General features: G+C 53.1%; 56 protein-coding genes and 4 pseudogenes (2 of these 60 cut by a window edge). 29 read left to right on the top strand and 31 right to left on the bottom strand.

The window, feature by feature from the left end; all coding sequences use genetic code 11:
* Positions 1-200, top strand: the 3' portion of a protein-coding gene (gene gabP / locus CRO33_RS08970; protein ID WP_097117893.1) for a GABA permease. The gene continues 1,195 nt to the left of window position 1, outside the view; 200 of the gene's 1,395 nt are visible here — the last part of the coding sequence; its start codon lies beyond the left edge, outside the window; it ends in the stop codon at positions 198-200.
* A 35-nt stretch (positions 201-235) separates the two neighbouring features.
* On the opposite strand, the gene CRO33_RS08965 is transcribed toward gabP, so the two are convergent.
* Positions 236-562 (bottom strand): hypothetical protein, encoded by a 327-nt coding sequence (locus tag CRO33_RS08965; RefSeq protein ID WP_045815361.1) that lies wholly within the window; start codon positions 560-562, stop codon positions 236-238.
* A gap of 138 nt (positions 563-700) precedes the next feature.
* Here CRO33_RS08965 and CRO33_RS08960 point away from each other — a divergent pair, with 138 nt between their 5' ends.
* Positions 701-2,041 (top strand): glycoside hydrolase family 10 protein, encoded by a 1,341-nt coding sequence (locus CRO33_RS08960; protein WP_097117892.1) that lies wholly within the window; start codon positions 701-703, stop codon positions 2,039-2,041.
* A gap of 92 nt (positions 2,042-2,133) precedes the next feature.
* On the opposite strand, the gene CRO33_RS08955 is transcribed toward CRO33_RS08960, so the two are convergent.
* Together CRO33_RS08955 and CRO33_RS08950 are read right to left on the bottom strand one after the other, a co-directional pair.
* Positions 2,134-3,990, bottom strand: coding sequence for a hypothetical protein (locus CRO33_RS08955; RefSeq protein ID WP_097117891.1), 1,857 nt, complete (start codon positions 3,988-3,990; stop codon positions 2,134-2,136).
* Between the two features lie 344 nt (positions 3,991-4,334).
* The gene (locus CRO33_RS08950; RefSeq protein ID WP_097117890.1) at positions 4,335-6,305 is read right to left on the bottom strand and encodes an autotransporter outer membrane beta-barrel domain-containing protein; all 1,971 of its coding nucleotides are present in this window, start codon (positions 6,303-6,305) and stop codon (positions 4,335-4,337) included.
* Positions 6,306-6,635: 330 nt separating this feature from the next.
* Here CRO33_RS08950 and CRO33_RS08945 point away from each other — a divergent pair, with 330 nt between their 5' ends.
* On the top strand, positions 6,636-6,827 hold the full coding sequence (locus CRO33_RS08945; RefSeq protein WP_097117889.1) for a hypothetical protein: 192 nt from the start codon (positions 6,636-6,638) through the stop codon (positions 6,825-6,827).
* 40 nt (positions 6,828-6,867) lie between these two features.
* Here CRO33_RS08945 and CRO33_RS08940 read toward each other — a convergent pair whose 3' ends face one another.
* The gene (locus CRO33_RS08940; protein ID WP_097117888.1) at positions 6,868-7,770 is read right to left on the bottom strand and encodes a LysR family transcriptional regulator; all 903 of its coding nucleotides are present in this window, start codon (positions 7,768-7,770) and stop codon (positions 6,868-6,870) included.
* Between the two features lie 115 nt (positions 7,771-7,885).
* Here CRO33_RS08940 and CRO33_RS08935 point away from each other — a divergent pair, with 115 nt between their 5' ends.
* The 3 genes and pseudogenes from CRO33_RS08935 to CRO33_RS24915 all read left to right on the top strand — a co-directional run bounded on the left by CRO33_RS08935 (position 7,886) and on the right by CRO33_RS24915 (position 10,969).
* A complete protein-coding gene (locus tag CRO33_RS08935) occupies positions 7,886-9,184 on the top strand; it encodes a serine hydrolase domain-containing protein (protein ID WP_097117887.1) in 1,299 nt (432 codons plus the stop codon).
* Between the two features lie 71 nt (positions 9,185-9,255).
* Positions 9,256-9,438 (top strand): annotated as a pseudogene (locus CRO33_RS08930) (MFS transporter); the annotation flags it as partial.
* A 244-nt stretch (positions 9,439-9,682) separates the two neighbouring features.
* Positions 9,683-10,969: a methyl-accepting chemotaxis protein gene (locus tag CRO33_RS24915; RefSeq protein WP_097117886.1), complete on the top strand. Its 1,287-nt coding sequence runs from the start codon at positions 9,683-9,685 to the stop codon at positions 10,967-10,969.
* A gap of 87 nt (positions 10,970-11,056) precedes the next feature.
* Here CRO33_RS24915 and CRO33_RS08920 read toward each other — a convergent pair whose 3' ends face one another.
* The 3 genes from CRO33_RS08920 to CRO33_RS08910 are packed head-to-tail and all read right to left on the bottom strand — an operon-like array spanning position 11,057 to position 13,810.
* A complete protein-coding gene (locus CRO33_RS08920; protein WP_097117885.1) occupies positions 11,057-12,385 on the bottom strand; it encodes an NAD(P)/FAD-dependent oxidoreductase in 1,329 nt (442 codons plus the stop codon).
* Positions 12,386-12,403: 18 nt separating this feature from the next.
* Positions 12,404-13,009 (bottom strand): cupin domain-containing protein, encoded by a 606-nt coding sequence (locus CRO33_RS08915; RefSeq protein WP_097117884.1) that lies wholly within the window; start codon positions 13,007-13,009, stop codon positions 12,404-12,406.
* Between the two features lie 51 nt (positions 13,010-13,060).
* The gene (locus tag CRO33_RS08910) at positions 13,061-13,810 is read right to left on the bottom strand and encodes an ABC transporter substrate-binding protein (protein WP_097117883.1); all 750 of its coding nucleotides are present in this window, start codon (positions 13,808-13,810) and stop codon (positions 13,061-13,063) included.
* Between the two features lie 288 nt (positions 13,811-14,098).
* Between CRO33_RS08910 and CRO33_RS08905 the strand changes: the two genes are divergently transcribed.
* The 10 genes from CRO33_RS08905 (at position 14,099) to CRO33_RS08860 (ending at position 22,795) form a co-directional block, all read left to right on the top strand.
* Positions 14,099-14,749, top strand: a complete 651-nt coding sequence (locus CRO33_RS08905; RefSeq protein WP_058961056.1) for an amino acid ABC transporter permease — start codon at positions 14,099-14,101, stop codon at positions 14,747-14,749.
* Position 14,750: 1 nt separating this feature from the next.
* Positions 14,751-15,518: an amino acid ABC transporter ATP-binding protein gene (locus tag CRO33_RS08900; RefSeq protein ID WP_034829813.1), complete on the top strand. Its 768-nt coding sequence runs from the start codon at positions 14,751-14,753 to the stop codon at positions 15,516-15,518.
* A gap of 287 nt (positions 15,519-15,805) precedes the next feature.
* Positions 15,806-16,162, top strand: a complete 357-nt coding sequence (locus tag CRO33_RS08895; protein WP_045815471.1) for a cupin domain-containing protein — start codon at positions 15,806-15,808, stop codon at positions 16,160-16,162.
* 212 nt (positions 16,163-16,374) lie between these two features.
* Positions 16,375-17,085: a FadR/GntR family transcriptional regulator gene (locus CRO33_RS08890; protein ID WP_058961058.1), complete on the top strand. Its 711-nt coding sequence runs from the start codon at positions 16,375-16,377 to the stop codon at positions 17,083-17,085.
* Positions 17,072-18,238 carry a PLP-dependent transferase gene (locus tag CRO33_RS08885; RefSeq protein ID WP_097117882.1) on the top strand — a complete coding sequence of 389 codons (1,167 nt, stop codon included), beginning with the start codon at positions 17,072-17,074 and terminating at the stop codon, positions 18,236-18,238. The genes CRO33_RS08890 and CRO33_RS08885 overlap by 14 nt, the downstream gene beginning before the upstream one ends.
* 25 nt (positions 18,239-18,263) lie before the next feature.
* Entirely contained in the window at positions 18,264-19,535 is a 1,272-nt protein-coding gene (locus CRO33_RS08880; protein ID WP_097117881.1) for an ABC transporter substrate-binding protein, read from the top strand.
* A gap of 21 nt (positions 19,536-19,556) precedes the next feature.
* Complete coding sequence (locus tag CRO33_RS08875; RefSeq protein ID WP_255253260.1) at positions 19,557-20,483, top strand: carbohydrate ABC transporter permease; 927 nt, start codon at positions 19,557-19,559, stop codon at positions 20,481-20,483.
* Between the two features lie 9 nt (positions 20,484-20,492).
* Positions 20,493-21,317, top strand: coding sequence for a carbohydrate ABC transporter permease (locus CRO33_RS08870; protein WP_097117880.1), 825 nt, complete (start codon positions 20,493-20,495; stop codon positions 21,315-21,317).
* A 2-nt stretch (positions 21,318-21,319) separates the two neighbouring features.
* Complete coding sequence (locus CRO33_RS08865; RefSeq protein WP_097117879.1) at positions 21,320-22,387, top strand: ABC transporter ATP-binding protein; 1,068 nt, start codon at positions 21,320-21,322, stop codon at positions 22,385-22,387.
* A gap of 120 nt (positions 22,388-22,507) precedes the next feature.
* Positions 22,508-22,795: a RidA family protein gene (locus CRO33_RS08860; protein WP_255253259.1), complete on the top strand. Its 288-nt coding sequence runs from the start codon at positions 22,508-22,510 to the stop codon at positions 22,793-22,795.
* Between the two features lie 132 nt (positions 22,796-22,927).
* Here CRO33_RS08860 and CRO33_RS08855 read toward each other — a convergent pair.
* A pseudogene (locus tag CRO33_RS08855) lies at positions 22,928-23,098 on the bottom strand (flavin reductase); the annotation flags it as partial.
* Positions 23,099-23,728: 630 nt separating this feature from the next.
* Here CRO33_RS08855 and CRO33_RS08845 point away from each other — a divergent pair.
* Both CRO33_RS08845 and CRO33_RS08840 read left to right on the top strand, forming a co-directional pair.
* Positions 23,729-23,965 (top strand): hypothetical protein, encoded by a 237-nt coding sequence (locus tag CRO33_RS08845; protein ID WP_097117877.1) that lies wholly within the window; start codon positions 23,729-23,731, stop codon positions 23,963-23,965.
* Positions 23,966-24,173: 208 nt separating this feature from the next.
* Positions 24,174-24,305, top strand: a pseudogene (locus CRO33_RS08840) (DUF2000 family protein); the annotation flags it as partial.
* Positions 24,306-24,346: 41 nt separating this feature from the next.
* On the opposite strand, the gene CRO33_RS08835 reads toward CRO33_RS08840, so the two are convergent.
* Positions 24,347-25,249 (bottom strand): AraC family transcriptional regulator, encoded by a 903-nt coding sequence (locus CRO33_RS08835; protein WP_097117876.1) that lies wholly within the window; start codon positions 25,247-25,249, stop codon positions 24,347-24,349.
* 99 nt (positions 25,250-25,348) lie between these two features.
* Between CRO33_RS08835 and CRO33_RS08830 the strand changes: the two are divergent.
* From CRO33_RS08830 to CRO33_RS08820, 3 genes and pseudogenes are all read left to right on the top strand, one after another.
* Positions 25,349-26,097 (top strand): annotated as a pseudogene (locus tag CRO33_RS08830) (SDR family oxidoreductase).
* 86 nt (positions 26,098-26,183) lie between these two features.
* A complete protein-coding gene (locus tag CRO33_RS08825) occupies positions 26,184-26,648 on the top strand; it encodes a GNAT family N-acetyltransferase (protein WP_097117875.1) in 465 nt (154 codons plus the stop codon).
* A 10-nt stretch (positions 26,649-26,658) separates the two neighbouring features.
* The gene (locus tag CRO33_RS08820; protein ID WP_097117874.1) at positions 26,659-27,030 is read left to right on the top strand and encodes a RidA family protein; all 372 of its coding nucleotides are present in this window, start codon (positions 26,659-26,661) and stop codon (positions 27,028-27,030) included.
* Here CRO33_RS08820 and CRO33_RS08815 read toward each other — a convergent pair.
* The gene (locus CRO33_RS08815; protein ID WP_097117873.1) at positions 27,017-27,445 is read right to left on the bottom strand and encodes a nucleotide triphosphate diphosphatase NUDT15; all 429 of its coding nucleotides are present in this window, start codon (positions 27,443-27,445) and stop codon (positions 27,017-27,019) included. The genes CRO33_RS08820 and CRO33_RS08815 overlap by 14 nt on opposite strands.
* 74 nt (positions 27,446-27,519) lie before the next feature.
* The gene (locus CRO33_RS08810; protein ID WP_255253258.1) at positions 27,520-28,668 is read right to left on the bottom strand and encodes an MFS transporter; all 1,149 of its coding nucleotides are present in this window, start codon (positions 28,666-28,668) and stop codon (positions 27,520-27,522) included.
* A 98-nt stretch (positions 28,669-28,766) separates the two neighbouring features.
* On the opposite strand from CRO33_RS08810, the gene CRO33_RS08805 reads away from it, so the two are divergent.
* Together CRO33_RS08805 and cybB are read left to right on the top strand one after the other, a co-directional pair.
* Positions 28,767-29,261 (top strand): MarR family winged helix-turn-helix transcriptional regulator, encoded by a 495-nt coding sequence (locus tag CRO33_RS08805; RefSeq protein WP_097117871.1) that lies wholly within the window; start codon positions 28,767-28,769, stop codon positions 29,259-29,261.
* Between the two features lie 93 nt (positions 29,262-29,354).
* Positions 29,355-29,894: a cytochrome b561 gene (gene cybB, locus CRO33_RS08800; RefSeq protein ID WP_097117870.1), complete on the top strand. Its 540-nt coding sequence runs from the start codon at positions 29,355-29,357 to the stop codon at positions 29,892-29,894.
* Positions 29,895-29,958: 64 nt separating this feature from the next.
* Here the strand turns inward: cybB and CRO33_RS08795 are convergent, their stop codons facing one another.
* Positions 29,959-30,849 carry a DUF6216 family protein gene (locus CRO33_RS08795; protein ID WP_097117869.1) on the bottom strand — a complete coding sequence of 297 codons (891 nt, stop codon included), beginning with the start codon at positions 30,847-30,849 and terminating at the stop codon, positions 29,959-29,961.
* 209 nt (positions 30,850-31,058) lie between these two features.
* Complete coding sequence (locus CRO33_RS08790) at positions 31,059-31,901, bottom strand: helix-turn-helix transcriptional regulator (RefSeq protein WP_097117868.1); 843 nt, start codon at positions 31,899-31,901, stop codon at positions 31,059-31,061.
* 109 nt (positions 31,902-32,010) lie between these two features.
* On the opposite strand from CRO33_RS08790, the gene CRO33_RS08785 reads away from it, so the two are divergent.
* A complete protein-coding gene (locus tag CRO33_RS08785) occupies positions 32,011-33,009 on the top strand; it encodes a class I SAM-dependent methyltransferase (protein WP_097117867.1) in 999 nt (332 codons plus the stop codon).
* Here the strand turns inward: CRO33_RS08785 and CRO33_RS08780 are convergent.
* The 8 genes from CRO33_RS08780 to CRO33_RS08745 form a co-directional block, all read right to left on the bottom strand.
* Positions 32,993-33,346, bottom strand: coding sequence for an MmcQ/YjbR family DNA-binding protein (locus tag CRO33_RS08780; RefSeq protein ID WP_097117866.1), 354 nt, complete (start codon positions 33,344-33,346; stop codon positions 32,993-32,995). The genes CRO33_RS08785 and CRO33_RS08780 overlap by 17 nt on opposite strands.
* A gap of 114 nt (positions 33,347-33,460) precedes the next feature.
* Positions 33,461-35,398, bottom strand: coding sequence for a methyl-accepting chemotaxis protein (locus tag CRO33_RS08775; RefSeq protein WP_097117865.1), 1,938 nt, complete (start codon positions 35,396-35,398; stop codon positions 33,461-33,463).
* 227 nt (positions 35,399-35,625) lie between these two features.
* Complete coding sequence (locus CRO33_RS08770) at positions 35,626-36,093, bottom strand: GlcG/HbpS family heme-binding protein (RefSeq protein ID WP_034829794.1); 468 nt, start codon at positions 36,091-36,093, stop codon at positions 35,626-35,628.
* A gap of 65 nt (positions 36,094-36,158) precedes the next feature.
* Positions 36,159-37,553 (bottom strand): cytochrome c, encoded by a 1,395-nt coding sequence (locus CRO33_RS08765; protein ID WP_097117864.1) that lies wholly within the window; start codon positions 37,551-37,553, stop codon positions 36,159-36,161.
* 2 nt (positions 37,554-37,555) lie between these two features.
* The gene (locus tag CRO33_RS08760) at positions 37,556-39,148 is read right to left on the bottom strand and encodes a GMC family oxidoreductase (protein ID WP_097117863.1); all 1,593 of its coding nucleotides are present in this window, start codon (positions 39,146-39,148) and stop codon (positions 37,556-37,558) included.
* A 21-nt stretch (positions 39,149-39,169) separates the two neighbouring features.
* On the bottom strand, positions 39,170-39,826 hold the full coding sequence (locus CRO33_RS08755) for a sugar dehydrogenase complex small subunit (RefSeq protein WP_097117862.1): 657 nt from the start codon (positions 39,824-39,826) through the stop codon (positions 39,170-39,172).
* A gap of 2 nt (positions 39,827-39,828) precedes the next feature.
* Entirely contained in the window at positions 39,829-40,305 is a 477-nt protein-coding gene (locus CRO33_RS08750) for a GlcG/HbpS family heme-binding protein (RefSeq protein WP_097117861.1), read from the bottom strand.
* Between the two features lie 39 nt (positions 40,306-40,344).
* Positions 40,345-40,743 carry a DoxX family protein gene (locus CRO33_RS08745; RefSeq protein ID WP_058961083.1) on the bottom strand — a complete coding sequence of 133 codons (399 nt, stop codon included), beginning with the start codon at positions 40,741-40,743 and terminating at the stop codon, positions 40,345-40,347.
* A 479-nt stretch (positions 40,744-41,222) separates the two neighbouring features.
* Here CRO33_RS08745 and CRO33_RS08740 point away from each other — a divergent pair, with 479 nt between their 5' ends.
* The 3 genes from CRO33_RS08740 to CRO33_RS08730 all read left to right on the top strand — a co-directional run bounded on the left by CRO33_RS08740 (position 41,223) and on the right by CRO33_RS08730 (position 44,446).
* Positions 41,223-42,200, top strand: coding sequence for a hydroxyacid dehydrogenase (locus tag CRO33_RS08740; protein WP_097117860.1), 978 nt, complete (start codon positions 41,223-41,225; stop codon positions 42,198-42,200).
* 3 nt (positions 42,201-42,203) lie between these two features.
* Complete coding sequence (locus CRO33_RS08735) at positions 42,204-42,896, top strand: RraA family protein (protein WP_097117859.1); 693 nt, start codon at positions 42,204-42,206, stop codon at positions 42,894-42,896.
* A gap of 89 nt (positions 42,897-42,985) precedes the next feature.
* Positions 42,986-44,446 carry an MFS transporter gene (locus tag CRO33_RS08730; protein ID WP_097117858.1) on the top strand — a complete coding sequence of 487 codons (1,461 nt, stop codon included), beginning with the start codon at positions 42,986-42,988 and terminating at the stop codon, positions 44,444-44,446.
* An 81-nt stretch (positions 44,447-44,527) separates the two neighbouring features.
* On the opposite strand, the gene CRO33_RS08725 is transcribed toward CRO33_RS08730, so the two are convergent.
* Positions 44,528-45,154 carry an outer membrane protein assembly factor BamB family protein gene (locus CRO33_RS08725; RefSeq protein WP_237448841.1) on the bottom strand — a complete coding sequence of 209 codons (627 nt, stop codon included), beginning with the start codon at positions 45,152-45,154 and terminating at the stop codon, positions 44,528-44,530.
* Between the two features lie 555 nt (positions 45,155-45,709).
* Here CRO33_RS08725 and CRO33_RS08720 point away from each other — a divergent pair.
* Positions 45,710-46,816, top strand: coding sequence for a Fic family protein (locus CRO33_RS08720; RefSeq protein WP_097117857.1), 1,107 nt, complete (start codon positions 45,710-45,712; stop codon positions 46,814-46,816).
* Positions 46,817-46,963: 147 nt separating this feature from the next.
* Here the strand turns inward: CRO33_RS08720 and CRO33_RS08715 are convergent, their stop codons facing one another.
* The 3 genes from CRO33_RS08715 to CRO33_RS08705 all read right to left on the bottom strand — a co-directional run bounded on the left by CRO33_RS08715 (position 46,964) and on the right by CRO33_RS08705 (position 48,764).
* The gene (locus CRO33_RS08715; protein ID WP_097117856.1) at positions 46,964-47,338 is read right to left on the bottom strand and encodes a YebG family protein; all 375 of its coding nucleotides are present in this window, start codon (positions 47,336-47,338) and stop codon (positions 46,964-46,966) included.
* Positions 47,339-47,412: 74 nt separating this feature from the next.
* On the bottom strand, positions 47,413-48,207 hold the full coding sequence (locus CRO33_RS08710) for an SIR2 family protein (protein WP_034829783.1): 795 nt from the start codon (positions 48,205-48,207) through the stop codon (positions 47,413-47,415).
* On the bottom strand, positions 48,204-48,764 hold the full coding sequence (locus CRO33_RS08705) for a non-canonical purine NTP pyrophosphatase (protein ID WP_097117855.1): 561 nt from the start codon (positions 48,762-48,764) through the stop codon (positions 48,204-48,206). The genes CRO33_RS08710 and CRO33_RS08705 overlap by 4 nt, the downstream gene beginning before the upstream one ends.
* A gap of 401 nt (positions 48,765-49,165) precedes the next feature.
* Here CRO33_RS08705 and CRO33_RS08700 point away from each other — a divergent pair, with 401 nt between their 5' ends.
* Positions 49,166-50,527: a putative bifunctional diguanylate cyclase/phosphodiesterase gene (locus CRO33_RS08700; protein ID WP_097117854.1), complete on the top strand. Its 1,362-nt coding sequence runs from the start codon at positions 49,166-49,168 to the stop codon at positions 50,525-50,527.
* 95 nt (positions 50,528-50,622) lie between these two features.
* Here the strand turns inward: CRO33_RS08700 and CRO33_RS08695 are convergent, their stop codons facing one another.
* The 6 genes in view from CRO33_RS08695 to CRO33_RS08670 are tightly spaced (at most 19 nt apart) and all read right to left on the bottom strand, a layout consistent with a single transcriptional unit that may run on beyond the window.
* A complete protein-coding gene (locus CRO33_RS08695; RefSeq protein ID WP_097117853.1) occupies positions 50,623-51,528 on the bottom strand; it encodes an ABC transporter substrate-binding protein in 906 nt (301 codons plus the stop codon).
* Positions 51,528-52,322, bottom strand: a complete 795-nt coding sequence (locus CRO33_RS08690; RefSeq protein ID WP_058962363.1) for an amino acid ABC transporter ATP-binding protein — start codon at positions 52,320-52,322, stop codon at positions 51,528-51,530. The genes CRO33_RS08695 and CRO33_RS08690 overlap by 1 nt, the downstream gene beginning before the upstream one ends.
* Positions 52,306-53,226 carry an amino acid ABC transporter permease gene (locus CRO33_RS08685; protein ID WP_097117852.1) on the bottom strand — a complete coding sequence of 307 codons (921 nt, stop codon included), beginning with the start codon at positions 53,224-53,226 and terminating at the stop codon, positions 52,306-52,308. Before CRO33_RS08685 ends, CRO33_RS08690 begins: the two co-directional genes overlap by 17 nt.
* A 9-nt stretch (positions 53,227-53,235) precedes the next feature.
* Complete coding sequence (locus CRO33_RS08680) at positions 53,236-53,748, bottom strand: GNAT family N-acetyltransferase (protein WP_097117851.1); 513 nt, start codon at positions 53,746-53,748, stop codon at positions 53,236-53,238.
* A 9-nt stretch (positions 53,749-53,757) separates the two neighbouring features.
* Positions 53,758-54,690 (bottom strand): ABC transporter substrate-binding protein, encoded by a 933-nt coding sequence (locus CRO33_RS08675; RefSeq protein WP_097117850.1) that lies wholly within the window; start codon positions 54,688-54,690, stop codon positions 53,758-53,760.
* 19 nt (positions 54,691-54,709) lie between these two features.
* Positions 54,710-55,698: the 3' portion of an LLM class flavin-dependent oxidoreductase gene (locus CRO33_RS08670; protein WP_097117849.1), read on the bottom strand. The gene runs 325 nt beyond the window's last position; the window shows 989 of its 1,314 coding nt (coding positions 326-1,314); its start codon lies off the right edge, out of view — the gene reads right to left on this strand; it ends in the stop codon at positions 54,710-54,712.

Genomic DNA, 55,698 nt, shown 5'->3' with positions numbered 1-55,698 from the left:
TGTGGCTGTTCCCAGGCTTAACCTGGGCAACCATGGTGTTCATCGTGGGAGTGTTGGTCTCAATGCTGTTTATGCCGGCGCATCGCTCTGAGATCATAGCCACCGGTCTACTCACGTTGGCGGTGTTGATCACCAGCCGCATCGTGCATCGTAAACGCGCTTTGCGCGAGCGCGAGGCGTTAGTGGCAGTGCGTTCATAATGCCAGAAATTTCCGGGCTGGGAGGCCCGGAAGCCTTACTCATATTGCACATCGATACTGATCGACTCTTCCGGCACGTTAATCACCACAACGCATTTATTCCACACCGGCTTCCCTTCGGTCATATCGTGCTCAACGAAGTAGTGTTGGAAATCTTTCAATGCTTCAGTTAAATCACCAATTGCCTGTGCATCAGGTTCAAACCAGTCTGGCTCGCCGTTTTCATCCAGATAATCGAACTGGTATTCACCGCCCTCGTCATCGGCAAACAGTTCAGCTTTTACGATTAATTCGCGTGCACCTTGCGGTCCACAGCTGAAAACAATCATCGCGATGCGGCGGTAAAGGTCTTCATAGGTCATGGCAGTGTATTCCTGTTTTTAGTGAGTTCCCGTGGGCAGCGTTAGCCATAGATGGGATGACAACGTTACCGAGGGCTCTTATTGACTTTAAGGCTGATGAGAAGAGAATGAGGCTCTTCGAACAGTAAATTGAAAAAAATGGAGTTTATCATAGCCTGTTCCACGCGTTTTCCCCGTGTTGCTACCCTGAGAAAATCGGCCGCCTTATTGGCTGCTGCACTGCTATTGGCTAGCTGCAGTTCTGAGCCCCCTAAATCCCTGGTCACACCGTTTCCGACTGTGACGCCGAAACCGCATCCCGTGCAACCAGTGGTTAACACAGAACCGGTGCGTGGTGTGTGGCTCACCACGGTGTCGCGCCTTGACTGGCCACCCATAGCCTCAGTGAATGCCAGCCCGGCAAATCGCATCAGCCAGCAACAAAAGGCGCTGACCGATAAGCTGGATAAACTTAAAAGTCTCGGTATTAATACCGTCTTCTTCCAGGTGAAACCTGACGGCACGGCACTGTGGCGTTCTAAAATCTTACCCTGGTCAGATATGATGACCGGAAAGATTGGGGAAGATCCCGGTTACGATCCGCTGCAGTTTATGCTGGATGAAGCACACAAACGCGGTATCAAAGTGCATGCGTGGTTTAACCCTTATCGCGTTTCTACCAACGTGAAACCCTCGACGGTGGCAGGACTTAACAACACACTCTCCCTGCATCCAGCCAGCGTTTTTGTGCTCCATCGTGACTGGATCCGCACCGCAGGTGATCGCTTTGTGCTGGACCCAGGCATTCCTGATGCCCGCGACTGGATTACCAGCATCGTGGCGGAGGTGGTTGCAAATTATGATATCGATGGCGTGCAGTTTGATGACTATTTCTATGCGGAATCGCCCGGCTCAACGCTGAATGACAGCACCACCTTCCGCCAGTATGGTCAGGGATATGCCTCGAAAGCGGACTGGCGACGTCACAATACTCAGCAGCTGATTGAACAAGTGTCCCGCACCATTAAGCAGTTAAAACCGAATGTCGAATTCGGCGTCAGCCCCGCTGGTGTGTGGCGCAACGTATCCCACGATCCCGCAGGCTCAGACACGCGCGGCGCGGCGGCCTACGACGAATCTTATGCAGATACGCGTAAATGGGTGCAGATGGGCCTGTTAGATTACATCGCGCCACAGATCTACTGGCCATTTTCACGCCAGGCTGCACGTTATGATGTGCTCGCGAACTGGTGGGCCAATGTAGTCAAACCCACGCACACCCGGCTCTATATCGGTGTAGCGCTGTATAAAGTCGGTGAAACCTCCAAGATGGAGCCAGACTGGACCATTAATGGCGGTGTGCCGGAACTGAAAAAACAGCTGGACCTCAATGAATCTGTGCCACAAATTAACGGCACTATTCTGTTCCGCGAAAACTACCTTAACCAACCGCAAACTCAGCAGGCGGTGAATTATTTACGCAGTCGTTGGGGAAGTTAATTTTTAAGGCCAATCACTGCCGGATTTTCCGGCATATCTCAGCCAAATTGTTTAACGATAATTCGCCAGCAACAGACGTTGCTGGCTGCTCTTTAGATATACGGCTCAGTTGCACTATTTAATGGAATGCTCCATTCATCACCATTAACCCGAACTTTTAAATAACGCCGGGTACGCCACTTACCTGGCTCGTACTCTTCGGGCTTACCCAGAATAAGCGTCCCGTTCAACAGCAACTCTTTGTCGTTGTTGTAGCCTATCCCCACTTTTTCATTGCCAATCCAGTGTTGTTCGAAAGCCACCACAGGTGCGGCATCCAGCCTTTTCGCGTCATCATCGGAGCAGATTGCATAGCTTTTGCGGAAGATGAAACACAATCCCGCTTTATACCGATCCTTGCCGTTCGTTTCCACCTGCGCGGTAGCAAAACCGGTGAATTGCGCCAATTTAACGTAGAGCTTCGTACGGGTGGCACCGCCTTCAATGTGCACTTTCGTCACCGGACATGAGCCTTCGCCATACCAGCTGCCAATGGTATTGGCATTATTGCGCGCCTGGAGGTAAATATTGGCCACCCCTTCTGGCGTCCGTCCAGAGTACTGAGTTTGCGTGGCGCTTTGCGATAATATTTGCGATGTCCCCACCACACGCACGTGAATCTGAGTCCCTTCATCCGAGAAATTAAATTCGCCAATGTAGAACCATTTCTCTTTATCGCTACGGTTATCCATATGGTGTTGCGAGGTAATATAATCGTAGTTTAGCGAGCCCTGAATGATGGCACCCCAATCCGATATTTCCATCAGCCCGCGATCACCTTCCGCCAGCAGTGACCAGGGTTCGATACCTGCGGTACTGTAATCAAACCCGGCGCTTTGATTATGAATACTTTTCTGAATGATCAACGCGCGGCAATAACCCAATTTTAACGGGTTAGTCGTTGATTCAATCGCCAACCCCTCTATCACCCACTGACCATTAGTTAAATCCCCGGCGAATTCTGAATGTTCAATCCAGCCATTACGAATAAAGGATTGGGTGCAGCGCGGTAAATCCAACACCGGCTTTAGGGTATTTTCTTGCAAATTGAAGTTGGATAATTCAATGGCCGTGCTGTGGTCCCAGGCACCTGCTGCACGATCGGACCAGCGCGCATACACAATGCTGTCCTGACAGCCTCTTGAATAAAACTGATCAATCTTACAATCCAGCGTATCGATCAGATCCAGTGCTCGTCCGCCCAGATAGCGAAACTCCATACTGCTCACGCGCAGAAACTGCCCGCCAGTAATAATGTTGGCGTAAAAACCGACTTTATTAAATGCGGTACCGCCGTCTCCGCCGTTATTTGAACTCATGCCTTTCACCACAATGCCCGAAATCTCTGCATAGCGCGCATTGACTTTAAAAAAGTGGAGTCCTCTTGGCTGCGTCCCCCAGTTAAATGTCAACGTGGTGGTGGGAAAATATCCAAAGTTGACATTAGCACCCGAAACCTTGAAGCGGTTAATCTCTTTGTCTGAAATGTCGAAAGTAGACATGCTGAATACACCGGCGGTAAAACGGATACCGGCAGCAGGCAGCACACGCTGTGACCAGGTAAACATACGTTTTACTGCCTCGATACAATCCGTTTTACCGTCGGCTATAGCACCAAAATCCAAAACGGTGACGGTGCTGTAATCCTGAATCACCCGCTTCCAGCGTTTATTGCCTGCCGCGATAAAGACAATTCCACCATCGTCTGGGCTGGTGGTATCGGTCGCGTCATACACAAACACCCCGCCGCCCATTTTACTGCCTTTGGTGTACTCCAGCACCGACGCAATTTCCCCGGCGGATGTCGGTTCTGTAGCACGTAATTCATCAATGGTTTTTAACTGCACAACGGTACCCGTTGCGGCGTTGACGGCATTTTGTGGCGTGGTGTTATTGGACGCATTAACCATGGTGTACCCCTTAAATATTAAGAGAAAATAACTGCCCCCATGCAGTATAAGTAGCTGATAGTTAATATGTTGATGTGTGCCAGTGTAATTAGAGGCGTTAAACATCCAACAGATAAATGGAATTAACCAAGATAATGATTGCAGAAAGAAAGCGCAGCGGTAAGGGCGGGGTTTTACAGAATAATCGCAGGCACATTATTGCTTATCACGGCCCCAAAAATTGAGCAATCTACGCAAGATTCCGATCGAATACCTTAAGCCGGTAACTGATTCATTCACTTATTTATTAAGGTTAAGTGAAGCTAAAACGGTGCCAGCAAGCCACGACTTGCTGGCACATCATCCTAGAATGTGGCATTCACCCCGACGTTCCAGGTCACCTGATGGTAATCGCTGTTACTGGCGACGGTAGACACGCCAGCAAAGGCATTGACCTTATCGCCCAACGGCACATTGGCACCGACCGCCACATCCAGCCAGTTTTTATCCCCAGCCGCCACCGTCCGCTCAAAAGAGGTCTGGGTGGATTTTAAACCCGCGCGTACGGTGGCATCCGTGTCACCAAACTGATGGTTATAACTGACCTGAGCCCACGGATTGACCACCCACTGCCGGCTATCGACGCGCCAGCCAATTGAACCGATCTGTGAGTGAAGCGTTTGATCAGAGAAGCGCATCGAGGTGCTGGTGTTGCCATTTTCCTGATAGCCACCCACGCGACCATAATCCAACGCATAGCTGACTACCGGGCCGGTCGTGATATGGTTCCCCAAGGGTAAATCCCAGCCGCTTTGTATCCGCATGCCCAGTAATTTACCGCTGCTGTTGCCTTGTTCAGTCCGGGTGGCAGGGCCGATGTTGATGTTACGCTCGATACTGTCGAAATCGAGATCGGCATAATGGAGATCGGCGTTGATCCAGCCTTGATCGAACAAGGTGAGCTGACTGTAGAGCGCCACCAGATTTCCGCGCAGCTTGTAGTCATAGTTTGATGAAGGATCCATGCGCTGATTGCTGTTTGAGAACAACAAACCCGTTTGCCAGTTATCGGTCAATTGATAGCCGATCCCCAACGTCAGATTAGTGGTGTTTGCATCACCGTCGCTCCAGTCATCACCTTGATAATCGACGTGCTGCCCGGCATAGCCACCAAACACCGTGAACTGTCCCGCGCTGGCCGGTTGCTGGCGCTGCTGTTGCAAATGCCCATCCAGTGTATTATGCATGTCGCGCGCCATCAGCAGTGTGGATTGCGACAGTGCCGCGACCTGTGCAGGAGCATCGAGAATCGATTGAATATAATCTGCCAGCATAGCGTGCACTGCCGGGCTGGGATGCAGGCGATCGGCAAACAGATACGCTTGTGCGCTACTAAAACCGGCATCAGAGGAGTGGCATTCATCTGCAGAGGTGCCCACCGGACAGGCAATGCCGATGGTGTTGGTCAAACCATAACGTCCCGGGTTTGCGACCACCTCACTAAACAGTCCAGCGATATCCACCCGAACGATATTGCCCTTCAACGCGGCCAACTGGGCCTCTTCCTGCTGGTTGTAGCCATCGGACAAGGCTGTCACCTGAGTACTGAGTGCTTGCCAGGCGTCGTAAAGCTGTTGAGCCAATACGTCACGCGCCGTGGGGTCGCCCAAAATTTGTCCGGCGGCGGCTGTAAAGGCCTCTTTCACCGCCTGTTGACGGGCGGCAGCATCCGGTGTGGCAGCGTTATTGAGCGACTGAAAAGCCGCGACCATGGCTGATGTTCCAAACGTACTCAAGACGATCTGCACCATGTAGGGCGTCAGCCCCAATTGCGGAACATTGGGCACGATGACCGCTCCCGCGCCCGCATCCAGTAGCGTTTTGACCTGGGAAGCCGCAGAAACTGCGCTGTTGCTAATGGTTTCACGTGCGGTGAGCGGATTGGTGACGGCGGCGGCAATATCATTTGCACCGACCCAATGAATGTACAAGCCGTTGCTGTCAGCGCGCCCACCGGTGGATTGCAGATAGGTCGCCAGCTGGTCCTGGGTGTTCAAATCAGGATCCAAAGCAGGTACCGCAACAGCACCACCTTGAGCATAGTTACTGCCCCCTAAATCGGAAGGCAGTAGATTTTCACCCAGATGCGTTGCCAAAATTTCATCGTACAGCGGATGCTGCGCGCCGTCGGCGGTAAAACGCCCAACATTGCCACCGTCGCTCAGGCTATCACCAAAAACCGTTAAGCTGTCCCACGCCTCAGCGTCAGGTGTTGCCAGCAGGGTACTTATGGTCGCTATCGCGACAAGGGAAAGTGCGGATTTGCGTTTTTTCATCATCCACTCCGTGATGAGTCAGACGGTTTGTGCCTGACGCGTAAAAGATGTGACTTGCGCATGACACCGCAGCAACACAAGTCAATAAGGTCGCATCAAGGATGCGAAAAGGACGTTAAGGGGATAACAAGGACGTTTAAGGTGTAGTCAGTCAGGGAAGGTAATACCAGTTTGCATACATAAGATTACTGCGAGTATTTTTAGGAATTTAACCTCGCTCACACTACCGCACGTCTCTCATGAAGGAAGGACTGATCTATAGTTATGGGTTGCCGGGCAAGGATCCGGCAACCGCAATTTGCGCCACATCTCTGGATATGGAGTCAGTAAATGAGTGATTGTAAAGAGCAGCATCACCAACATCATGACCATCAACATGGTGCGCACTGTGGTCATACCGCGATTCGCCATGAAGGACATATCGATTACTTGCACGACGGCCATCTTCATCATCCACACGGAGATCATTGCGATAACCATGGGCCGGTTGAAATTATAGAATCCGCTAAGTCGCTGCCCTGATGCTATCCTCAGAGCCGTGGAGCGCCACTCACGGCTCTTATCAGGAAGAGAATGCCCCGTACTGCTGCCACAGCCGTTGCAATTTAACCACCACATCATTAACGACCTGGTGCCTTCTCGCTCCCGGCGCCCACAGTGCCACCAGAGTGATATTGAGTCCCTGATGCCCCACCTCAGTTGGCAAAACTTGCACCTGATGCCATTTCTGCGCCTGAAAATGCGTTGGTAGAAATCCCCAACCTTGCCCCTGCTCGATCAGAGACTGCAACATGGTTCGCTCGTTCACAAACAGTGACTGTCCCGAAATTTGCAGACGGTGCGTGATTTGTTCATCAGCATGCGCATGCATTACCAATTGCGGTTCCAGGGCGAGGTTTAGCAACGTCAGAGGTGAATCTTGATGAGCGAACAATGCTGTCGCCGCATAAAAGTTCAGTTCAATGGCACCTAACGCGCTCCACTCCATCTCATTACCTAACGAACGATTCACTGCCTGACAAATTGCCAGGTCGGCCTTGCCCGATTTAAGGGCACTCTCAGCTTCGAAACGCGAAGCACACCAGAGACTTAATTGCACCTGCGCCCTGCTGCACTCACTGATGAATGCCTGCAAAAATAACTGCGGGACAAAAGGGTCATACACCAGCGTGATTTGCTGCGTGCGCGACTCCGGCAAGGTCTGCGCGAAAGCTTCAAATGCATGAGCCTGACGCACCAGCAAATGCGCCTGACGATGTAACTGCTCCCCCCTGGATGTCAGAACCAATTTGCGCCCTTCACGCTCAAACAACGAGTAGCCAAGGGCATCCTCCAGGTAATCGATGAGATCGCGCACGGTGGTGCGATCTTTCCTCAGTTTCTCTGCTGCACGGGAAACCGTGCCGAACTCTGCAATCGCCGCAAAGGCTTCAATTTGTGAAAAGGAATAGCGCAGCGCATTCATCTGAAATCCTATGTCTAACATTTGGGGGGGAATTTCCCCCATGGGGTGATTTTAACCTCGCCCCTTAGATTTCTATACTCGCCGCACTCTTAACTGCACTACAAAGGCACTTTTCATGCAACGTCACACCGTGATTAAACCCCTGCTGTTTTCTCTCTCACTAGCTGTGAGTAGCTATGCAACTGCTGCGACAGAGTGCGATGGCGTGGCGCTCACGCCCTGTCCTGCCCCCTTTGATCATCAGTTACCTGACCCTCACCAGATGCTGAGCTGGAGTCAAAAAGATCGAGTAGTCGGTTTCCGTAATGATTACCGAAATTATGCGGGAGATGTGTTTCATCATGGGCAAGCGAAGCCACTGGCGCGTGCCAATAACCTGTTAGTCGATGCGCAGTATCAGGTTAATGGCCACACCTATCACCTCGCTGATTACTTAAAACGTGAAAATGTCGCGGGCATGCTGGTGCTGAAAAACGGCAAAGTCGCCTACAAATATTTTGCCGAAGGTAATACCGACACCACCCTGTGGACCTCGCGCTCAGTGGGTAAATCGGTGGTGTCTACACTGGTGGGCATCGCTATCAAGCAGGGAAAAATTCATTCACCGGATGACAACATCACTGTATATGAACCCGAACTGAAGGGAACCGCATGGGATGGCGTAACCCTTAAACAGCTTATCCAGCACACTTCCGGCGTGGCATGGAATGAGGATTACACCAATTCGAAATCTGACTTTGCGCAGTTGACCCAGTGCGAAGCGCAAGCTGGCGCCTATGCCTGTGTGCGTAATATCGTCTCTCATCTGAAACGCGCGCATCCTGCGGGTGAACAGTGGTCTTACTCTTCCGGTGGCGCATGGTTGTTGGGGGATGTGCTGGAACGGGCAACAGGCATGTCATTGGCGGCTTACCTGCAGCAAACCGTATGGCAACCCAATGGCATGGCCAGTGATGGCGTCTGGCATGCTTACCAATCAGGAAAGCATGACGTGGGTGCTCATGGTTTCAACGCCACGCTGGAAGATTGGGGTCGCTATGGTGAATTTATCCTCAACGAAGGTCGCCTGCCCGATGGTAAGCAAATCTTGCCTGACAATTGGGTGAATGACGCAGCAACATGGACACAGGCAAAAGACTCTGTCAGTGCGGCCCATCCGGAGGGTATTTACGGTTATCAATGGTGGAATAATGCTATCCCCGCCAATGCACAACATGTCGTGCCCACTGCAGCAGAGGGGCTGAAGCACTCACTCTGGGCTCTGGGCATTTATGGGCAAATCATTATGGTTAACCGTGCAGAAAACCTGGTCATCGTACAATGGTCAACCTGGCCTCAGGCTGAACCCTCCTTCAACGCGCAGCCACTCGAAGCGGTTCTGATGTACAGCGCGATTGCGCAACAGTTGCATTAAACAGCATTTATTCGCGCCATACAGGGGTGTGGCGCGATAAATTGCTTGTGGGTATGAGTTTACTTTTCCTCTCATTTGTCGGTTTGGGATTGCCACCCGTACTGGGAAAACTTAAGAATATGACCCAGAGTTATCATTCAGGTTTACTGGTGGTGGCGGTGGCACTGATCGCGGGTGGCGTGATTGGCATTATCGCCTCGCGACCACCAAATGATCGGTTGAAAACCCTTGCTTATCCGCAGTCTGGCAAGTGAAACGCTTTTTCATGCATTTTAGTTAAATGTTCTGGAAACCGCGCCGATAATTAAGCTACCTTTATCAAAGCGGACCGTAACCGGTCCGTTTACCACAACATCAGGCAAACAAAACTCAATACACCCAGCCTGCGTACGCGCAGAGAAGCACATCGCAAGAAAAGTGTTCAGCTGAGGAAATTCAGCGGAGCGGCAAACGCTGCACGCATTATGTTCAATGACATAATATCGCCTGAGGTCACACATGTTTGGGGTGAAGAAATCCAGCCTTTCTCTGCCATTTTATAAAAGTGGCGATGTACTCAAAGATATCAATGCAATCAAACAACATGTGGCATGGATTGAGTTTTCGCCCAGCGGTGAAATCCTCAGCGCCAATCCGCAATTCCTTGAGGTGACCGGCTACAACCTTCATGAGATTCAGGGACAGCATCATCGCATTTTCTGCAGCCCGGCCTACAGCCAGTCATCGGAGTACTTTGCTTTCTGGCAGACGCTGGCCTCAGGTGAATCCGTCACCGGAATTTTTGAGCGCTTTAATAAACAACGCCAACGTTTCTACCTGAGCGCAACGTACTTCCCGGTGAGCGATGATAAAGGCAAAGTCTATAAGGTGATTAAAGTCGCCAGTGATATCACTGCCCGACATGAAGAACTTGAGCATAAAGAGGCAGTGATCACCGCTCTCGACCGCTCCATGGCCGTCATTGAATTCACGCCCGATGGTCATATACTGACAGCCAACGCGAATTTCCTGACACACATGGGTTACGAGCTTAAAACGATTGTCGGTCAGCATCATCGCTTGTTCTGTTTCGATAACTTTTATCGGGAAAACCCCGAGTTCTGGCGCAAAATCGCGAAGGGACAGCATTACGTCGGTCGTTTTGAGCGTAAGACAGCTGCTGGTGAACGCATCTGGCTAGAGGCGAGCTACAATCCGGTGTTTGATGCCGACGGCAAAGTGTACAAGGTGATCAAAATTGCTTCCGATATCACCACGCGGGTTGAAGCGGCAAAACGGGTCGCTGATATTGCCCTCACCACCTCAGAACAAACTTCGCAAATAACGGATAACGCCAACGAAGTGCTGGATGAAACCATCCGCAACTCCGGTCTGGTGGCAGTACAAGTCAATGCCGCCACCGATATTGGCACCCAGTTAAATGCCTCGGCGAAAAGCATCAACGAAGTGGTAGAAACCATCAATCTGATTGCTTCACAAACCAATATCCTGGCGTTAAATGCCGCGATTGAAGCCGCGCGCGCGGGTGAAGCGGGGCGTGGATTTAGTGTGGTAGCGGATGAAGTGCGGCGTCTGGCGGCTTCCACCTCCAGCGCAACCAAAAAGATCACTCAAGTCGTGGAGCACAACGCCATGCTGATTCATCAGATGGAGCAGCAGTTAGGTGAAGTGAAACAGTTCGTGGTGACCGAGCAGGATAAAATCAGCGTGCTGTCACGCAGCCTGCGAGAAATAAACAGTGGTGTGCATGAGTTTGTGAATGTCATTCATCGACTGGATGTTTAGGTTATCACCCTCCAGCGATGCTCAGGCGGCCTGAAGGCCGCCTTTCACTTTTAACGATGCCACGATCGGTCAGTACCTGGCAGGCTTTTACATCATCTGCGGTTCGCGAATCTCATTACCTTTGGCAAAGCGCGCCAGACTGTAAGGTTCAGCATCCGTAAACAGCGGTTGGTTATTCACCATCTGCGCACACAATAAGCCCGCACCTGGACCGATGCCGAAACCGTGGCCGCTGAAGCCTGAGGCGATAAACAGGCCCGGCACCGTATCCATCTCATCAATCACTGGCACCAGATCAGGCGTGGTGTCGATCCAGCCCCCCCAGGCATGATCCACTTTGATCCCGGCAAGTTCCGGGTAAAACTGAACCAGCAGTTGCATCGCTTCCTGTACAATCGACGGATCGCCGGCGGGATCGAGCACACGGATCTTTTCAAATGGCGATAAGCTCTGATTCGACCAGGAACCCGCGGCTTCCGGACCATTAAAGAAAGAGCCGTTGATGCGCACTTTGAGTTTTTTGGCAATTTTGCTGCGATACATCGGATAAAATTTGGTGGCATAGCGGATATTTTGCGGAGCCAGGTCGATCTGCCCACGACCGGAGAGTGCCACGGTATAACTGCCATCCTGACGACGGCGAATACATAAACCGCCCATACTAATACAGCCTTTGATCACTTCCGGTGCGGCTGTGGTTTTAAACGCCGTACCCAAGATATTGGCGCTCGGCAGTTCAACACCGTACTGTTTGCAGAAGCGGGAACTCCAGGCACCGCCACAGCAGATCACCCGGTTCGCTTTCACTAAGCCACGCTCGGTCCATACGCCGGTGACGCGCCCGCCGCTGATATCCAATCCACGCACCGCGCAGTTTTGATGTACTGAAGCACCCAGATTTTTCGCGCCCGCGGCAATGGCCGGGGCGGCCATGGAGGGTTCAGCACGCGCATCGCTCGGTGACCACACGCCGCCCACCCATTGGGCCTGTTCACCAATGCGCTCGCGCGTCTCTTTGCCCGTCAATAAGTGGCTAACAAAGCCGATTTGTTTCGCCTGCTTGCCCCAGGCTTCCCAGCGCGCCACATCCGCTTCACTCAGCGTGCCGTAGGTGATTCCCTGGCGGCTAAAGCCAAGATCGAGTCCGATTTCGCCGCTCAACGCTTCCCAACGCTGCAAACTGCGTATCGCCATCGGCAGCTCATACAGATCGCGATTCTGCTGGCGAACCCAGCCCCAGTTGCGTCCCGACTGCTCACCGCCAATCACGCCTTTTTCAAACAGCGCCACGGAAACGCCCTGCTTTGCCAGTTCATAACTGACGGAAGTACCAATAATCCCGCCGCCGATGACGATGACATCCACCGCGCTGGGGAAAGTTTCACTGTCTGCTACGGTATTCACGTTGATGCGCATGATGTTCAATCCTGACCTTTATAAATGTTGCTCAGAGGAAATATGCATGATCCACAACACAGTGGCGTCACTGGACGTCGGGTTAAAAATGTTGTGCGGGAGATGGCTCTGAAATTGAAAACTGTCACCGGGTGTCAAAAGCACGGTGTCGCCGTCAATCTCCAGCGTCAGTTCACCCGCCATCACTAAGCCTGCTTTTTCCCCCTTCCCCATTAACATCTCAGCGGACTGCACGCCTGCCGGGATATTGATGAACATGAACTGCAAATCATGGTCGCCCGAGGGAGAAAGCATCTGTTTAGAAATGCCCTGTTTACCCACGTTAAAGTGCGGGCGTTCCGCTGCGCGCCGGACATAATGCTCAGCACCACGAGTGTGAGCTTCGGCCTCTTCCAGAAAGGCCGAAAGGGGGACTTTTAAGACCAGACGCAGTTGTTCCAGCACACGCACTGTCGGATTCGTCAGATTGCGTTCGATCTGACTGATCGCGCCAGCGGAGACATTCGCCAGCAGCGCCAGTTCAGTAATGGTCATATTCCGCGCCTTGCGCACACGTTTTACGCGGGAGCCGATATCCGCTTCCTGCGCGCCTGACTCCCCTTTGATGATCGATTCTTTTTTCATCGGCTGAATTCCATTCGCATCCCTGTCAGCTGTGCTTAAGGGTGTCATCAATCAGGGCATGCCCCATTTGGTTTTAATCGTCTGCAACGTGCCATCCTCTTTCATGCTGGTTAACGCGCTATTGATCTGCGCCATTAACGCATCGTTGCCTTTCTTCACGCCAAACGCCATGGGGGAAACATGCTCCGGTTTATAACCGTCCACTACATGCATGCCTTTTAGTCCACCGGCTTTTTCCTGCGCTTTTAATATCGGATAGTCATTTAATCCGGCCGCCACGCGACCCAGTGACAAATCTCGCGTCATATCCGCAGGGCTGTCGTAGACCTTCACTTCTTTCGCAATACCGCTGGCCATCAGGCTTTGGGTATAATCGGTACCGGCCATGGTGCCTACCACTTCACCCTTAAGATCCTGCCAGGAGTTATACGCTTTTTTATTGTCATCCCGCACGATCAATCCCGCGCCAAAAGCCGTCACCGGTTGAGAGAACGTAATACGTTTCGCGCGCTCTTCAGTCGGTGTCATTCCCGCCACTATCATGTCAATCTTTCCGGCAATAACAGATTGTATCAGCGTGGAAAAAGGGATTGCGCTGTATTGGATGTCCAAATGCTCACGTTTAGCCACTTCTGCGGCCACATCCGGCATAAAACCCTCAATCTTGCCCGTTTGGGTATTGAGAAAGGTAGTGGGTGCACTCGATGGCGGTGAACCCGCGGTTAACACCGCTGCACTGGCATTGAAACTCAACGCAGCCGTGAGGCCGAGGATCATCAACGGGGAACGAATGGCAAACATGGCTCACTCCTGGGTGCAATGAAAGGGATAATGCTTTTTTTCACTATAATGAAAATTGCACACCTGCTGTCAACGATTTATTTAATGAAAATGCGCCAACTCACAAATTAAAAATAAAGCCTTTGATTTCACTAAATATCACACCTATAGCTTGTTCGTATGAGCGTAATAAGTAAATGCTATCTCTGTCATGAGAGTAAAGATTGACAGCGATTTGCTATCAACGATATTCATTATAATGAATTTATCGCCTGATTTTAGGGTGACACTACAAGCCAGGAGAACAAAATGGACTGGAGCAGCATCCACCAGTATCTGCCCTTTTTATTGAAAGGGGCTGAAATGACGATCTATATCACCCTTTTGTCTCTGATAATCAGTACGCCATTAGGGTTGATTTTTGCCGCAGCCAAAATGTGTCCGTGGAAAATTATTTCATGGCCCATCGCCACCATTATTAACATCACACGTGGTCTGCCGATGATTGTGGTGCTGTTTTATATCTACTTTGTCTTCCCGGATATTGGCATCACCCTCACCTCGTTTCAGGCCAGTGTTATTGGGATTGCCTTTTGCTTTTCGACCTATATCGCTGAAATATTTCGTTCCGGCATTGAATCGGTTGATCGCGGGCAGCTTGAAGCCGCGCGATCAATGGGCATGAGTTATGGCAAAGCCATGCGCCGCGTGGTGCTGCCTCAGGCTTTCCATGTTGCCTTACCCCCGTTCAGCAATACGCTCGTGATGATGCTCAAGGACTCTGCGCTTGCCTCGACCATTGCGGTGACGGAAATGACACGTCAGGGCCAGCTGATTGCTGCCTCAACCTTCGATAACACCACGGTGTACACGCTGGTGGCACTGCTGTATCTGGTGCTTTGCCTGCCGCTGCTGGCACTCACCAAGAAGCTGGAAAAACGTCAGATGAAAGGGGCTTAAGATGATTGAAATTCATGAGGTACACAAAAAATTCGGCCCCATTGAGGTGCTGAAAGGCGTGAGTTTCAAGGTCAGCGAAGGTGAAGTGGTTTGCCTGATTGGCCCTTCGGGTTCAGGTAAATCAACCATACTGCGCTGCATCAACGGCCTTGAAACCTATGAAGGCGGCGATATCACCGTACTGGGCCAGCGCGTCAACAACAAGCACAAGAGCATTAACGACCTGCGGCGTCAGATTGGCATGGTGTTTCAGCGTTTCAACCTTTTCCCGCATCGCAGCGTGCTGGAAAACGTGATGGAGGGTCCGATTCACGTCAACGGTGAATCTCGCAACGTGGCGGAAAAGCGCGCCAAAGACTTACTGGCAATGGTAGGTCTGGCTGAGAAAATCAATGCATGGCCAGCCCAGTTATCTGGCGGACAGCAACAGCGCGTGGCGATTGCCCGCACGCTGGCCCTACAGCCCAAAGCGATCTTATTTGATGAGCCCACCTCCGCGCTTGATCCCGAATTAGTGGGTGAAGTGCTGCAGGTCATGCGCAATCTCGCCCGTGAAGGGATGACCATGATCGTGGTCACCCATGAGATGCAGTTCGCGCGTGAAGTGGCCGATCGCGTCTGCTTCCTGCACAGCGGACAGATTGTAGAACAAGGTCCCGCTGACAACCTGTTACTGCGACCACAAGAAGCGCGCACGCAAGATTTCCTGCGCCGTGTTCTGGGTAACACCGTTGCGCAGCCCTGCTCATGCTGCCAAACGCTGAGTTAGGCGGCGCTCTCACCCCCTTTCAAAGTGCAGGCAGGCGTCGCCTGGAACCGACTCAGATGACTGATCGGGGGTGAATGGACGCCGCCCCCCACTTGCAGCGTGAAGCATGGTGAGGAAACAAAAGTTTCTGCCAAAGCCGTGCGAATAATCATTCAAATATGTTATTCGCACGGCAATAAGTCCCCTAAGGTTTTACTGCAATCGCTTAATCTGAATTGAGTTTTTCCCCAATGCACTTTGCCATTGTGGTGAGTGCTATTTGTCACTGCTTACAGGAAAAAGAACTGATGAAGGTGCAAAAAATTGAACAGCCAGCGTTAATTGAAACAATGGAACCCTGGGGCAGCGTGGAAGGCTTACCGGGCAGCGGCACTATTGCCCTTTCCGGTATCCAGAAAGTGATTCCCGGCAAAGAAGATATCGATACGGGCATATTTGAATGCGCAGCAGGTTCCTATCGTCGCTCAGTGAAACAGGCTGAAATTATGCATTTTCTTAACGGCACAGGTTCATTTACTCCTGATGGCGAAGCAACCCTAAATTTTAAACCGGGTGATTCCTTTTTCTTCGAAGCCAATACTGAAGGGACCTGGGTAATTGAAAACACGATGCGTAAACTGTATGTGATTTTTGATGCCAGCTAATTTATTTCCGCATTTATAAATGGCGCGTTAATTCGCGCCTTTTTTATATACTCGCTGTGACATCCCGGTGCATATTTTTTCGCCTTGCACCAGTAAAACTCAGATCTCCTGCTTATTACTGCCCAGAAATGTCAATTAAATCAGGCATAAAAATAATGGCACGCGCCTTGCTATGAAATTGGTAGAGATGTTGGACCAATTAAGGCCGCGCTATGCAATCTCCTTTTGAGCTTCAACCGATAACCACACCGCGCAGTGACACGCTGATTCTTGATGCACTTACGCGTTTTATGGCGCAATCCGGTGCGCAACCGGGGAGTCGCTTACCGCCTGAACGCGAACTGGCGGAGAAACTCGGGGTGAGCCGCAACACCGTGCGTGAGGCGTTAAAACGCTGGGAAGCACTGGGCATCATTCTGCGTAAGAAAGGCAGCGGCACGTTTTTGCAGGCAGATGTCGGCATCAACGACAGCTTCCTCTCGCTGCGATTCAAAAATGACTCCGCCAATATGCTGCACGCGCTGGAGGTCCGTCGCATTATCGAATCAGAATCCTGTGTGCTCGCTGCACAGCGTGCAAGCGCCGAAGACCTGCTGGAAATCGAACAGCGATTGATTGAAATGGAGCGCGTGCATCTGGCGGTCGGCTCAGCCGGTGCCGAAGACTGGGCGTTTCACACCAGCATTTATCGCGCTTCAGGCAACCCCCTTCTGCTGCAAATGCTCAACGGCATCTACGACAGCATGCACGCCTTTTTTGAATCGCCACCGGAGCAGGCACTGTTTGCCGACTCCTTCCCGTTACACCGCGATCTCTTCAATGCCATTTGCCAGCGGGATGGTGAAGCCGCGCGCGCCATTTGCCATCAAATTCTCGATATCACTGAACGCGACATGAAGGATGTCATCAATGCCAAACGATAAACCGGTCTCGCAACAAACACTTTTGTCCCATGATTTACGCCATGAAAAAGGCGCGGTCACCCCGCCGATCTACCAATCGTCACTGTTCACCTTTAGCGATTACGATAGCATGATTGCCCGCTTCCGTGGCGAAAGCGATCAACCGCTCTATTCGCGCGTCGATAATCCCACGGTCCGAGCGCTGCAGGAGAAAGTTGCCGCACTGGAAGGGGGCGAGGCTTGCCTGGCGTTCGGCAGCGGCATGGCCGCCATCAGCAATGCCATTCTCAGCGTGCTGCAACCCGGCGCAAAAGTGGTGTGTGTTAATCACGTCTATCCCGATACGTATCGCTTCCTGCGTGGCTTCTGCCAGCGTTTTGGTATCACCACCGAGTTCGTCGATGGTGATGATGAAGAGGCAATTCGTGCCGCGCTGCCGGGTGCCAGCCTGCTCTACCTGGAAAGTCCGGTGAGTTGGGTGATGAGCGAGTTGGACCTGAATAAACTGGCCACGCTGGCGCGTGATGCTGGTGCGGTCACCATTATCGATAACAGCTGGGCGTCGCCGATTTTCCAGCAGCCGTTACTGTGTGGGATCGACATCGTGGTGCACTCGGCATCGAAATACATCAGCGGGCACAGTGATGTGGTGGCCGGCCTGGTCATTGCCAGTCAACAGCACATCGGCAATATCTCACGCCACATCAGCCCCTTCCTCGGCGGCAAGCTATCGGCGCATGAAGCCTCATTGCTGATCCGTGGTCTGCGCACGCTCCCCCTGCGCATGAAGCAGCATCACCAAAGCGGCATGGAACTGGCACAAAAGCTGAGTGCCCATCCACAGGTTACGGCAGTGTGCCATCCCGGTTTGTCCCCCAAATCCTGGTCATCGCTGCGCGGCTACAGTGGCCTGTTTGCGTTTGAAGTGACCGAACAAATCGATATCCCCGCCTTCTGCAACGCCTTGCACTATTTCCATATGGGGGTGAGTTGGGGTGGATTCGAAAGTCTGGTGATGCCCGCCATCTCAGTCATCAATCAAGCCAGCGAATTTAACTCAGCCGTTGATTTCGGCGTCTCGCCACGTTTGATCCGCATCTCGATTGGTCTGGAAGAGACCGAAGACCTCTGGAACGACCTGCAACAGGCGCTGGCTACCGCAACCCGCGCATAATCACTCACTCCCAGGAGAAGCTGCAATGACGACTCGTTTTGCGATTAACGCACTGGTTTTAGCCATTGGATTGGGTTCAGCACTCAGCAGTATGGCGGCAAAATTAACCGTGGTGGAAGTGATTACCAGCCCGCCCCGCACCGAACTGCTGCAGAAGATGCTGACCGAATACAAAACCCAGCATCCCGGCATGGAAATTGAGCTGATCTCGCTGCCGTGGGGTCAGGCGTTTGAAAAATTAGGCACCATGTTGCAAAGCGGACAAGTGCCCGATGTGGTGGAAATGCCCGATACCTGGCAAGGGCTGTATGCCAGCAACAACATGCTGGAGGATCTGGAACCACGTCTCAAAAGTTGGGATGGCACCGCCCAGTTAACCGATAAAACGCTGGCGATGGCGCGTGCCGCCAATGGCAAAGCCACCATGATCCCTTACGGCTTCTACCTGCGCGCCCTGTTCTGGAATAAGAAACTCTTCCAGCAGGCCGGATTGAGCGAGCCGCCAAAAACCATGGATGAGTTTGCCAGCGATGCTAAACGCATCAGCCAGTTGGGTAACGGCATCAGCGGCTACTGTATGCGCGGCGGCGTCGGCGGCACCAACGCCTGGATGATGTTTATGGCGGCAATGAACGGCTCACCGGATTTCTTCGATAAATCCGGCAACAGTACTCTGACTCAGCCAGGGGCGATCAAAGGGGCGCAGTTGCTGGTCGACATGTACAAACAAGGCGGCGCGCCAAAAGACAGTGTGAACTGGGGCTTTAACGAAATCGTCTCCGGTTTCTATTCCGGCAAGTGCGCCATGCTCGATCAGGACCCCGATGCGCTGATTGCGATTAAAAACAGCATGGCCGCCGATGATTTTGCCGTTGCACCGATGCCTGTCGGACCGTCGGGTAAAGCTTTCCCTACCATTGGTTATACCGGCTGGGCGATGTTTAATCAGGGCAAACAAAAAGATCTCGCCTGGCCACTCATCACCTTCCTGAGTAATAAGACCAACAACCTCGCATGGGCAAAATTTGTTGGCACCCTGCCGATTTATAAAGGTGCAGAGCAGGATCCTTTCTATCAAACACCGCAGTTTGCCGGCTGGTTTAAAGAGTTAAACGATCCTAACTATGTGCCGTTGACCATGCCGACACACCTGAAAGGCTGGGGTTACTTCAACTCGGTGATCGTGAAAGAGAGTAGCCAGGAAACCCTGCTGGGCGAAAACGACACCGAAGACATGGTGAAAGACTGGGCTAAATATCTGACCAAAGAACAGAAAAGCTGGCTCGCCACGCAGTAATCACCGATCGCGCGGAGAACAATGATGATGCTAGAAACTTCACTTGATGCCCGCTCGCCGCGCTCACGCTACTCGCGCTGGCTGCGGCTGGCTGAGCCGTGGTTTTATCTTTCGCCGGGACTGTTGCTGATCGCCTTGTTTATTTTTGTGCCGATGGCGATCGGCATTTCCTACGCGTTTCAGAGCATGAATCTGCTCAATCCGATGGATAGCGGGTGGGTGGGCTGGGATAACTTTGCCGAAATGTTTGACGATCGGCGCTTTTTTAAAGCACTCGGTCACACGCTGAACTGGACGCTCAGCTCACTGCTGTTGCAGTTTATCTTCGGTCTGGCGTTAGCGCTGTTGCTCAACCGCGAATTTCGTTTTCGTCGCTGGGTGCAGGCGCTGGTGTTTCTGCCCTGGGCGGTGCCCGCCTTTCTATCTGGCCTGACCTGGTCCTGGCTGCTTAACCCGGTGGTTGGCCCGTTGCCACAGTGGCTGAGCGATCTCGGATTACTGAGCGAGCCATACAATATCTTGTCCGATCCTCAGTTGGCCATGTGGGGACCGATCATTGCTAACGTCTGGTTTGGTATTCCGTTTTTTGCCATTACCCTGCTGGCCGCTTTGCAATCCATCCCGAAAGATCTGTATGAAGCGGCTTCGATTGACGGTGCCAGCGGCTGGCAACAATTCTGTCGCGTCACGCTGCCCTTCCTGGCACCGATGATCGCCATCACCGTGATGCTACGTACCATCTGGATCGCCAACTTCGCCGATCTGATCGTGGTGATGACCGACGGTGGCCCCGCCGGATCCACCTCGATTCTCTCCAGCTACATCTTCACCACCGCCTATCGCAAACTCGATTTTGGCTATGCCTCGGCAATGGCGGTGTTTCTGTTACTGCTGATGACCTGCTACGCGCTGGTTCTGCTGCGCATTCGTCATCAACAGTTGAAATAAGGAGGCGAAATGAAACTGTTACCGATAATTGGTCACCGCGTGAGTATTGGCCTCTACCTGCTGTTTGCCCTGTTTCCGCTTTACTGGATCATTAAGATTTCAGTCACACCGGATCAGCTGCTGTTCAGCCAGGGCGTGACACTGTTGCCGGGCGGCTTCACTTTAGGCTACTTTCAAAAAGTGCTCACCGACAGTGATTTCCCCACCTTCTTCAGCAATAGTCTGATCGTCTCTTTCAGCACCGCTTTCCTGACCACGCTGATTGCTGCTGGTGCCGGCTATGCATTTTCGCGTTTTCACTTTCGCGGCAAGATGCTGATGGCGGCGCTGCTGTTGTTCACGCAGATGTTCCCCTTGGTGATGATCATCGCCCCGATTTATCGCGTGATGGCCCCGCTCGGCCTGACCAACAGTCTTCTGGGTCTGGTGCTGATTTACACCGCCTTTAACGTTCCGTTTGCCACCTTTTTGATGCAGTCATTCTTTGATGCCATTCCCAAAGATCTGGAAGAGTCTGCGATGCTTGAGGGCTGCACACGTTTTCAGGCGCTGTATCGGGTACTGGTTCCGCTGACGTTACCGGGAATGGCGGCAACGCTCGGCTTCGTGTTTACCGCCGCATGGAGCGAACTGCTGTTCTCGCTGATGCTGATCAACAAAAACGAAGTGATGACCTTCCCGGTGGGTTTACTCAGCTTCGTCTCCAAATTTGCCGTTTCATGGGGTGAAATGATGGCAGCCGCCGTAATGGCGCTGATTCCTGCCTGTCTGTTCTTCGCCTTTATTCAACGATATCTGGTTCAGGGTCTGACCGCTGGCGCGGTTAAGGGGTAAACATGGCAGAAATTACACTGGCGCAGATCGACAAACGCTACGGCAATGTTGAAGTCCTGCGCGATATCAACCTCACGATTAACGATGGTGAGTTCGTGGTGTTGGTCGGGCCGTCCGGCTGTGGCAAATCCACCTTACTGCGCACCATTGCGGGTCTGGAACTGGCGAGTAGCGGCGATCTCCGCATCGGAAAACGACTGATGAATGATGTCGCCCCGAAAGATCGTGATATCTCAATGGTGTTTCAGAGTTATGCGCTCTACCCGCACCTGACGGTGGCACGCAACATGGGCTTTAGCCTCGAAATCCAGAAACGTCCGCGTGCGGAGATTGAGGAGAAAGTGAAGCGAGCGGCGGATATCCTTAATCTTTCACATCTGCTGGATCGTCGTCCCAAAGAACTGTCCGGCGGCCAGCGCCAGCGTGTGGCGATGGGACGCGCGATCGTGCGCCAGCCGCAGGTCTTTCTGTTTGATGAACCGCTCTCCAATTTGGATGCACAACTGCGCGGCAAGATGCGCGTCGAGATTAAACGCCTGCATCAGCAGATGAACAACACTATCGTGTATGTCACGCATGATCAGGTTGAGGCGATGACGCTCGCTGACCGGATTGTGGTGCTGAACCACGGAGTTATCCAACAAGTCGGCACACCACTGGAACTGTATGACACGCCAGCCAACAAGTTTGTCGCCAGCTTTATCGGTTCACCGTCCATGAACTTTATCAATGGCGTCGTCACAACAAACGGCGTGCGCATCGGCGACAGCGCGCTATTGCCCGCTAACCCGGCATGGGCCAATCAGCCTGAAGGTCGTGAAGTCATTTATGGCATCAGACCTGAAAACATCGCACTGGCTTCAGCAGGTTCTCCACACGCGCTGCCACTGGAGGTTTCTCTCGTCGAACCCACCGGTTTATCCGAGCTCATCCACGGCAACTTATTCGGGCATGAGGTGATGCTGTTTACCACCCAACGTTCCGGTGCCGCAGCAGGCGATATGATTGCCGTTGAAGTGGATTATGCGCGTGCGATGCTGTTCGATGCCGCGTCACAAAAGCGTTTGTAACCGCCGCCGTGTTGCTTTAGTGGCAATGCGGCGTTGCCAGGATACCTTTACCCGGCAACGCGCACGGGTGATAGCCTTGAAGCGAGAACATTCGCGAACGAAACAGGGTTAAGGAGCGTTATGAGCATTATCAATCCCGCCGGTTTGAAGGCGCGCAGCTATTACAATCACGTCAAAATTCGTCCCGGAACGCCGGTATTTCCGACCGGGCAAGTCGCGTGGGGTGAAGAAGGAAACGTGGTCGGCATTGGAGATATGCAGCAGCAGGTCGAGCAAGTGTATGCCAATATCGATTGTTTGCTGGAGGGGCTGGGTGCACAGCGTGACTGGATTGTGCGCACCACCACTTATGTCACCGACCTGGCGCTGGTGCCGCATATTCATCCGGTACGCCAGCGCTTCTTTTAAGGACTTGAGTTACCTGCCAGCACGCTGTTTCAGATCTCTGCGCTCGCCGAACCGGAATTGCTGTTGGAAATTGATGTGGTAATTATGTTGCCCTGAACATAACGGGAGGCACTTGCCCTCCCGTTCTTTAAGTTACAGCGCTGAGAGTTGATGGAACCCCCGGTCGTGATACAACAGCGGTTGCCCATCGCTGTTGGGGTGCGCCACGTGGGTCACCGCGCCAAGAAATATCGCGTGCGTATGCCAGTCAACGGTATTAACTAATTTGCAGCTAAAGGCCACCAGCGCATCCGCCGCCACTGGCGAACCTTCAGCGCCGCAGGCGGTGGCGCAACGATATCATTGATTACCTGCTGTCACTGCTGAAGCCAGAGTGGAATCCGCCAGATCCCCTGCTGACCATGGGCGTGAACTTCACGCTGCGCCGCGGGATGCATAATGCGGGGTTAGAGGCGTAATACATCAATTATACAGGCGATCTCTGCGCCGCCTGTTTGAATGAATTAATCCCAGCCGGCACATTGCTATCATTTAAAACGATGATCCTGTCTGCCGTCGCAACGGTGCTTTCTCGGGGCGAAATAATGACGCGAGTGATGGCGTCAAGTATAAAAACTCCACTAACTCTCTGGCTTCGCAGGAATGGCATATAAAACAGACTATCCGGGGCTGCGGGCATTTAGTGATGATGCCTGCCATAAAAGATGGTAGTTCCCTTTCCAAAGTCAGTTTCTGATAATAAATCAGCAAGATGTTTAAAAAGGGGCGAGTTAAAGGTGCAGCGGATTACACCCATGTTGTTAACAGTGGCCTGGTTGATGCCGCTATTAAGGACCTTTCAGCGATAGCAATAATAGATAAATGTGAACTGAATCGATTAATCTAACACATTAAAATCAACTCTCAATTATTTGACGAGCAGAAGCCTCCCCAATGCAAATTCATGATGTTCTTACCCTTACCATCGCCTCGGTCTGCGCACTTTTTATGACCAATGGCATTGCGGCTTTTCGCACCATCCTTAACTCCACTGATGACGAACAACGCGAAAAAATCCAAGTAGGTCAATTTGAGATGACCATGCGCCGCTATATGACAGGTGAAGGTGTGGGATATATTCTCACATCTGCTTTAAGCATCATGGGATGGGTAATGTACATTGCGGGTTAAACAGCGTTTTTAATCAGTACCCTAAAGCAGCTGAGGACTTGAATTTCTAGACCGAACATGCCGGTCATGTCTCATGCCTGTGGAGATACAGGACAGTGGTTCTACCATGAAAGCGGTATCAGCACCCTAAGACGACTTTACTTTAATGCAGCATCGCTCCACAAACGACCTGTCCTTCCTGATTATCAGGATAAAGAGCCGCGCGTAGGACGAAATCGTTACCATGCCGTTTAGCGCATTGGCGCAATCCTGCAAAACCTATGACGAATACGGCGAGCGCATTGCCAGCGCGAACAGTGGCAACATTGAGCTCGTGGCAATTGTCTTGATTGGCCCTTAAGAAAAAATCACCAGCCTTACAGGTAATTTTAAGCTTTATCGCTAAATATCCTGACCTGCGGCAAACCATGCGGGCGGTTGCCCCACATAACGGGTGAAGGCCACACTAAACGCGCTGGCGGAACGATAGCCGACGCGTTCTGCGACATCCGCTACCGCCATATTTTTGCCACGCAGTAAATTTTTGGCCAAAGCCATGCGCCAGGTGAGCAGATAAACCATCGGCGCTACGCCCACTGCTGCGCGGAAACGAACAAAGAATGCCGAACGGGATAGCGCGGAAACTTTGGCTAATTGCGCCACAGTCCAGGGATGCGCCGGGTTGGCGTGCATGTCGCGGATGGCCGCCGCCAGACGTTCGTCGGCTAAACCACTCATCACGCCAGGGTAAGCATGACAGATTGGCATCGAACGCAGCGCCTCAATCAGCAGCAGTTCCAGCAGGCGTTCTAGTACCACATGGCGAGCAGGACGCTGCGCACGACACTCATCCATCACCAGTTGTACCAGTGTGGTCAGCCGTGACTCCCCGCGAATATGAATAAATTGGGGTAACAGCGAGACGATCAATCCCGCGTCAGGCGCACCAAACTGGCAATAGCCAATCAGCGTTTGCACTTCAGCAGGCTGCTGCTGATCGCCAATCCAGAATTCACCGGGGCTAAGCATTTCCGGCAATGTTTCGGGCGCATCGTCATCGGGTGGTTCGGCACTGCTCATGCAGAACTCCCACGCCGCCGGGATCAGGACAAAATCGCCCTGCTCAAGCGGGATCGGTTCATGGCCTTTCATCTTCAACTGACTGCGTCCAGATAGTACCAGGCAGTAAAACGGCTGTCCGGTTTCACTGCGTTTGACGCGCCAGCGACCATTGGCGCGTGCACGTTTGGAAAAGGCCGCCTGAGGTTGCAGCAGTGACACTATCTCAGCAAGGGGATCGATCATTATGGACTCCTGCGAATGAAATATGGACTTTGCATTGTAGTGAGTCCATCTCACTGACTCTATAGTGAGCATCTACCCAATGCAATGCAGGAGTGAAAGATGAAAACGATCCTTATCACCGGCTGTTCTCTTCTGGCTTCGGACACGCCACCGCGATCTATTTCCTGGAACGCGGCTGGAAGGTGATTGCCACTATGCGTCATCCTCGCCCCGAGCTATTCCCGACTTCGGAAAATTTACGTTTATTGCCGCTGGACGTCTCTAATGCAGAAAGCATCAAACGGGCAATCGCTGACGCAGGCGAAATCGACGTACTGGTGAACAACGCCGGGATTGGTGTGCTGACCTCACTGGAAGGCACGCCGATGTCCACGGTACGCGAAGTGTTTGAGACTAACACGCTGGGCACTATCGCCATGACGCAGGCGGTGCTGCCTCAGTTCCGCGCCAAACGCGGCGGTACCGTGATCAACGTGACGTCCACCGTGACGCTGAAATCCCTGCCGCTGCTGGCGGTGTATACCGGCAGCAAAGCCGCCGTCAATGCGTTTACCGAATCACTGGCGCTGGAGTTGCAGCCGTTTAATGTTAATGTGCGGCTGGTGTTGCCGGGCCTGGCGCCCACCACCGATTTCGGCAAGAACGCCATGCCGCGCATGGAAGAGACCTTCCTCGAGGCTTATCAACCGATGCTGGATGGTATTATGGCAAGCATGCACCAACCGCAGCCCACCACCAAAGCCGAAGATGTCGCCGCCGCGATATGGCAAGCGGCAACCGATCCCAACGCACCGATGCGCATTCCTGCCGGGGAAGATGCGGTGGCTTTGGCCAACCAGACAACCTAAGCATAAGAACCAGGCAAATAGCCTGGTTCCTTTCGAGGTTAACGGTTATGTTGTTTGACTCCTCTGTTAGCCTTGAAGAATGATGGATGCAGATACACTGTCTGGCCCAGATGTCACATTTCCATGATGAAATTGCTGACATGCTACACCGCGAATGGTCCGAGCTACCTAACTGGCATGACCGCGATGTGATCCGCCAGCGGCTGCAATCACGCAATGCCGCTGATGCCCAAACGATGACGCTGTTTGCCACCACGCACGAGGGCGAATTGATGGCCACCGCCAGCATCATCCATTACGAATTGAGTGACATCCCCGAGCGTGAATTTTGGCTGGGTGAAGTAATCACCGCTCGCGAACATCGCGGCAAAGGGTTGGCCAGTGCATTAGTGACCCGCCTGATTGCCGAAGCGCGAGCAAAATCGATCCCTGCACTTTGGCTGTATACACCTGACCAACAGGCCTTGTATCGCCGCTTTGGCTGGCAGGACGTGGAACAGCGAAATATCGCCGATGAGGACGTCACGGTGATGGTGTTAAAACTGGATTAAGGAGCAATCGATGTTGATACGCAAAAATTACCCGGAACTGGGCGAAGTGAAAGCGCCATATGTGCACGCGGTGAAGCATGGCGATACCCTATATATTTCAGGTTTAACAGCCTTTGCCACACCCGCGCAGCAAGGCGATATTGCCTCACAGGCTGAGGCTATCTTTCAGCAGCTGCACCTGATTGCGGCTTCCGAAAATACCTCGCTGAGCCATCTGATTAAAGTGACCATTTTCATCACCTCCTTTGCCCAGATTAATGATCTGCGGGCCGTACTCTTCAGGCACTATGGCAATCATCTACCCGCCAGTTCGCTGGTGCAAATTAGTCAGCTGTTCTCACCGGATCTGAAAGTCGAGATTGAGGCGATTATCGCGCTGTAACCTGTGCAAGCTGTTGCAACGCGGCTAAGCCATCGCGAGCAATCCATGTGCGCAGCGGCGCGAACAGCGGCAGCGGCAAGGCTTCAGGTGCAAACCACTGCCAGCCTTCACACTTTTCCGGCTCCATCAACTGCGGTTCCCCCTGCGGGTGATGTGCCACCAGCAGTAAGGTGATGTAGTGCTTGTTGGCCTCGGGGAACACATCACTGGTGAAAGCGCCGTTTTGCAATTCGGTCAGGGTTAATCCGGTTTCTTCGAGCACTTCACGTCGTGCGCACTCATCCGGAGATTCACCAAATTCCAGATGCCCGCCGGGTGCTGACCAATCCCCTGCACCGTGGCTGCCCTTGCGGCGGCCCAGCAGCAGTTTTCCTTCACGGAAAATCAAAACGCCTACACCCACTTGTGGTGACATAAAAGCTCCTGATTGTGTTAATCGCTCGCAATGGTATGCGCTGCCTTGTACCTTCTGCAAGCAGACAAGCCCGGTTATCGCTGGGGTTTAAAACGCAATGCCATCACCATCATAACCACCACCCCGATACTCATTATGGCCCATGCGCTATCCAGTGAGTCGGCACGATCGCGGACAATACCGGCCATCAAGGGCATCAGCGCGGCCAGTAAATAGCCGCCGCCTTGCACAAAGGATAACAATCCCGCCGCCTCTTCCGGAGAATGCGCATGGTCAAGCGTCACGATCAGTGATAGCGGAAACAGCGCACCAATCCCCAATCCGAGTAGCACCGTGGGCAACCAGGCCAGCGCGCCGCCCAGCCATATCAGGCTGATTAATCCCAGCAGCAAGAAGGTCAGCACCAGCAACAGCGGAAAACGGCGGTCACGGAAGCGATGAATCAAGCCCGACACGATAAAGCCCGCCACCACTTCCGTTAGCGTCAGTGCACCGAGCACATAGCCGCTGTGCTGCGGCGTCCAACCATGCTGCATATAAAACGGCGGCAACCAGGCCAGCACCAGCGTGTAAGCCCCTGTACCAATTCCGAAGAACACCATAAGCAACCCACTATGGCGTGTTCGTACGGGTTTAACGCGCTGAGTATTCGCAGCAGAAACGCTGTGGCGAAACGTGATTAACCACAGTAGTACCGCAACAATCGCGGGCACAACGGGTATGGCAAGCGCCATGCCCAACCCCTGCGCATCCGCCAACGGGGCGGCCGTTGCGGCTGCCAGCGCTGCGCCCGCCATAATTCCGGTAGTAAACAGTGCCATTAGCGTGCCGGCCTGTGCAGCAAAGTGCCGTTTAATCAGCGCAGGCATCAATGCCTGAATTAAGCCTATGCCAATGCCCGCCACCAGCGCACTGGCAATCAGCATCTCAGCTGTTGGGACAGCACCGCGTACAAGGCAAGCTAACGCCAAAAGAATCAAACCGGCGGCGATGCCGCGAACCTCACCAACGCTACGCAGCAACCACGGCCCCGCCAGGGCAGACAACCCCATCATCACCACCGGCAAGGTGGTGAGTAAACTGAGTTGCGTGGCGTTGAGGTGGGATTCGCGTTGCAGTATCGGAAACAGCGGTCCGATGGCGGCCATGATCGGGCGTAAATTCATCGCGATGATGAAAACCAGTAAAGCAAACATGCCTAAAGCAGGTAAGGTACGAGTCACTTTGCATCTCCATGTGCGTCGAAAGTATCTTAACGTTAAGATACTTTGCGGCATTTCGATAGAGGGATGCGCACTAAGCAACACATTCGAGGGGAAATATGACCGACCACGTTGATTTTGTTATCGAGCAGTGGGCCAACGCCATGCCTGAGTTGGATGCCTCGTCAATGGCGATATTTGGCCGCATGTTGCGCATCATGAAGCACCTCGCCACCCGGCGCGCGGAGGCACTGGCTCCTTTCCATTTTCGCGATGGGGAGTTTGATGTGCTCGCTACGTTGCGTCGTGCGGGCCCTCCCTATTGCCTTTCACCCACGCAGTTGTACAAATCGCTGCTGATTACTTCGGGCGCAATGACTAATCGGCTCAATCGTCTTGAGGAGGTGGGATCCATTGAGCGCGTGGCCGACCCTGAGGATAAGCGCAGTATGCTGGTCGCCTTAACCGATGCCGGACGTGAAAAGATTGAGCAAGCCCTGCTGGTGCATACAGAGACTCAACGTGATCTGCTCGCGATGTTGAGTGTTGATCAGCAACAGCAGCTGCAGTCTTTACTCAGCCAACTGATGCAGGCATCCGAAGCCCAGCGGTAAGCATTTCGTCGGAGGATGTGTCAAAATATGAATTAATTCAGTACGCTTTCCGCTATGTTAGCGCTTCTGCTACGCCCTTTGATGGAATTAATGATGAGCACCAAATACGCCCCTTCGCAGATTTTTCTCCACTGGCTGACCTTCTTGCTGGTCGTCACGGCCTATTGCACCATGGAATTTCGCGGATTAGCGACGCGCGGATCCTGGCAGGGCTTTGCCATGATCATTGGTCATTTCAGCGCAGGGAGTTGTGTGCTGGTGCTGATTCTGTCACGCGTCATTCTGCGCTTTCGTCATCGCAGCCCGGCGATAGTCCCTAAACCGCCACACTGGCAAACCGGCCTGGCGCACCTCATGCACCTGGCGATCTACCTGTTCTTTATTGTGTTGCCGATTCTCGGCATTTTGTCGCGCTTCTATATGGGCCGCACCTGGTGGATTTTTGGTATTCCGATGCCGGTGAGCGGCGATCCCGATCCTGATTTTGCTGACAGCATTGCAGACTGGCATGAAACACTCGCCCCTTACGGCTACTGGCTGATTGGTATTCATGCCGTTGCGGCACTGGCGCATCATTATTTATTCAAAGACAACACATTACTGCGCATGATGCCGTCTCGTCGTTCACGCTAATCCTGCTTTCTGCGCCCGGTAATCGCACTGGCCGGGCGTCCAATAAACGTTGTTTTTAAAATCGTTAATTTTTTAATGATTCATTAGGATCATTCGTGTTTTTAGTATTATCTCTTCTCAAATGTCGCCATGATCTTTGATTTCTATATCTGCGAATCTTGGCAAAAACCATCCTTCTTACATCATAAGTCACTAATATGACGACTGCATGCCTAAACATAGAATACAAAATAACTCCGATTAAGAATGTCAGACCACCAAAGAACCATCTTTGTTTTTTTATAAGTTTGCTTATGTAAATCTTATCCTTTTCTTTATTAAATGAACTGCAGATAACCTCGACTGTTTTGGATGGTAGTGTGCTTCGAATTGATTTTTGATTTTCACAATCTTTTGGGGTAAAACCCCAATCCCCTTTACCAAAAAAATCATATTCTTCAGCTCCTTGTTCATTGAACCAAAACCACCCAGTATTATTTATGTTGATCAGACCCGCAGGCTTTATTGCTACAATTGCACTTCCAAATGACGAAGTGAAAACTAACAATATAATGGCAAATAAGATTGTCAGATATCGCCAGGAATACTTAGTAATTTTCAAATTATCCATATTTAGGTTATTTTTAAGCTTGCCAATGATTTTAAAATCAAGCTCATATTTCTTTATCCATTTTTCAAATGATTTCTTTTGAGAAATGGATATCGCTCGAGTATTAAAAAGGAAATTAAACTGCTCAATGCTATTTATTTCATGTATGAGGTCTTTTTTGTTCTGAAGTGCAGCGCCAAACAAAAATTTATGAAACCTATAGGCTAATGAAAAACCTGAGCCCGCCTTCCTTTTGAAAAAATAAAGCATAAAAATCAATATGATAGAGAAAAACAATATAAATAATGTTTTATTTTCAAGCAAGTCAGATAGATAACTAAATATTGAATCAAAAGAGAATTTCATTTTTTAGCCTTAATATTATAACTAACAATTACAATCATAAGTCAATTAACGTTCATGAGAAATTTGAAAACAATATGATGCATCACGCTCATTGTTTCTTTCTATTACGTTGTAATCATACCAACCCATAAATTCAATACCATATTTCAGTCCTTTCAAAACCAGCCGAGCATGGTTTATCAATAGACATTGTCATTTTATAGCTTGCATTACCATTCTCTTCTGCGCCCGGTAATCGCACTGGCCGGGCGTCCAAAATAGCGTTGAAACGCGACGCTAAAATTGCGCGGATGTTGATATCCCACTTGCCATGCCGCCTGAGCCACCTGAAATCCCTGTTCCAGCAAGCGATGCGCGTGCTCCATGCGCATCTGCAACAACATCGCGCCAGGCGTGCAGTGAAAATGCTGCTGGAACCCTGTTTTCAACTGGTAGTCACTTAACCCTGCCGCCAGCGCCAGCGCACTCAGCGAGGAAGCATCAGCCAGATGATTGCGCATCCAGTCGCGTGCCTGTTCCAGCCGTTCAACCATTTGAGGATGTAGCTTGTGCTGAGTAGTAGTGGGTTGAAGCTGATGACGATGCAACGCCAACAGGCTGAGCGCCTGAATTTCCAGTAACAACGGATCCTCATGCACCTGGCTGAGTTGCGCCGCGGTGGCGTGGCCGAAACGGCTAAAAAGGTGGCGCTTAAGCTGAGGCTGCAACAATCCTTCTGCAGCCTGTTCGCCAAAATAGTGGCGCACATTCGCCGCACTGAGAATCAGGCGCACCTGTTGCACCCGCTCACCCGCGCGATACAAACGCTCGCCCTGGCTGGCCTGAAAACTGGTCACGGTGAGATGCCCGGCGCTGAAAGCGATCTCACGTCCGTTGCTTTCCCGAAAGCGCGATTCTCCCTGCACACCAAAAGTCAGCACCAGCTGTGGCTGCTCGTTAGACGGTTTTGAAGACTCGCAGAGTGCCTGCACGGGCCAGTAATCCGATTGCACCATGCGCATCTCTCGCGACAGTTGATGCTGGCGCACACGCATTTCACCAGGCTTTTGCATCCTTTCTCCTTTCGCAGAGTTAAATCACCTTCTCGCAGACAAATGAGAATAAATTGCATTTACGCCAAAGGCTAGTCTGATGTTCACGTTACCTGTTCAGGAGATTGCTATGCGTTCACCGCTTCCTACCCTCGATCATCTGCTGGCTCAGCACGCCCTCAACGGCGCGGTGGCATTGGCATTTGAACACCGCTTGTTTGATTTTCTGGCGTTTCCTGCCACCGCTGCGCAAGTCGCTCAACATTATGACTGGCAGCCGCATCAGACCTATCATCTGTTACGCCTGTTATGGAGCACCGAACTGCTCACGCATGAAGCTGGCTGCTTTGTGCTGGCACCCGATGTGCACACTTATCTGTGTCACGACAGTCGCCGCTATATCGGTGACGCCTGGCGCTATCGTCATCAGGTGTTACAGCAGTTCGCTCAGCGGATGCCACAACTGCTGACGCAGGCGGAACCCGGCTGGCAGGATCCTTTGCAAATCGATACCGCGTGGGCGGATGCCGCCTTGCATCAAATCGCCCAGGAACAGCGTGCGCTGAGCGCGGACACCGCCTGCGCAATCGCTGATACCCTGGCAGATTTTCAGCGTCCGGCGCTACTGCTGGATATGGGTGGCGGTCCGGGGTTGATCAGCATTGCGTTAGCGCAACGCTTTCCGCAGCTTTCGGTGATCGTGCTCGACCTGCCTCAAACCGCCACCGTGGCACAGCGCAACATCGAAAAAGCCGGCCTGAGCGATCGCGGTTGCGCGCTGGCGAAATTGCCTGAAGGGCGTCAGGTGGACATTATCTGGAGTTCATCGTTTCTTTATTTTATGGCGGACAGACAGGCGATGCTGCGCGAGTGGTTCACACGCTTAAAGCCAGGCGGATTGCTGCTCAGCGCCCATGCAGAAGTCCCTGAGCAGCCAGAGGAAGCACGGCAGGTACTGCCATTTTTTACCCCGTTAATGATGCGAGGTTACAACGTCACGAATGAGGGTGTGCTGTGCGAGGAATTGCGGCAGGCAGGATTTGATATTGAGCGCGTCCAGCGGATGCAACCGTTCCCGATGTCACCGCTCAATGTCATCCTGACGCGAAAGCCTAAAACGTTAAGCTGAAGCTGTCATCCAGCAGTGCAATGATCTCGCTATCCGGCAAGCCATTTTCCAGCGTCAGGCTGATCCAGTGCTCTTTGTTCATGTGATAAGCCGGATAGACGCCGTGCTGCTGGCGCAGGGAGCCGGTGAGTTCGGGACGAGTTTTGATATTCATCACCTGTACCACCGGTCCTGCGTCCAATCCGAGTTTGTGGCTCTCCAGCGGGAACACTAACGCAAACCATTTACGGTGGCGCGGATGCCGCAGCACCGCGTATTCACTGTGTTTCATCCACGGATAGTCGGGTTCAACTTGGTAGGTTTGGCTGATGTGTTCGAACAGTTGCTGGCGATTCATGAGGGTTCCCGATGTGTGGAAATCATTATCGGCCTTGAGCAAATAGCACAAGGCCGCGCCCTACGTTATAAGGCGCGGCCCGTTGTGACAAGGTCTTCAACGCAGACGGCTGGCTCAACTCAACTGAAAACGTCCCACCGTTTGTGCCAGTTGTGCCGCCTGATCTTCCAGCGAACTTGCGGCCGCAGACATCTGTTGCACCAGCGCGGCGTTCTGCTGGGTGGTGCCGTCCATTTCATTCACCGCGATGGTGACCTGGCTGATACCGCGCGCCTGCTCATCGGATGCCACCACGATCTCACCGATGATAGTCCGCACTGAATTCACTGCCTGGGTCATCTCCTGCATCGTCTTACCGGCGTCCTGCACCAGCTGAACACCGCTGCCGACACGCTGGCTCGACTCCTCAATCAGCGCCGCAATCTCTTTCACCGCGTTAGCACTGCGCTGCGCCAGATTACGCACTTCAGAAGCCACCACCGCGAAACCACGCCCCTGCTCACCGGCACGCGCCGCTTCCACCGCCGCATTCAATGCAAGGATGTTAGTCTGGAAAGCGATGCTGTTGATGATGGCAGTGATATCGCCAATCTTCTTCGCACTGTCATCGATTTGCGCCATGGTCTGTACCACTTCACCCACCAGCGATTCGCCACGACTGGCGATCTGCGTGGCGTTTTCCGTCAACGCCGTCGCCTGATGCGCATTAGTGGCGTTGTGTTTCACTGTGGCGGTGATTTGCTCCATGCTGGCGGCGGTTTGTTCCAGTGCCGCCGCCTGTTCTTCCGTGCGCGAGGCCAGATTGAGGTTACCGCTGGCAATTTCGCCTGCGCCCTGACGAACGGAGGAACTGGCGTCCTGAATTTGCCCAACAATCTCACGCAGCTGGTTTTGCATAGTATGCAGCGCATAGAACAGGCTGCTGTTATCGCGCCCTTTCAGTGTGATGACGTTATCCAGCTTGCCGTCCGCCACCGCCAACGCAATGGTCGCGGCTTCCAGCGGCTCGCCACCGATCGGTTTCAATACTTTGCGGCTGAATAACAGCCCCAGCAGGGCGCAGACCACCAGAATGCTAATGATCATCAGTATCACGGCGTTGACCAGTTGACGATGCGCCGCCGCCATCACTTTGCTCACCGGCGCGACCACCCCGAGATACCATTTCTGATCGCTGTTACCGATCACCACCGGCTGCCAGGTGACCAATGCATCTTCACCCAGTAACGCGTCATGCTGTTCCATGACGTCTGAACTGTAGTGATGGGTATCGCCCTTCCACGCTTTGCTGGTTTGGTTTTTATCCGGGTATGACACTACATTCTCCGCACTGGACAGCAGCATGGCGTAGCCCACGCCATCCCAGGGTTTGATTTTATTCACTTTCTCCTGCAGCGAGGCCAGTGAAATATCTGAAGTCACAACACCCCACAATTTCCCCTGGCTTAGAATCGGCGCCGCCACGGACGTCAGCAGTGTGGGAACACCGTTGTAGGCATAGCTGTAGGGTTCAATTAGTGTGTCTTTTTGACTTTTCTGCGGTAGCAGGTAGTAGTCACCCTGGCCCGGTGTAAAGATCGAGGTTAGCGGGTGCATCTTGAAATTGCCCGACTGATCGCGATCGACGAAGAAGGCATAACGCCCCTTCGGTGCAGCACCTGGCTGGGTGGCGAACTCGGCGTCGCGGCCATCGAAGGCGTTTTCTTCAAAGACCACTGAAATCGACAGGTAGTCAGGGTTATCGCGCAGTGCCGACTCCATGACTTTATCGGCGACTTTACGATCCTGAATCCCTGCGGCTGGCAGCGCTATCAGACTGTGGCCGAGGTTATGCGCCACGTCTCGCGCATAGCTCAGCTCCTGCTGGATTTGCAGTGCCTGGGTTTGTGCAATCTGCTGCAGATAGTTTTCGGCCAGTGACTTTTGCTCGTTGCTGGACTGCCAGCTCAACACGCCGATGGTGACGGCAAAGCCGAGGGTGATGGTTAAGGCGCCCGTCAGCAGCATCTGCGTGCGGGTGCTCATTGTTTTCTTTGATGCGTGTTTGGCCATTATGGCGCTCCTGGAGTTGACACTTTTTCGGTTTAAAAATGAACCACTCCCTGTGCACCTACATCCCTCTGTAGAGACTATCGGCGCGCGGCGCAGGAACTTGATGGATGAGCAGGTCGGAGGAGAACTGAATGAGGTGTGATGTTGCACGGGCGCCCCTCAGGCCGCCCACCGGTGCATCAAAGTGCACCTTTGCGTCATGAATATTTGAGCAACGACCGGCGTCGTTATTTAAAGCTGTCGCTTGCGGCTTTGGCGATGGCGATTTCATTCGGGTTAGCAGAACCGCTGACGCCCACCGCACCAATGGTGTTGTTCTGCCACACCACCGGTGAGCCGCCGCCGAGCGGAATGACGCCCGGTAAGGTCGCGATAGCCGGTTCTTTACCGTTGGCGCGATCCATATATTTGTCTGTTGGCGTGCGATACAACGCAGCCGCACGGCCTTTCAAAATGGAGGAATCGATGCAGCCAACGGGGGCATTGTCCATACGGTTAAACGCCAGCAGCTGGCCTGACTGATCCAACACGGCAATACAGACGTTGGCGTTCAGCGCGTGCGCTTTTTCCTGCGCGGCCGCGATCAGCTTCTGCGCATCGCCCTGGGAAAGAATGGTTTGCGTCAGGGTGGCATGCGCGGCAGCAGAACCGAACAGCGCGGCGCTCAACAGCGCAAGGGATAAAGCCTTTTTCATTGAAGTTACTCCTTAAAGGGTCATACCGTTTTGAATGCGGGCGACGTCAACGCCGCCCGTAAAAGTTATTTCCGGCGGCGCAGGAAAAGGATCAATGCCATCACGATCACCAGCAGCGCAACGACGCCACCGATGATGCTTAACGCATGCGCGTATCGCACCAGCCAGCTGCCGCTTTCGCCTTTCAGCGTTTGCTCAACATCAGCTGGCGTAATCGCATGCTGCGGGTTGCCGAAGTTGGTAGAGACGTAGTCCGCCACTTTGGCCAGTTCGGCCTGACTAAACTGCGTGCGAAATTCCGGCATAAAGGCGTGATCGTTGCCAGTCTGTCGGTCCACGCCTTCCGCAATCGTCATGATCAGGTTGGCGGGATCGTCTGACAGCACCGCTGAAGATCCCACCAGCGAGGGATAGAAACGCTGAGCATCGTGGGTTCCGCGCCCGTCACTGGCGTGGCAGGTGGCACAGGCACCGTTGTACAGTTGCGCCCCGCTCATCGCATCGCCGGAGACATAATCGGCGATCTCATTTTTCATGCCGGTTTCAATGGCTGACAGCGGTGTAGGCTGTGGCGCCACCGACGGGGCTTTACGATCCGCGCCGCCAATCGCAGGCACCTGCTTCAGGTAATGCGCCATTGCCTCCAGATCGCTCTGCTGCATTTTCGAGAACGAGTTCTGCACCGCGGTGCCCATCTCACCCGCGGCAATCGCTTTACCGTGCAGCGCGCCGGTGCGCAGATAGGTGACAATTTCCGCATCGCTCCAGTCACCGATGCCCGCCTGTGCATCTGGCGTGATATTCGGTGCCGTCCAGCTGCCAACCTTGCCGCCCGACAGGAAGCGATCGCCCTGTTCCGCCATCATGCCGTTACGTGGGGTATGGCAGGTGGAGCAGTGCGCCAGCGTGCGCACCAAATACTCGCCGCGTTCTGCACTGCCTGCGGCCGCATCGCTGCCTGGCACTGCCGAGCTATCCAGGAACAGTAGATTCCACATCGCCATCACCGGTCGGAAAGAGAACGGGAACGGCAGATCGGTTTCAGGCGCTGGATGATCGTCGGCTGGCACACCGAGCATCAGATAGGAATAAAGTGCGTGGATATCCTCATCTGAAAGTCCGGCAAATGAGGTATAAGGCATCGCCGGATAGAGGTAATGATTGCCCGGTGCTTTGCCTTTGCGCATCACCGCAGTGAAATCCGCCAGGCTATAGTTGCCAATCCCCGCGGTCTTCGACGGCGTAATGTTGGAGCCGTAAATCATCCCCATCGGTGACTGAATCGCGTAACCGCCCGAGAAAGGTTTGCCACTGTGCGGATCGCGATGGCAGGCCGAGCAGTCACCGGCGGTGGCCAGATATTTCCCTCGTTTGACCAGATCCGGCGAAGCATCCTGTGCCTGCACGGCACCGGCCAGCAACAGGCTTGCCGCAGCCAGATGTCTGATATGTTTGCGCATGATCAGATCTCCCTCGCGATGGTATCGGCCATACGCAACGCCAGCGCGATCCCCGTCAACGTAGGGTTCACCGTGGCAGAGGTCGGCATCACGCCGGTGGTGGCGAGGAACAAATTGGGATGGTCCCAGCTACGACAATGCGCATCGACCACCGAATCACGCGGATTATCCCCCATGATGGTGGTGCCCATGATGTGATACTGATTACGCCAGCCGGTCGGGGCTTCAATCACTTCACCGTTAAAGGCCTGCAGGAAGTTAGCGAAATCCTTGTACGCCTGCGGGCGCATACCGCGCACGTAATCATCAAGATGGTAATTGACGTTGAGCATCGGCAGGCCAATTGAATCTTTGCGATCGTAATTTGGCGTCACGCGGTTGGTCGGACTTGGCAGCGTTTCACTCATGGTACTGATGTTCATGATGCGCGAGGCGCGGTCGCGAATCGCATCATCCAGCGCTTGCCCCATCATGCCTTGCTTCAGCAACGGCACAGTGACATCAACGTTGGGCACCAGGTTACGCAGTGAATAACGGATCGCCGAGTGCTGTGCGCGACTGGCTTCATCGCGGCGATTGGCGATAGTACCGTGCTGCACTGAACCGCGCCCGGTCCACAGCGGTTCGTCAGCGAGGAAAGTGAGGCTCAAACCGGTATGATCCATCAGGTTACGACCGACCTGATCGGAACTGTTGGCCACTTCATTCATCAGCAGCAGCTTCGGCGTTTCCAGCCCGTGAGCAGCGATGATGAAAGTTTTGGCGGTGAGGCGCGTGTCTTTGCCATCGGGCTGACGGTAGTGCAGCGCGACAATCTTGTTACCTGCGCCTTTCTCCAGCTTCCAGGCCACACATTCGGTGCGTAACTGCACGCCCAGCGCCACGGCTTTATCGACGTGCATATCACCGGAATACATCGCGCCAATCGGACAGATCGGTTCGCAGTTGTTGTTGCCCGCGCAAGCCGGACGGCCATCATAGGGACGTGACACGCGCGCGTGCGGCTCATGGATCACCTGATAACCCATCGGGCCCAGCTTTGATTGCATGCGCTGCACCATATACGGCTTGGCTTCCGGCGGCAGCGGATATTCCGCTGAACGTGGCGGATAGTGACCGCGCCCTTGCCCGCTTTGGTCCTCATTGGCGGTGCCGACGACGCCGACTTCACGCTCGGCTTTGACATACCAGGGCTCCAGCTCGCTGTATTCAAACGGCCAGTCGCGGCCAACGCCGTACACGCTTTTCAGCTTGAAGTCGTTGGGTAACAAGCGCCAGCAGGCGGATGCCCAATGACGCGTACTGCCACCGGCCACGCGTAAATAGCTGGTGACGTATTCGAAATCGTCATCCCCTTTGGCATCGATATAGCCTTCGGTGTAAGAGTTGGGTGCCCACGGCAGATTCGGATATGGCGTGCACCAGTTACGTTTACTGGCGCCGTTTCGGTAGTTTTCCACCACTTTCCAGCGTGGAATATAAGGCCCTGCTTCCAGCATAATCACCGATTTGCCCGCTTTCGCCAGCTGATAAGCGGCGTTGGCGCCCAGCGCACCGGAGCCGACGATCACCACGTCGGCATCAAATTCACTCATGATGTACCTGCTCGATTCTTGTTATAGGGTATTGTGCTGCGCCAGCATCGCCTCGGCTTCCACGAGGGTTTTGGCTTTGCCCTGCACCATCAGTAACCAGGGTGCATCAGGCTGCTTAATCTGCTTTGCGGCGAGGGGCGATTGATCGCCCCATTCGCGGATCAAGGTGGACATCGGTGGCGCTGTGACGCCCGGAGGCACTTCAGCCCAGTAATCACCGCCCGCTCTGGCATAACTTGGGCGAATGGTGTGATCACGCGTGGGCTCATACATCAGCGCCGACAGGAAGGTCACGAAGTGCGCGTCATCCACCGCTTTGGTCGTAGACGGATGACCGATATAGCCGAGATACCACGGCGAAATAATCGTTAGCGCGGTCTTCACGTCCGCGTCATCGAGTTGCGCGACGATCTGCTCACGATCTTCGCTTTGCAACGCATTGAGACGCGTCATCAGGCGCGCTAGCTGAGCCGGGAACCCTGCATCCTGTTCACACAGCAGCGTCCATAACCGTTCAGAAATGCCGATATCGAGGCCACGGCGTCCGGTTAGCAGTTCACTGGCGCGCAACAGCAGCGCTTGTGAGGCATCAGCAGGTGCGGCCAACAGGGGTTGCAACGGGATTGAAACGATGACCGGTGTGGCCATCATCAGTTGTAAAAAACGTCTTCTTTCCATGGCTAACCTGCTTTCAACGCCGACAGCGCGCCCTGCGCCGCTTCCGCATCCACGTTGCCATCTGGCGTGCTGACACCAATGGCGCCCACAACCACACCGTTCACTTTCACTGGCTCACCGCCAGGCAGCGGCACCACCACAGGGTTACCCAGCATGCCGACATTACCGGCAGCGATTTTCTGCTGGAAGCTGGACGTCGGCACGCCAAAGGCGGCGGCTGAGTGCGCTTTCTTCGGCGCGAGTTCGCTGTTGGCCAGTGTGGCACCATCCAGACGCTCATAAGCGATCAGCTGACCAAAAGGATCGACCACCGCAATCGCGCCGCCGGTGTGATGGCTGCCAATAATCTGCTCAGCTTTCTCCACCAGCTGTTGCGCCTGGTGATGGGTTAATACGGCGACCTGGTTAACGGGTTCGGCGGCCTGGCTCGCGGCACAGAAAAGTCCACCGCACAGCAGCACTGTCGGGAGTTTTTTCATGGGTTTTATCCTGAATAATTAAAGGGTTAGGTGAAAATCTTAATGGCGTGCTAGACGTTGCTGAATCAGATGATCGAGGCTCCATTTACCGCCGCCGTTCAGACACAGCATCAGGAAACCGGCAGCGCAGGAGATATTTTTTAACCACACCATCAGGTGTGCGTGGCTATATCCCTGATAGAACAGGAATCCGGCCAGAACCGAGAACACCGCCATAAAAATGGCCGTGAATCGCGTCAGAAAACCAAAGGCAATGGCCAGACCGCCCCCCACTTCCAGCAGGATCACCAGCGGCAGGAAAAAGGCGGGAACACCGTTGTTCGCCATGGTTTGTAGGTTGTCTGCGTAGTGGGTGATTTTGTCGAGACCCGAAGCGAAGAACAGACCCACCGCCATGACGCGGCCGAGCACAGCGAAGAGATCTTTTGAGTGAGACATGATGTAACCATTCTATTATGTAGTTGTTAATGAACCAAACGGTACACTCTATAACTTTAGTTACATTTATCATTTCGTGCGGCTAAAAAACGCGCAATGGATGAGTTGTGCAACTTTGCGGTGCACTTTGCTCAAAACAACGACGATAAAATAACTGAGGGGCGTCAGGGTACTGAGGGAGGTTTTTGAAGTGGATCACACTATTTATGCGGTCTTTAGCCTGCTGATATACGGCCGCTGCGCTCCGCTAACTCTACGTTTTTAACGATTTTTTAAGTAAAAATCCTAAAGCGTATAGCAGAACACTGTCCCAGCAATATGCGATCTGTTTGTTTACAAAATTCCAACGTTATGGCGAGTGACGTTTCAACTTCCGTCTGAGGGCATTATTCCTGCCAGGAATGAATTAATAACCTTCGCAGAATATTTTTTATCGGTTGTCGATGCCAGGATGACGTAAACCCTATCGGAGAACCGACATGACTTATCGCTTTCTCGTGACCACTACCAGCCTCGGCCAGGGCGGCCGTGAACTGCTCGCTGAAGCAGGCTGTGTGGTCGATTATCTGGATGACGCCAATGACGTTGCGGAAGTTGAACAGCGTATGAGCAGCGTGGCGTATGACGCGGTGATCTCGCGCACCGTTGAATTGAACGCGAAAGCCATCAACGCTTGTCCAACGCTGAAAATCATCTGCAAACACGGCGTGGGCGTCACCAATATTGATGTGGTTGCCGCGACTGAACGCGGCATTCCGGTGCTGACCACGCCAGCCACCAATGCGCAATCTGTTGCCGAACTGACGCTGGCGCTGATGCTGAACTGCGCGCGCCGTCTGCCCTATTTTCAGCAGGAAGTCGCCGCCGGGCGCTGGACCCGCAGCGGTGATGGCGAAGAACTACATGGCAAAACCCTGGGTCTGGTCGGCTTTGGCGAAATCGGCCGCCGCGTGGCGCGCTTCGCGAGAGTGATTGGGATGCAGGTCGCATTTTTCGATCCCGCTGCTCCGGCTGATGGTGACTTCGAAGGCGCGCAACGCTGTGATTCACTCGACGATTTACTGCCACTGGCAGATGTGCTGAGTCTGCACTGTCCGGTCACGCCCAAAACCCGTTTGATGATCAACGCGCAACGCCTGGCACAGTTGCCTGCTCACGCCACGCTGATCAACACCGCTCGCGGTGAATTGATTGATGAAGACGCGCTGGCTGCCGCGTTACAAAGCGGGCAACTGCGTGCCGCAGCGCTGGACACGGTGACCCTTGAGCCGCTGGCTGCCGATCATCCTTTCCGCACGCTCAGCAACCTGATCGTAACCCCGCATATTGGCGGTTCCACCCCGCAGGCATTGGATGCCGTCGCACAGAGCGCAGCACGTCAGTGTCTCGCTTTTCTTGATAACCAACAGATCAACCCATCCGCCTGCGTCAATCCGCAGGTGTTAAACCGGAGTTAACCTATGACCATCCATAAAGACTGGCCGATTGGCTATTTCATCGGTGAGCGCGGCGCACAGATTGATGCGGGCGTGATTGATGCCTTCCGTGCCTTGCCGGTGCCGAACATTGGCGACTCCATGGGGCGCAGTGTTGGTGCGCTTGGCTTACAGGCTTATCACAACGATGCCAACCTGGTGCTGTGCGGCCCGGCCATCACCGTGAAGGTGCGTCCTGGCGATAATCTGATGATCCACAAAGCCATCGAGATGGCGCAGCCGGGCGATGTGATTGTGGTCGATGGCTCGGGCGATCTGACTCAGGCGCTGATCGGTGGCTTGATGCGCACCTCTGCCGTCACCAAAAAGATTGCCGGTTTTGTGATTGATGGCGCCGTGCGCGACCTGAATGAATGGGCAGAAGGCGGTATTGCCTGCTGGGCACGGGGTAACACCCTGCGCGGCCCTTCTAAAGAAGGCCCTGGTGAAGTGAACACCACGGTGCACTGTGCAGGACTGGTGGTTTCACCGGGCGATTTGATCGTGGCAGATGCCGACGGCGTGATTGCAATCCCGCAGGATGAGCTGAGTGTGCTGCTGCCTCGCGTACAGCAACATGCCCAGCGTGAGGAGAAGATCCGCGCCAGCAACGTGGCAGGCAACAACGACCCTGAGCGCTTCAACGCGATTCTGCGTGCGAAAGGCTGCCCGGTTTAACGTTAACACCCTGAATCACCTGTGTTATCGGGTATGGCCATCCGGCCAGCCCTTAACAAACCATTATAAAAACAACGGAGTACCCTACCGTGCTGAAAAAAATTTCGCTGAGCGAGTCGATCCCCCCGCCGATGACCTGGCGTGACAACTTCACACCAGAAGAAGGCAAAGCATTTGGTGCGCAACTCTCTGCGCGTCTGGAACGCTTACCTGCCGCCCGCCCGCTGTGGCTGATTATTTTTGCACTGGCGTTGGGGGGGTGGTTTGAAGTGTATGACGTGTTCCTGACCGCCTATATCGGTCCCGGTATGGTGCGTGAGGGGATTTTTTCCCACGGCAGCCATAACTTTTTTGATCCCCATAGCCTGGGGGCGTTTGTCGCGGCGATGTTCCTCGGGGTTTTCCTCGGCACCTTGTTGATTGCCAATCTGGCCGACCGCATCGGGCGCAAAAAGGTGTTTATTATCGCATTACTGGTTTACGCGATCGCCAGTGGCATTATGGCGTTTCAGCACCATCCGTTTTCCATTGTGTTCTGGCGCATTGTGTCGGGGATTGGCGTTGGCGCCGAGCTGGTCACCATTGATGCCTATGTCTCCGAATTCATTCCGGCGCGTCTGCGCGGCAGATCTTATGCCTTCGTGCAGGCCATCCAGTACACCTCGATTCCGACCATCGCTTTCCTCTCATGGCAGCTGGTCCCCCAGGAAATTCTCGGGCTGAGCGGCTGGCGTTGGGTGGTGTTGTTTGGCTGTATCGGCGCGGTGCTGGTGTGGATCCTGCGCATGGGCTTACCCGAAAGCCCGCGCTGGCTGGTTGAGCAAGGCCGTTACAAAGAAGCGGAAGACGTAGTACGCAGACTGGAAGCGCGCGTGGCTAAATCCACCGGCGCGACGCTGCCTGCCATTGATAACCCTTTGTTGCAGCCCATTGAATCTAAACCGGCAGTGAAAAATGAGATGTGGCGTCCGCCTTACCGCCGTCGCACCCTCATGCTGCTGGTATTCAACTTCTTTCAGTCGATTGGCTATTACGGTTTTGCCAGTTGGATCCCGACACTGCTGGCAGCAAAAGGTGTGACCTTTACCCACAGTTTGCTCTATTCCTTCCTGATTGCTTTTGCCAGCCCGTTGGGGCCGCTGGTGGCAATGAGCTTTGCCGATCGCATTGAGCGTAAGTGGCTGGTGAGTGGTTCCGCGCTGGCCATTGCCCTCGTCGGCACGGTGTTTTCCTGGCAGTCGCAACCGGTGATGCTGGTGACGTTGGGACTGCTATTGTCGCTGGCCAGCACCTGTATGACCTTCTCCTACCGAGCCTATCAGGCCGAACTGTTCCCGACGCGTTTCCGCGCTAAAGCGATTGGATTGGTCTATTCGGTGAGTCGTATCAGCGGCATGTTGTCAGGTTTTACCATTGCCTGGGTGCTGAGTGAGATGGGGGTCAGTTCAGTGTTTGCCGTGATTTCCGGCGCGATGGCGATTGTGGTGTTTACCATTGGTGTATTTGGTCCACGCACGCTGAATCGCCGCCTGGAAGAGGTGAACCCCTGAGGGCGTGATGACCAAAGGGATGTGATGACAATGTGTTTATGACGGGATTAGGCCGCAGCCTAATCCCGTTTTCAATGGAGGTTATTTCTGTTCAGGCAGCGCGTATGCCAGCACATAATCGCCCACCGGCGTCTCCATAAAGTGATGCCCTGCCGCGACAATCACCAGATACTCACGTCCATTTTGCGTGTAGATCATGGGGTTGGCCTGGCCTCCTGCAGGCAGTTCCGTGCTCCACACTTCCTTACCGGTTTTCATGTCGATGGCGCGGATTAAGTCATCGGTGACTGCCGCGACAAAGATCAGGCCGCTGGATGTCACCACAGAGCCGCCATTATTCGGCGTACCAATGTTAATTGGCAATCCGGTTGGCAGACCAAACGGGCCATTGCGACGTGCGGTGCCCAGTGGACGATCCCAGATAGTGCGGCCATCACGCAGGTCAATGGCGCGGATGCCACCATATGGCGGCTCTTTACACAGCATGCCGGTGTACGGCAAGCGCCACCCCGCATTCACGTTCACCGCGTAAGGCACGCCGATTTGTGGATCGCCCGCCCCTTCCGCATGACCGGTATCGTGTGGGTTATACGGGATTTCATCGCGGGGTTTCCAGCCCATCGCATCGGCTTTCGCACGCGGCACCAGAATGTTGTAGTTCGGCATATCGTTGTAAATAGCGAATAAGGCTGGTTGAGGCAGGGGCAAACACCCATATCCTATCCCGATCAATTTTTGTCTGCGCATTTCCGCGGCAAAATCCTGCTGTTTTTGATCTGGCGCAAGATCGCTACCTCACCATCCTGTCAGCTTATTCCTTACAGGGCGCATGACGCCAAATAACAAGAGGAATGCAACATGACAGGTAAATTAGGCTTAGCGGGATTGTTACTGGTTTGGCTGGTGTATGTGGCGTGGATGGTGAGCTACTACTCTGGAACATTTTCACTTTTCACCCATTGATCTGCTCTCCATCACTGCTACAGCGATAGTCACTTCATTTTCCCAGATGGCGGCGCTCAGGTCGCCATCTGGCACACAGACCCTTTCCTGGCTCACCTAAAATTTCAGCCTGAAATCGCCACCCATTTCGCCTTCTCATGCGGCTTACATTCGTTGGTGGGCTGAATGAACTGGCGTTTGAGCCGATTAGGCAGTATCATTCAACTCATTATGTGAGCCGAATAAAGCGGCTTTATGGCTCATTAATTGAGCCTAATCACCAGACTGTTTGGCTCACTGGCAAATGATATGAGGCAATATATGTGGATATGGCAGAAACCTGATTGGCCAAGTTTTCGCTGGCAAGAGGAAAAACTCCTGCCACGATTGCGCTATCTCCAGCAGCAGCGAGGCATTTTGCTGGGCCGCGCAAGCATATCCGATAACACCGATACGCAAACGTTGAATACTTTGCTCACCAACATCCTGTCTTCCTCCGCCATTGAAGATGAGCATGTTAACGCCGAATCGGTCAGATCTTCCCTTGCGCGGCGATTAGGTGTCTCGCTGGAGCAGCCCTATCCCGTCTCCGAACGATCCGAAGGACTGGCCACCATGATGATGGATGCCATAACCCAGCGCGATACGCCACTCACGTTTGAGCGGTTATGCCAGTGGCATCAGTGGCTTTTCCCGTCGAGTGAATGGACGATTAAGCGTCTGAACGTGGGTGGTTTGCGCGGTGAGGAGCCGATGCAAGTGGTATCCGGGCGTATCGATCGCCCAACCGTGCATTTTGAAGCACCACCGCGCGACGGGCTAGAACTGCAGCTTGATGAGTTTATTCGCTGGTTTAATCACAGCCATAACGAGGTTCAACTCGATCCACTGCTGCGCGCCGCCATCTGTCATCTGTGGTTTGTCACGCTACATCCCTTTGATGATGGCAACGGCCGTATTACGCGTGCGCTGACGGATTTGGCGCTGGCACAAGCAGACAGCCAAAGCATCCGGTTATATGCCATGTCGTCATCAATTCTGACCCGTCGCACGGATTATTATCGGATTTTGCAAGAGACACAGCGTGGCGATTTGGACATCACTGCCTGGATGCTGTGGTTCCTCGATGTGCTTAATGACAGTCTGGAAGAGGCGCTGGCATCGGTCACGCGGATACAGAACAAAGCGAAATTCTGGCTGATTCATCACAATGCCCAATTGAACGCTGAGCAAAATCGCGTATTGAATCGCTTGCTCGATGGCGGAGAACAAGGGTTTGAAGACGGCATCAGCGCCAGCCAATATCAAAAAGTGGCAAAGGTCAGTAAAGCCACGGCGACGCGCCATTTGACGGAATTACTGGAGAAAGGTTGTCTGGAGAAATTACCGGGCGGTGGGCGTAGTACGCGTTATCAGATCAAGCTGTAGAGTGTAGTGAGGCAACAGGAGCGACATTCTCGCCGCTCCCAGTTCTCAGCTCTCAGCTCTCAGCTCTCAGCTCTCAGCTCTCAGCTCTCAGCTCTCAGCTCTCAGCTCTCAGCTCTCAGCTCTCAGCTCTCAGCTCTCAGCAAAGTATCAGGCAGCTTTAACCGCGCGCACTTTCTTTTCGGGTTTACCGGTGTCTGCTTCGGCAGAAGCTTCAGATTCCGCAGAGGGTTCAGATTCGACAGAAGCCTCAGTCTCGACTTCGGCTGTCGCATCTTCTTTTACCGCATCCGGTAATTTGCTGGTACGCAGGATATGCTGCACCGCATCCTTCTGCTCAGCCAGTAACATGCCTAACGCTTCAGCCTGTGCTTCACCCAGCTCAGGCTGATGCTGCTGCAGCCAGTCGGTGAAGGCGTCCGCCATATCGAGCATTTTGTCCCAGGCATCCGCGTCTTTTTTATTGGCAAACGTCATTTTTTCTTCACCCTTTCTGACAACAACATATTTGGTTTCGACTGCCATGATGCACCTCGGTTAACTGTATTTATATACAGTATATTCTAAGCAAACTTTTTTGAGCAAACATTTTCTGCTCATTAAGCCAGTAATTCTTCCAGAAACGTTGCCAGCGCTTTGCGCGGATCGTCCTCTTCTGAAACGATCATTTCGATGCCCCACTGCCCCAGCACCTCTTTGGCCACCGGATTATTGCGGTTGGTGAACAAGTAGGATTTGGGGCGCGCGGTAGCCAATCCCGTGCGGCCCCACATCTTGGTCAGCCGGTAGAATAACAGACGAATGTTAAAGTCACTGATGCTGTACCCGACAAACAACACCGAGTTGCCCATCACGTCATGCGTCAGTTTGATATCCAGCGGCGAATCGAAATAGAGGCGTTCGAAGTAGCTGCTCTCATCCAGCACAATGGACGTATCATCGTCAAAATCACCATGAAGTTTAATGATATGACGCTTGTCTTCGGTCAATGACACCAAATCCGCCGCATTCGCCACTTTGCTGTACGGCACATTGTGAGCTTCGTGCGCCATCTCCAGCCAGCGATCGTAATTGGTGGTATAGATGCGTGAGAAGTTACCTTGGGTGATCATGGTGTGAATTTCAGAGCTGCGTACGTCAATATCCGGGCGATGCCACTCACGATCCATCCAGCTGCGTAACGGACCGAGCGAACCTTTGCGCTGCTTGTAGTACTCCGCCAGCGAAAGATGTGTGCCATAAGTATTAAAGATCTTCGGATCGTAACCCAGTTCTTTGGCCAGATGCGCAATCAGCTCATGCCACTCCGGCAAACCCAGATTGCGTGAAATACCCGCGCCCGCAAACAGGATCAGTTTGCCTGCATCGTAGGCGCGTTTGAGTTCCGGTTTCATGCCAGTCCCCGTGATGTTTTTAGAAAGGTGGCGAAACGATCCAGTGCCAGGCGGCGCATGGATATTTCGTTTTTGAATTCACCCATTTCGGCGAAGGTCTGCGAATGGCCTTCTGGAATGAATACGCAGTCCCACTGAAACTCGCGCGGTCCTGCCGGTGCCGGTGCGATGGTGCCGCGCAGTTCACCCTCAAACTGGTACATTTTACGGCCATCGCAATAGCCCAGCACGGTTTTGGCGGTGACGCTTGGGGTGTCCAGCCCGCTGACCAGTTTGGTGAAGCGCTCAGCGTTCAGTCGGCTCCAGAAAATGCGCGTCAATCCGGCAGGCAATCCATTCAGCCCATCCAGATACAGGCCGGTGTGCTCAACAAACAGTGGACGCCCAATGATGGAAAAGGCTTTGGTGAGTTTGTCACGTACCAGTTCAACTTCATTTTCTGTTTGTATCTCTTCGATGCGGCGGGCAATGGGAATGACTTCGACGCCGACCGGCTCCAGGATGGTGCGCACTTCAGCCAGCTTGAGTTCATTTGCAGATAGGAAACGAATTTTCATTGCAACCCGTTATTTTAATGGGGTGTGACCATAAATGATTGTCAAGCTGAAGGTTGTCCAGCTCAGGTGATTGCGCCTTAATATCAGGATGAACTTAAGCGGCGCTCACGTTTCATTCTAACGTGCAGATTTGTCCCTGGATAGGAACAATGTTAATGTTCAGAAAATGCTTTGGCTCAGTTGACGACGTTGACTACAACCGGCCTGAAACATGAAATCGACTCATGACGGGATATCCCAAGCTATCATAATCACCTGATAAGAATGCCTTAATAGATGCCACGCCAGACACCAACGGAGTTAAGGATTAATGGGGAAATCAACGAAACAATCTGTTCGTTCTGCCTCAAATACCCTAATCAACTTTTAAACCATGATGACATAAAAATTGAGAATAGCTCATGATCTCTTATTTCAATTCTAAATATTGTATGGTTCGCAACCTCCCTTTCCTGTTTAAAGGTGATAGTCTGGAAAAGAAACTCCGCTTAACCTTACTTATTGCAGGGACATCCAGTATTATTGCCGGGCTCTGGATGGGATTATTAAATTTTTTAAATGGTCATTATGATGTCACTTGCTTGTACAGCATGAGTACAGCTTTGGGTGTATATATTACTAGTGCAGCCTTTTGTTCTGGGTTAAGGCGTAATTTGTATATCATTGTACACGCATTGCTTATCGTCATCATCGCGTTGCTATTAATCGATAATTATCACGCAACTGGGAAACATTCAGAATATAATTATTTAATTGCTTTAACGATTGGTTCTGCTTTAGTGTTACGCCAGCAGAACAATTATCTCAGTAAAATCTTTCCGATAATTTGCCTGGTTATTTATCTATTTTTCATCATGACGGGATTGACGTGGCACGATAACGCTTTTCAATTGAATATTCCAAAAGAAAAAGGCTTTTATCTTGTGAATTGTGGTGTCCCCATCGTCGCATTGCTGCTTACCGCCTTTACTTGCTGCGGTGATTATTCTGAAACCGATTTGATTAAACGCGAACTCTCAAGCGCCATTGAAAACAATGAGCTTGAACTATACTACCAGCCACAGGTTGATGTTGATAAAACACTGGTTGGCTTCGAGGCGTTACTGCGCTGGAAGCACCCTGTGAAAGGTTTTATTTCACCTGAGGTCTTTATCCCCATCGCAGAGAAAAGCGGATTGATCATCGAGATTGGAAGATGGGTGATGGAACGCGCACTGCAGCAGATGTCGGATTGGCAACGTGTTCACAATATTAGCAATTTGATGTTCTCCATTAATATAAGCCCATTACAATTGATGCATCGTGATTTTACTCAGGACACACTGTTAACACTTTCGCACCACAGAATCAGTCCGGAAAGATTAAAATTTGAAATCACGGAAACCACTTTTATTTATGATCAGAAACGCATTGGTTCGGTGATTTCGCACTTTAGTCATTTGGGCATTAAGTGGGCAATTGATGATTTTGGTGTGGGCTACTCATCGCTTAAATCGCTCAGTGATTTCGCGATTGATGATATCAAGATCGACAAATCGCTTATCATGCATATTTTTGACAACGAATCTGCCGGGATTGTGGTACATAAAACCATTGAACTGGCGCGTGAAATGGGATTGAACGTTCTGGCTGAAGGGATCGAAAGCGAAGAGTATTTCGACTACCTGCGCGACAAAGGGTGTAATCTGTTTCAGGGGTATCACTTTGCCCGTCCACTCCCTGCGGGAGAGGCTGCGCTTTGGATCCGTAAAGCCACCACGTAAGAGACTTTTGCAATGGCGGCAGCTGAGCCGCCATTATGTACAGGATTAAAGTATCACTTCGGCGATATCACGGATATCAGGCATTTACAAAAAAATTATTGATAAACAATTCCAGGCGGATTGACCTGTGACGCCTCCACGCCCTCCTCCTGTTCTCCCCAGCGTGCCAGCACTTGTTGGTACTGTCCGCTGGTTATCGCTCCATTGATCGCCTGCTGTAATGCCACATCCAGCCCATTACCTTTTTTAGTCGTCACTGCCACCCAGGCGCGGAACGGACCGTGACCGACGATTTTGGTTTGACCGCGTGACGCCACTTTCCATGCCGCCATGGCTTGTGGGCCAAATGAAGCATCGGCGCGCCCGGAGAGCAACGCCAGCGTCGCTGAGGCATCATCATTGAGATATATCGGCTGAACCGGAGCCAACCCCTGTGCACGGTTTTTCGCATCCCAACTCAGCAAAATTTTCTCCTGGTTGGTACCGGAACCGACAATGATGCGTTTACCCGCCACGTCCTCGCGCCCTTTGATCGCCGTGATTGCACTGTCCGTTTTCACGGCGAACGCATGGTTATCCGCGCGGTAAGTCGCGAAATCGAACTTCTGTTTCCGTTCTTCCGTCACCGCGATATTAAACATCGCCACATCATAACGTCCGGCGGTGAGGCCCAATGGCCAGTCTTCCCAGGCGGCAGGCACCAGCTTGAGTTTCAACCCCAAACTGTCGGCCAGCAGCCGGGCGAAATCAGGGTCGCTACCAATCAGCGTTTTATTGTCTGATGCCCACAAGCCTATTGGCGGGGAATTGGATGCGGAAGTGGCGACCGTCAAATATCCCGGCGTCACAAAATGAAATCCAGCCGGAATTTTGGCGATGGCTTGCGGGTTAGCCGGAATGTGGATTGGCGTTTCGTTGTTTTTTGCATCCAGCGTTTCTGCGGCACACAGTGGCGAGCTTAACAACCATGCGGCCAGCGCACTGACTATCACTCTCTCCATTACAGCACCCGCGCCAAAAATCGTTTCGTACGCTCATGACGCGGTTGGTTCAACACCTGGTGCGTACTGCCTTGTTCGACGATACGGCCATCAACCATAAACACCACCTGATCCGCCACTTCGCGCGCAAAACCAATCTCGTGCGTGACAATCACAAGGGTGGTGCCGGAGCGTGCCAGCTTCTTAATCACGTCCAGCACCTCACCCACCAACTCAGGATCGAGCGCCGAGGTCGGTTCATCAAACAGCATCACGCGTGGATTCAGCATCAACGCACGTGCAATCGCGATGCGCTGCTGCTGGCCACCTGACAGATGGCGCGGCCAGGCATCAGCTTTATGGCGCAATCCCACGATATCCAGCAATTCTCCCGCCCTTTCAATCGCCTCGCGTCGTGACAATTGACGATGGGCAATCGGTGCTTCAATCAGGTTGTCTAAAACCGTCAGATGGGGAAATAAATTGAAGTTCTGAAACACGTAACCGACGTTGATGCGCTGGCGCAAAATCGCCTTCTCTTTCAACTCATACAACTTGTCACCACGCCGTTGATAACCGATGTAATCGCCGTCGATTTGAATAAACCCTTCATCCACGCGTTCCAGATGATTAATGGTGCGCAGTAGCGTGGATTTCCCTGATCCTGACGGGCCAAGAATCACCGTCACCGAGCCGGGCTCCAGCTCCAGCGAGACGTCATCCAGCGCTTTGTGTTTACCAAATGACTTACTGACGCCGGTAATGCTGATGGCACCGGTAGTGTGCAGATTGCGATAATCAATGGCTTCGGACATGAGAAAGCTCCTCATTGGCGGTAGCAGAGCGATTGCGCCATTGACGCCAGCGCGACGGTTGCGGTTCACGTGTCACGCTGCGGGCCAGCCAACGTTCAACGCTGTGCTGCAGCAGTGACAATACGGTGGTGATAATCAGATACCAGGCCGCACCCACCATTAACAGCGGGATCACCTGCTGCGTGCGGTTGTAGATCATCTGGATGGTGTAGAACAGTTCCGGCATCGCCAGCACATACACCATGGAAGTCCCTTTGGCGAGGCTGATGATTTCGTTAAAGGTGGTGGGAATAATGGCGCGCAATGCCTGCGGCAGAATGATGCGGAAGGTACGACGGGACGAGGACAATCCCAGCGCCGACGCTGCCTCAAACTGACCGTGATCGACACCCAAAAATCCGCCGCGAATAATCTCCGCACTGTAGGCGCTCTGCACCAGCGTCAATCCAATCACCGCTGCCGGGAACTGCCCCAGCACATTGATGGTCTGGAAATGGCCCCACGACAGTGCCGTGAAAGGTACGCCGAGCGACAGCGTGTCGTACAGGTAGGAGAAGTTATAGAGAATAATCAGCACCACAATCAGCGGCAGCGAGCGAAATAGCCAGATGTAACCAAACGCCAGCGTGCTCAATAACCATGATGAAGAGAGCCGCGCCAGCGCCAGCAGGCCACCAAAAATCAAACTCAGCACCGTGCCAAACAACGTCAGTAACAGCGTTTGCCCCAGCCCTGTGAGAATCACCGGATCAAAAAACCAGCGGGCAAACACACGCCATTCCCAACGAGGATTAAAGGCCACCGAATCAATCACGCTGGCGAGAATAAACAGTGCGACAATCGCCCCGATGATCCTTCCTGGATAGCGTGCGGGCACCACGGTTAAATGTTTTTCCTGACTCATCTCAACTCCTTAGCTGGCCTGCGCCACGCTGTGCACATCGATCACCTTGAGGAAGCGTAAACGTCCGTCATGAGGTGGCTGACTGTAGATTTCCATATCTTCGAGTAGCGCAAACTGCGGCTGATAACCGTGGCCGATATACAGCTGAACGGCTTCCGGCTGGCGAAATCCGGTGGTCAGGAACACGCGCTGATAACCGGCACGCAACGCACGCCGTTCAAGCTCCTGCAAAATCAGCAGCGCCAATCCCTGACGGCGCAGATCGCTACGCGTCCAGATGCGTTTAAATTCCGCGGTCACCTCGTCATAAGGTTTATAGGCGCCCATGGCGATGATCTCGCCGTCACGCTCCAGCACGATAAACAGCCCACGCGGCGGCAAGTACCACTCGGTTAATTCCACCTCGTTGGAGCTTTTGAAGAAATCACCGTAACGTGCCGCATACTCGCCAAACAGACCGGTGATAATCGGCTGCAACTCAGCGGCCTCAGGATGCACTTCGCGGAAAAATTGCTGGCTCATGCAGCCTCCTTAGTCGCCAAGACCGGCCGGGTTGATTTCAGAGCGATCCAGACGCTCCACGCCTTCACCCCAACGGTTCAGCACCTTGTCGTAATCACCGTTCTTGATCACGCCGTTGAGCGCGGTGTTAATCGGCTGCACCAGACCGTTGTCTTTTTTTACCGTCACCGCGATATGAGCGGCTTTCGGCCAACCTCCATCCACGCTGCCCACCAGTTTGGTTTGATGAGTTAACGCGGCTTTCCACGCGCCAATCACATTCGGACCGAAGTAGGCATCGGCGCGACCGGACTGCAGCGCCAGCGTTTGCGCAGCATCATCTTTGGTGTAAACCGGGGTGAAAGGCTTTAGTCCTTTCGCCTGATTCTCTTTGTCCCACGCCAGCAGGATCGCTTCCTGGTTGGTGCCGGAACCCACAATGATGCGCAGCCCGGCGATGTCTTCGGCTTTGTTCAGGGACTTAATCTGGCTGCTGGATTTCACGTAGAAACCCAGGGAATCTTTGCGATAGGTGGCGAAATCGAAGCGCTCTTTACGCTCTTTGGTCACGGTGACATTGGTAATCGCCGCGTCATATTTGCCGGAAGCCACGCCCAGCGGCCAGTCTTCCCACGAGGTCGGCACCACATTGAGTTTCAATCCCAGGCTGTCGGCCACCAGACGGGCGATATCCACTTCGCTGCCGAGCAGGGTTTTGTTGTCATCACTAAATACGGTTAATGGCGGGGAGTTCAGTGCGGCCACCGCCACGGTAAATGAGCCTGGCACGGCAAACTTATGTCCGGCCGGAATTTGCGCCACCGCAGCGGGATTTTCCGCAGTGTTCACTGGTGTTTTATTGGCTTCGATGCTGATCTGCTGACCGTTCACCGCCACGTCTTCAGCCAAAGCCGCACTGCTTAGACTCAGCAACATCAGCGCAATAAGGGATTTTTTCTGCATAGCGTGTTTTCTCTTTAATTTATTGTTGTGTGAACTGATTAACCGGGTCTTTCAGACCGAAGCTGGCACGCAGCGTGGTGCCAGGATATTCGCTGCGGGTCAGGCCGCGCGCTTGCAGGAGGGGGATGACGCGATCGACAAAGCGTTCGAAAGTATCCGGCGTGCCGCCCTGAATAATGAAGCCATCGGTGGCCTCGGTTTCAAACCACAGCTGTAATCCATCCGCCACCTCTTCTGGCGTGCCAAAGAACAGCGGACGCGGCGTGGCCGCTTCCAGTGCGGCCTGACGCAGTGTGTGACCGTGCGCTTGCGCCCTACGTTTGATTTCATCGGTGGTGCTGCGGAAGCTGTTCTGGCCGATATCGCCAATATCCGGGAAAGGCTCATCAAGCGGGTATTGCGAGAAGTCGTGGTGATCGAAGAAGCGACCGAGGTAGTTCAATGCATCTTTGATGGAAACCAGTGCGGCGGTAGTTTGGTACTGACGCTCAACGTCTTCGGCATCATCGCCAACGATTACGCCAACGCCCTGGAAGATATGCAGATCCTGCGGCTCACGTCCGTTCGCCACCAGCTGCTTTTTCACATCTTTATAGAAAGCTTGCGCCTCTTCGCGCGTCGGCTGATGGGTGAAAATGGCATCGGCGTGGCGCGCTGCAAGTTTCTTCCCATCCTCTGACGCACCGGCCTGAAACACGATCGGGCGTCCCTGCGGCGTGCGTTCGATGTTCAGTGGCCCCTGCACCTGGAAGAAATCACCGTGGTGATTAAGGGTATGAAGTTTGGCGGCATCGAAGAACTGACCGCTCTCTTTGTTCCGCACAAAAGCATCGCTTTCCCACGAATCCCACAGCCCTTTCACCACCTGCAAATACTCATCGGCGATGCGATAGCGCAGCGCGTGCTCCGGGTGCTGCTGGCGCGAAAAGTTTTTCGCCGATCCTTCCAAAGGCGAGGTCACCACGTTCCAGCCTGCACGCCCGCCGCTAAGGTGATCGAGGCTGGCAA

The organism is Pantoea sp. GL120224-02 (assembly GCF_900215395.1).
GTDB lineage: Bacteria > Pseudomonadota > Gammaproteobacteria > Enterobacterales > Enterobacteriaceae > Pantoea > Pantoea communis.
This window is presented reverse-complemented; position numbering and strand designations above follow the sequence as displayed.

What these genes read in the sequence shown, in the direction of transcription:
- CRO33_RS08965 (WP_045815361.1), bottom strand. Translation starts at nt 562, where the DNA reads ATGACCTATGAAGACCTTTACCGCCGCATCGCGATGATTGTTTTCAGC.
- CRO33_RS08960 (WP_097117892.1), top strand. Translation starts at nt 701, where the DNA reads ATGGAGTTTATCATAGCCTGTTCCACGCGTTTTCCCCGTGTTGCTACC.
- CRO33_RS08955 (WP_097117891.1), bottom strand. Translation starts at nt 3,990, where the DNA reads ATGGTTAATGCGTCCAATAACACCACGCCACAAAATGCCGTCAACGCC.
- CRO33_RS08950 (WP_097117890.1), bottom strand. Translation starts at nt 6,305, where the DNA reads ATGAAAAAACGCAAATCCGCACTTTCCCTTGTCGCGATAGCGACCATA.
- CRO33_RS08945 (WP_097117889.1), top strand. Translation starts at nt 6,636, where the DNA reads ATGAGTGATTGTAAAGAGCAGCATCACCAACATCATGACCATCAACAT.
- CRO33_RS08940 (WP_097117888.1), bottom strand. Translation starts at nt 7,770, where the DNA reads ATGAATGCGCTGCGCTATTCCTTTTCACAAATTGAAGCCTTTGCGGCG.
- CRO33_RS08935 (WP_097117887.1), top strand. Translation starts at nt 7,886, where the DNA reads ATGCAACGTCACACCGTGATTAAACCCCTGCTGTTTTCTCTCTCACTA.
- CRO33_RS24915 (WP_097117886.1), top strand. Translation starts at nt 9,683, where the DNA reads ATGTTTGGGGTGAAGAAATCCAGCCTTTCTCTGCCATTTTATAAAAGT.
- CRO33_RS08920 (WP_097117885.1), bottom strand. Translation starts at nt 12,385, where the DNA reads ATGCGCATCAACGTGAATACCGTAGCAGACAGTGAAACTTTCCCCAGC.
- CRO33_RS08915 (WP_097117884.1), bottom strand. Translation starts at nt 13,009, where the DNA reads ATGAAAAAAGAATCGATCATCAAAGGGGAGTCAGGCGCGCAGGAAGCG.
- CRO33_RS08910 (WP_097117883.1), bottom strand. Translation starts at nt 13,810, where the DNA reads ATGTTTGCCATTCGTTCCCCGTTGATGATCCTCGGCCTCACGGCTGCG.
- CRO33_RS08905 (WP_058961056.1), top strand. Translation starts at nt 14,099, where the DNA reads ATGGACTGGAGCAGCATCCACCAGTATCTGCCCTTTTTATTGAAAGGG.
- CRO33_RS08900 (WP_034829813.1), top strand. Translation starts at nt 14,751, where the DNA reads ATGATTGAAATTCATGAGGTACACAAAAAATTCGGCCCCATTGAGGTG.
- CRO33_RS08895 (WP_045815471.1), top strand. Translation starts at nt 15,806, where the DNA reads ATGAAGGTGCAAAAAATTGAACAGCCAGCGTTAATTGAAACAATGGAA.
- CRO33_RS08890 (WP_058961058.1), top strand. Translation starts at nt 16,375, where the DNA reads ATGCAATCTCCTTTTGAGCTTCAACCGATAACCACACCGCGCAGTGAC.
- CRO33_RS08885 (WP_097117882.1), top strand. Translation starts at nt 17,072, where the DNA reads ATGCCAAACGATAAACCGGTCTCGCAACAAACACTTTTGTCCCATGAT.
- CRO33_RS08880 (WP_097117881.1), top strand. Translation starts at nt 18,264, where the DNA reads ATGACGACTCGTTTTGCGATTAACGCACTGGTTTTAGCCATTGGATTG.
- CRO33_RS08875 (WP_255253260.1), top strand. Translation starts at nt 19,557, where the DNA reads ATGATGATGCTAGAAACTTCACTTGATGCCCGCTCGCCGCGCTCACGC.
- CRO33_RS08870 (WP_097117880.1), top strand. Translation starts at nt 20,493, where the DNA reads ATGAAACTGTTACCGATAATTGGTCACCGCGTGAGTATTGGCCTCTAC.
- CRO33_RS08865 (WP_097117879.1), top strand. Translation starts at nt 21,320, where the DNA reads ATGGCAGAAATTACACTGGCGCAGATCGACAAACGCTACGGCAATGTT.
- CRO33_RS08860 (WP_255253259.1), top strand. Translation starts at nt 22,508, where the DNA reads ATGAGCATTATCAATCCCGCCGGTTTGAAGGCGCGCAGCTATTACAAT.
- CRO33_RS08845 (WP_097117877.1), top strand. Translation starts at nt 23,729, where the DNA reads ATGCAAATTCATGATGTTCTTACCCTTACCATCGCCTCGGTCTGCGCA.
- CRO33_RS08835 (WP_097117876.1), bottom strand. Translation starts at nt 25,249, where the DNA reads ATGATCGATCCCCTTGCTGAGATAGTGTCACTGCTGCAACCTCAGGCG.
- CRO33_RS08825 (WP_097117875.1), top strand. Translation starts at nt 26,184, where the DNA reads ATGCAGATACACTGTCTGGCCCAGATGTCACATTTCCATGATGAAATT.
- CRO33_RS08820 (WP_097117874.1), top strand. Translation starts at nt 26,659, where the DNA reads ATGTTGATACGCAAAAATTACCCGGAACTGGGCGAAGTGAAAGCGCCA.
- CRO33_RS08815 (WP_097117873.1), bottom strand. Translation starts at nt 27,445, where the DNA reads ATGTCACCACAAGTGGGTGTAGGCGTTTTGATTTTCCGTGAAGGAAAA.
- CRO33_RS08805 (WP_097117871.1), top strand. Translation starts at nt 28,767, where the DNA reads ATGACCGACCACGTTGATTTTGTTATCGAGCAGTGGGCCAACGCCATG.
- cybB (WP_097117870.1), top strand. Translation starts at nt 29,355, where the DNA reads ATGAGCACCAAATACGCCCCTTCGCAGATTTTTCTCCACTGGCTGACC.
- CRO33_RS08795 (WP_097117869.1), bottom strand. Translation starts at nt 30,849, where the DNA reads ATGAAATTCTCTTTTGATTCAATATTTAGTTATCTATCTGACTTGCTT.
- CRO33_RS08790 (WP_097117868.1), bottom strand. Translation starts at nt 31,901, where the DNA reads ATGCAAAAGCCTGGTGAAATGCGTGTGCGCCAGCATCAACTGTCGCGA.
- CRO33_RS08785 (WP_097117867.1), top strand. Translation starts at nt 32,011, where the DNA reads ATGCGTTCACCGCTTCCTACCCTCGATCATCTGCTGGCTCAGCACGCC.
- CRO33_RS08780 (WP_097117866.1), bottom strand. Translation starts at nt 33,346, where the DNA reads ATGAATCGCCAGCAACTGTTCGAACACATCAGCCAAACCTACCAAGTT.
- CRO33_RS08775 (WP_097117865.1), bottom strand. Translation starts at nt 35,398, where the DNA reads ATGGCCAAACACGCATCAAAGAAAACAATGAGCACCCGCACGCAGATG.
- CRO33_RS08770 (WP_034829794.1), bottom strand. Translation starts at nt 36,093, where the DNA reads ATGAAAAAGGCTTTATCCCTTGCGCTGTTGAGCGCCGCGCTGTTCGGT.
- CRO33_RS08765 (WP_097117864.1), bottom strand. Translation starts at nt 37,553, where the DNA reads ATGCGCAAACATATCAGACATCTGGCTGCGGCAAGCCTGTTGCTGGCC.
- CRO33_RS08760 (WP_097117863.1), bottom strand. Translation starts at nt 39,148, where the DNA reads ATGAGTGAATTTGATGCCGACGTGGTGATCGTCGGCTCCGGTGCGCTG.
- CRO33_RS08755 (WP_097117862.1), bottom strand. Translation starts at nt 39,826, where the DNA reads ATGGAAAGAAGACGTTTTTTACAACTGATGATGGCCACACCGGTCATC.
- CRO33_RS08750 (WP_097117861.1), bottom strand. Translation starts at nt 40,305, where the DNA reads ATGAAAAAACTCCCGACAGTGCTGCTGTGCGGTGGACTTTTCTGTGCC.
- CRO33_RS08745 (WP_058961083.1), bottom strand. Translation starts at nt 40,743, where the DNA reads ATGTCTCACTCAAAAGATCTCTTCGCTGTGCTCGGCCGCGTCATGGCG.
- CRO33_RS08740 (WP_097117860.1), top strand. Translation starts at nt 41,223, where the DNA reads ATGACTTATCGCTTTCTCGTGACCACTACCAGCCTCGGCCAGGGCGGC.
- CRO33_RS08735 (WP_097117859.1), top strand. Translation starts at nt 42,204, where the DNA reads ATGACCATCCATAAAGACTGGCCGATTGGCTATTTCATCGGTGAGCGC.
- CRO33_RS08720 (WP_097117857.1), top strand. Translation starts at nt 45,710, where the DNA reads ATGTGGATATGGCAGAAACCTGATTGGCCAAGTTTTCGCTGGCAAGAG.
- CRO33_RS08715 (WP_097117856.1), bottom strand. Translation starts at nt 47,338, where the DNA reads ATGGCAGTCGAAACCAAATATGTTGTTGTCAGAAAGGGTGAAGAAAAA.
- CRO33_RS08710 (WP_034829783.1), bottom strand. Translation starts at nt 48,207, where the DNA reads ATGAAACCGGAACTCAAACGCGCCTACGATGCAGGCAAACTGATCCTG.
- CRO33_RS08705 (WP_097117855.1), bottom strand. Translation starts at nt 48,764, where the DNA reads ATGAAAATTCGTTTCCTATCTGCAAATGAACTCAAGCTGGCTGAAGTG.
- CRO33_RS08700 (WP_097117854.1), top strand. Translation starts at nt 49,166, where the DNA reads ATGATCTCTTATTTCAATTCTAAATATTGTATGGTTCGCAACCTCCCT.
- CRO33_RS08695 (WP_097117853.1), bottom strand. Translation starts at nt 51,528, where the DNA reads ATGGAGAGAGTGATAGTCAGTGCGCTGGCCGCATGGTTGTTAAGCTCG.
- CRO33_RS08690 (WP_058962363.1), bottom strand. Translation starts at nt 52,322, where the DNA reads ATGTCCGAAGCCATTGATTATCGCAATCTGCACACTACCGGTGCCATC.
- CRO33_RS08685 (WP_097117852.1), bottom strand. Translation starts at nt 53,226, where the DNA reads ATGAGTCAGGAAAAACATTTAACCGTGGTGCCCGCACGCTATCCAGGA.
- CRO33_RS08680 (WP_097117851.1), bottom strand. Translation starts at nt 53,748, where the DNA reads ATGAGCCAGCAATTTTTCCGCGAAGTGCATCCTGAGGCCGCTGAGTTG.
- CRO33_RS08675 (WP_097117850.1), bottom strand. Translation starts at nt 54,690, where the DNA reads ATGCAGAAAAAATCCCTTATTGCGCTGATGTTGCTGAGTCTAAGCAGT.